Origin of the sequence: uncultured Marinococcus sp. (assembly GCF_947493875.1) — a bacterium.
In the GTDB taxonomy this organism is placed as follows: Bacteria; Bacillota; Bacilli; order Bacillales; family Marinococcaceae; genus Marinococcus.
Map to the genome: position 1 here is coordinate 340,544 of NZ_CANLSU010000002.1, position 56,575 is coordinate 397,118.

The 56,575-nt window shown below is 48.5% G+C and carries 64 protein-coding genes, 1 tRNA gene, 1 other RNA gene and 1 riboswitch (2 of these 67 cut by a window edge); of the genes, 57 read left to right on the plus strand and 9 right to left on the minus strand.

Annotated features, from left to right (window positions below; all coding sequences use genetic code 11):
- The 26 genes from Q0757_RS04565 to Q0757_RS04690 form a co-directional block, all read left to right on the plus strand.
- Positions 1-593, plus strand: the 3' portion of a protein-coding gene (locus tag Q0757_RS04565) for a sugar-binding transcriptional regulator (RefSeq protein WP_298785194.1). 454 nt of this gene lie to the left of the window's left edge; the window shows 593 of its 1,047 coding nt (coding positions 455-1,047); its start codon lies beyond the left edge, outside the window; the stop codon is at positions 591-593.
- Positions 594-666: 73 nt separating this feature from the next.
- Positions 667-1,674, plus strand: coding sequence for a type I glyceraldehyde-3-phosphate dehydrogenase (gap, locus tag Q0757_RS04570; protein ID WP_298785195.1), 1,008 nt, complete (start codon positions 667-669; stop codon positions 1,672-1,674).
- Positions 1,675-1,897: 223 nt separating this feature from the next.
- Positions 1,898-3,088, plus strand: coding sequence for a phosphoglycerate kinase (locus tag Q0757_RS04575; protein ID WP_298785196.1), 1,191 nt, complete (start codon positions 1,898-1,900; stop codon positions 3,086-3,088).
- Between the two features lie 36 nt (positions 3,089-3,124).
- Positions 3,125-3,883, plus strand: coding sequence for a triose-phosphate isomerase (gene tpiA / locus Q0757_RS04580; protein ID WP_298785197.1), 759 nt, complete (start codon positions 3,125-3,127; stop codon positions 3,881-3,883).
- Positions 3,880-5,412, plus strand: a complete 1,533-nt coding sequence (gene gpmI, locus Q0757_RS04585) for a 2,3-bisphosphoglycerate-independent phosphoglycerate mutase (RefSeq protein WP_298785198.1) — start codon at positions 3,880-3,882, stop codon at positions 5,410-5,412. The genes tpiA and gpmI overlap by 4 nt, the downstream gene beginning before the upstream one ends.
- Positions 5,413-5,435: 23 nt before the next feature.
- Positions 5,436-6,719 carry a phosphopyruvate hydratase gene (gene eno / locus Q0757_RS04590; protein WP_298785199.1) on the plus strand — a complete coding sequence of 428 codons (1,284 nt, stop codon included), beginning with the start codon at positions 5,436-5,438 and terminating at the stop codon, positions 6,717-6,719.
- 163 nt (positions 6,720-6,882) lie between these two features.
- On the plus strand, positions 6,883-7,113 hold the full coding sequence (secG, locus tag Q0757_RS04595; RefSeq protein ID WP_298785389.1) for a preprotein translocase subunit SecG: 231 nt from the start codon (positions 6,883-6,885) through the stop codon (positions 7,111-7,113).
- Between the two features lie 169 nt (positions 7,114-7,282).
- Positions 7,283-8,029, plus strand: a complete 747-nt coding sequence (locus tag Q0757_RS04600; protein ID WP_298785200.1) for a carboxylesterase — start codon at positions 7,283-7,285, stop codon at positions 8,027-8,029.
- Between the two features lie 30 nt (positions 8,030-8,059).
- Complete coding sequence (locus Q0757_RS04605; protein ID WP_298785390.1) at positions 8,060-8,812, plus strand: carboxylesterase; 753 nt, start codon at positions 8,060-8,062, stop codon at positions 8,810-8,812.
- A gap of 46 nt (positions 8,813-8,858) precedes the next feature.
- Positions 8,859-11,189 (plus strand): ribonuclease R, encoded by a 2,331-nt coding sequence (gene rnr, locus Q0757_RS04610; protein WP_298785201.1) that lies wholly within the window; start codon positions 8,859-8,861, stop codon positions 11,187-11,189.
- A gap of 80 nt (positions 11,190-11,269) precedes the next feature.
- A complete protein-coding gene (gene smpB, locus Q0757_RS04615; RefSeq protein ID WP_091616658.1) occupies positions 11,270-11,749 on the plus strand; it encodes an SsrA-binding protein SmpB in 480 nt (159 codons plus the stop codon).
- A 77-nt stretch (positions 11,750-11,826) separates the two neighbouring features.
- Positions 11,827-12,189, plus strand: a transfer-messenger RNA (tmRNA) gene (gene ssrA, locus Q0757_RS04620).
- 191 nt (positions 12,190-12,380) lie between these two features.
- On the plus strand, positions 12,381-13,190 hold the full coding sequence (zupT, locus tag Q0757_RS04625; protein ID WP_298785202.1) for a zinc transporter ZupT: 810 nt from the start codon (positions 12,381-12,383) through the stop codon (positions 13,188-13,190).
- 90 nt (positions 13,191-13,280) lie between these two features.
- Positions 13,281-13,356: transfer RNA gene (locus Q0757_RS04630), tRNA-Thr, on the plus strand.
- A 170-nt stretch (positions 13,357-13,526) separates the two neighbouring features.
- Complete coding sequence (locus Q0757_RS04635) at positions 13,527-13,736, plus strand: hypothetical protein (RefSeq protein ID WP_298785203.1); 210 nt, start codon at positions 13,527-13,529, stop codon at positions 13,734-13,736.
- Positions 13,733-13,924: a hypothetical protein gene (locus tag Q0757_RS04640; protein ID WP_298785204.1), complete on the plus strand. Its 192-nt coding sequence runs from the start codon at positions 13,733-13,735 to the stop codon at positions 13,922-13,924. Before Q0757_RS04635 ends, Q0757_RS04640 begins: the two co-directional genes overlap by 4 nt.
- Before the next feature lie 34 nt (positions 13,925-13,958).
- The gene (locus tag Q0757_RS04645; RefSeq protein ID WP_298785205.1) at positions 13,959-14,456 is read left to right on the plus strand and encodes a DUF1648 domain-containing protein; all 498 of its coding nucleotides are present in this window, start codon (positions 13,959-13,961) and stop codon (positions 14,454-14,456) included.
- A gap of 36 nt (positions 14,457-14,492) precedes the next feature.
- Positions 14,493-15,197, plus strand: a complete 705-nt coding sequence (locus Q0757_RS04650) for a response regulator transcription factor (protein ID WP_298785207.1) — start codon at positions 14,493-14,495, stop codon at positions 15,195-15,197.
- Positions 15,194-16,543, plus strand: coding sequence for a cell wall metabolism sensor histidine kinase WalK (locus tag Q0757_RS04655; RefSeq protein WP_298785208.1), 1,350 nt, complete (start codon positions 15,194-15,196; stop codon positions 16,541-16,543). The genes Q0757_RS04650 and Q0757_RS04655 overlap by 4 nt, the downstream gene beginning before the upstream one ends.
- Positions 16,544-16,610: 67 nt before the next feature.
- Positions 16,611-17,300: a PepSY domain-containing protein gene (locus tag Q0757_RS04660; protein WP_298785209.1), complete on the plus strand. Its 690-nt coding sequence runs from the start codon at positions 16,611-16,613 to the stop codon at positions 17,298-17,300.
- A gap of 164 nt (positions 17,301-17,464) precedes the next feature.
- On the plus strand, positions 17,465-18,082 hold the full coding sequence (locus Q0757_RS04665) for a PepSY domain-containing protein (RefSeq protein WP_298785210.1): 618 nt from the start codon (positions 17,465-17,467) through the stop codon (positions 18,080-18,082).
- Positions 18,083-18,129: 47 nt separating this feature from the next.
- Entirely contained in the window at positions 18,130-18,747 is a 618-nt protein-coding gene (locus Q0757_RS04670; RefSeq protein ID WP_298785211.1) for a redoxin domain-containing protein, read from the plus strand.
- A gap of 440 nt (positions 18,748-19,187) precedes the next feature.
- Positions 19,188-19,583, plus strand: a complete 396-nt coding sequence (gene nrdI / locus Q0757_RS04675; protein ID WP_079475518.1) for a class Ib ribonucleoside-diphosphate reductase assembly flavoprotein NrdI — start codon at positions 19,188-19,190, stop codon at positions 19,581-19,583.
- A 4-nt stretch (positions 19,584-19,587) separates the two neighbouring features.
- Positions 19,588-21,642, plus strand: coding sequence for a class 1b ribonucleoside-diphosphate reductase subunit alpha (gene nrdE, locus Q0757_RS04680; RefSeq protein WP_298785392.1), 2,055 nt, complete (start codon positions 19,588-19,590; stop codon positions 21,640-21,642).
- Positions 21,643-21,659: 17 nt separating this feature from the next.
- Positions 21,660-22,631, plus strand: coding sequence for a class 1b ribonucleoside-diphosphate reductase subunit beta (gene nrdF, locus Q0757_RS04685; protein ID WP_022793907.1), 972 nt, complete (start codon positions 21,660-21,662; stop codon positions 22,629-22,631).
- A 96-nt stretch (positions 22,632-22,727) separates the two neighbouring features.
- Complete coding sequence (locus tag Q0757_RS04690) at positions 22,728-23,351, plus strand: hypothetical protein (protein WP_298785212.1); 624 nt, start codon at positions 22,728-22,730, stop codon at positions 23,349-23,351.
- A 40-nt stretch (positions 23,352-23,391) separates the two neighbouring features.
- Here Q0757_RS04690 and Q0757_RS04695 read toward each other — a convergent pair whose 3' ends face one another.
- Both Q0757_RS04695 and Q0757_RS04700 read right to left on the minus strand, forming a co-directional pair.
- Positions 23,392-23,742 (minus strand): carboxymuconolactone decarboxylase family protein, encoded by a 351-nt coding sequence (locus Q0757_RS04695; RefSeq protein ID WP_298785213.1) that lies wholly within the window; start codon positions 23,740-23,742, stop codon positions 23,392-23,394.
- Positions 23,743-23,865: 123 nt separating this feature from the next.
- Complete coding sequence (locus Q0757_RS04700; RefSeq protein WP_298785214.1) at positions 23,866-24,192, minus strand: thioredoxin family protein; 327 nt, start codon at positions 24,190-24,192, stop codon at positions 23,866-23,868.
- 161 nt (positions 24,193-24,353) lie between these two features.
- Here Q0757_RS04700 and Q0757_RS04705 point away from each other — a divergent pair, with 161 nt between their 5' ends.
- Positions 24,354-24,764 carry a hypothetical protein gene (locus Q0757_RS04705; RefSeq protein WP_298785215.1) on the plus strand — a complete coding sequence of 137 codons (411 nt, stop codon included), beginning with the start codon at positions 24,354-24,356 and terminating at the stop codon, positions 24,762-24,764.
- 136 nt (positions 24,765-24,900) lie between these two features.
- Here Q0757_RS04705 and Q0757_RS04710 read toward each other — a convergent pair whose 3' ends face one another.
- The 3 genes from Q0757_RS04710 to ilvD form a co-directional block, all read right to left on the minus strand.
- Entirely contained in the window at positions 24,901-25,305 is a 405-nt protein-coding gene (locus tag Q0757_RS04710) for a disulfide oxidoreductase (RefSeq protein ID WP_298785216.1), read from the minus strand.
- 5 nt (positions 25,306-25,310) lie between these two features.
- Positions 25,311-25,997, minus strand: coding sequence for a DsbA family protein (locus Q0757_RS04715; protein WP_298785217.1), 687 nt, complete (start codon positions 25,995-25,997; stop codon positions 25,311-25,313).
- 150 nt (positions 25,998-26,147) lie between these two features.
- Positions 26,148-27,842, minus strand: coding sequence for a dihydroxy-acid dehydratase (gene ilvD, locus Q0757_RS04720; RefSeq protein ID WP_298785218.1), 1,695 nt, complete (start codon positions 27,840-27,842; stop codon positions 26,148-26,150).
- A gap of 302 nt (positions 27,843-28,144) precedes the next feature.
- Here ilvD and Q0757_RS04725 point away from each other — a divergent pair, with 302 nt between their 5' ends.
- Positions 28,145-28,345, plus strand: coding sequence for a hypothetical protein (locus tag Q0757_RS04725; RefSeq protein ID WP_022793919.1), 201 nt, complete (start codon positions 28,145-28,147; stop codon positions 28,343-28,345).
- Positions 28,346-28,411: 66 nt separating this feature from the next.
- Here the strand turns inward: Q0757_RS04725 and thpD are convergent, their stop codons facing one another.
- Positions 28,412-29,350, minus strand: a complete 939-nt coding sequence (gene thpD, locus Q0757_RS04730; RefSeq protein ID WP_298785219.1) for an ectoine hydroxylase — start codon at positions 29,348-29,350, stop codon at positions 28,412-28,414.
- Positions 29,351-29,668: 318 nt separating this feature from the next.
- Here thpD and Q0757_RS04735 point away from each other — a divergent pair, with 318 nt between their 5' ends.
- From Q0757_RS04735 to Q0757_RS04845, 23 genes are all read left to right on the plus strand, one after another.
- A complete protein-coding gene (locus Q0757_RS04735; protein WP_298785220.1) occupies positions 29,669-29,974 on the plus strand; it encodes an antibiotic biosynthesis monooxygenase in 306 nt (101 codons plus the stop codon).
- Positions 29,971-30,345: a hypothetical protein gene (locus tag Q0757_RS04740; RefSeq protein ID WP_298785221.1), complete on the plus strand. Its 375-nt coding sequence runs from the start codon at positions 29,971-29,973 to the stop codon at positions 30,343-30,345. The genes Q0757_RS04735 and Q0757_RS04740 overlap by 4 nt, the downstream gene beginning before the upstream one ends.
- Complete coding sequence (locus tag Q0757_RS04745; protein ID WP_298785222.1) at positions 30,345-31,001, plus strand: B12-binding domain-containing protein; 657 nt, start codon at positions 30,345-30,347, stop codon at positions 30,999-31,001. The genes Q0757_RS04740 and Q0757_RS04745 overlap by 1 nt, the downstream gene beginning before the upstream one ends.
- A complete protein-coding gene (locus tag Q0757_RS04750; RefSeq protein ID WP_298785223.1) occupies positions 30,982-31,749 on the plus strand; it encodes an STAS domain-containing protein in 768 nt (255 codons plus the stop codon). Before Q0757_RS04745 ends, Q0757_RS04750 begins: the two co-directional genes overlap by 20 nt.
- 72 nt (positions 31,750-31,821) lie before the next feature.
- Positions 31,822-32,181, plus strand: a complete 360-nt coding sequence (locus Q0757_RS04755; RefSeq protein ID WP_298785224.1) for an arsenate reductase family protein — start codon at positions 31,822-31,824, stop codon at positions 32,179-32,181.
- A gap of 30 nt (positions 32,182-32,211) precedes the next feature.
- Positions 32,212-32,595, plus strand: coding sequence for a glycine cleavage system protein GcvH (gene gcvH / locus Q0757_RS04760; RefSeq protein ID WP_298785225.1), 384 nt, complete (start codon positions 32,212-32,214; stop codon positions 32,593-32,595).
- A gap of 166 nt (positions 32,596-32,761) precedes the next feature.
- Positions 32,762-32,869: riboswitch (SAM riboswitch) on the plus strand.
- A gap of 158 nt (positions 32,870-33,027) precedes the next feature.
- Positions 33,028-34,047, plus strand: a complete 1,020-nt coding sequence (locus Q0757_RS04765; RefSeq protein ID WP_298785226.1) for a methionine ABC transporter ATP-binding protein — start codon at positions 33,028-33,030, stop codon at positions 34,045-34,047.
- Between the two features lie 31 nt (positions 34,048-34,078).
- Positions 34,079-34,708, plus strand: a complete 630-nt coding sequence (locus Q0757_RS04770; protein WP_298785393.1) for a methionine ABC transporter permease — start codon at positions 34,079-34,081, stop codon at positions 34,706-34,708.
- A 26-nt stretch (positions 34,709-34,734) separates the two neighbouring features.
- Positions 34,735-35,568 carry a MetQ/NlpA family ABC transporter substrate-binding protein gene (locus Q0757_RS04775; RefSeq protein ID WP_298785227.1) on the plus strand — a complete coding sequence of 278 codons (834 nt, stop codon included), beginning with the start codon at positions 34,735-34,737 and terminating at the stop codon, positions 35,566-35,568.
- A gap of 404 nt (positions 35,569-35,972) precedes the next feature.
- Entirely contained in the window at positions 35,973-36,761 is a 789-nt protein-coding gene (gene sufC / locus Q0757_RS04780; RefSeq protein WP_298785228.1) for a Fe-S cluster assembly ATPase SufC, read from the plus strand.
- A 25-nt stretch (positions 36,762-36,786) separates the two neighbouring features.
- On the plus strand, positions 36,787-38,097 hold the full coding sequence (gene sufD / locus Q0757_RS04785; RefSeq protein ID WP_298785229.1) for a Fe-S cluster assembly protein SufD: 1,311 nt from the start codon (positions 36,787-36,789) through the stop codon (positions 38,095-38,097).
- Entirely contained in the window at positions 38,097-39,320 is a 1,224-nt protein-coding gene (locus Q0757_RS04790) for a cysteine desulfurase (protein ID WP_298785230.1), read from the plus strand. The genes sufD and Q0757_RS04790 overlap by 1 nt, the downstream gene beginning before the upstream one ends.
- Positions 39,307-39,753, plus strand: a complete 447-nt coding sequence (gene sufU, locus Q0757_RS04795) for a Fe-S cluster assembly sulfur transfer protein SufU (protein ID WP_022793933.1) — start codon at positions 39,307-39,309, stop codon at positions 39,751-39,753. The genes Q0757_RS04790 and sufU overlap by 14 nt, the downstream gene beginning before the upstream one ends.
- A 69-nt stretch (positions 39,754-39,822) precedes the next feature.
- Complete coding sequence (gene sufB, locus Q0757_RS04800; protein WP_298785231.1) at positions 39,823-41,223, plus strand: Fe-S cluster assembly protein SufB; 1,401 nt, start codon at positions 39,823-39,825, stop codon at positions 41,221-41,223.
- Between the two features lie 122 nt (positions 41,224-41,345).
- A complete protein-coding gene (locus tag Q0757_RS04805) occupies positions 41,346-42,215 on the plus strand; it encodes a DUF72 domain-containing protein (RefSeq protein ID WP_298785394.1) in 870 nt (289 codons plus the stop codon).
- A 76-nt stretch (positions 42,216-42,291) separates the two neighbouring features.
- On the plus strand, positions 42,292-43,695 hold the full coding sequence (locus Q0757_RS04810) for a bifunctional UDP-sugar hydrolase/5'-nucleotidase (protein WP_298785232.1): 1,404 nt from the start codon (positions 42,292-42,294) through the stop codon (positions 43,693-43,695).
- Positions 43,696-43,792: 97 nt separating this feature from the next.
- Positions 43,793-44,587 carry a thymidylate synthase gene (locus tag Q0757_RS04815; RefSeq protein ID WP_298785233.1) on the plus strand — a complete coding sequence of 265 codons (795 nt, stop codon included), beginning with the start codon at positions 43,793-43,795 and terminating at the stop codon, positions 44,585-44,587.
- Positions 44,584-45,078: a dihydrofolate reductase gene (locus Q0757_RS04820; RefSeq protein ID WP_298785234.1), complete on the plus strand. Its 495-nt coding sequence runs from the start codon at positions 44,584-44,586 to the stop codon at positions 45,076-45,078. The genes Q0757_RS04815 and Q0757_RS04820 overlap by 4 nt, the downstream gene beginning before the upstream one ends.
- 228 nt (positions 45,079-45,306) lie before the next feature.
- Positions 45,307-46,293: an alpha/beta hydrolase gene (locus tag Q0757_RS04825; protein WP_298785235.1), complete on the plus strand. Its 987-nt coding sequence runs from the start codon at positions 45,307-45,309 to the stop codon at positions 46,291-46,293.
- A gap of 205 nt (positions 46,294-46,498) precedes the next feature.
- Complete coding sequence (locus tag Q0757_RS04830) at positions 46,499-48,010, plus strand: sodium-dependent transporter (protein WP_298785236.1); 1,512 nt, start codon at positions 46,499-46,501, stop codon at positions 48,008-48,010.
- Between the two features lies 1 nt (position 48,011).
- A complete protein-coding gene (locus Q0757_RS04835; RefSeq protein WP_022793941.1) occupies positions 48,012-48,116 on the plus strand; it encodes a methionine/alanine import family NSS transporter small subunit in 105 nt (34 codons plus the stop codon).
- Positions 48,117-48,330: 214 nt separating this feature from the next.
- Positions 48,331-49,254 carry a lipoyl synthase gene (gene lipA / locus Q0757_RS04840; protein WP_298785395.1) on the plus strand — a complete coding sequence of 308 codons (924 nt, stop codon included), beginning with the start codon at positions 48,331-48,333 and terminating at the stop codon, positions 49,252-49,254.
- Between the two features lie 101 nt (positions 49,255-49,355).
- Positions 49,356-49,667, plus strand: a complete 312-nt coding sequence (locus Q0757_RS04845; protein WP_366139515.1) for a YutD family protein — start codon at positions 49,356-49,358, stop codon at positions 49,665-49,667.
- Positions 49,668-49,693: 26 nt separating this feature from the next.
- Here the strand turns inward: Q0757_RS04845 and glpX are convergent, their stop codons facing one another.
- Positions 49,694-50,665 carry a class II fructose-bisphosphatase gene (gene glpX, locus Q0757_RS04850; protein WP_298785238.1) on the minus strand — a complete coding sequence of 324 codons (972 nt, stop codon included), beginning with the start codon at positions 50,663-50,665 and terminating at the stop codon, positions 49,694-49,696.
- Between the two features lie 156 nt (positions 50,666-50,821).
- Between glpX and Q0757_RS04855 the strand changes: the two genes are divergently transcribed.
- The 5 genes from Q0757_RS04855 (at position 50,822) to thrB (ending at position 55,500) form a co-directional block, all read left to right on the plus strand.
- A complete protein-coding gene (locus Q0757_RS04855; protein ID WP_298785239.1) occupies positions 50,822-51,280 on the plus strand; it encodes a DUF86 domain-containing protein in 459 nt (152 codons plus the stop codon).
- Between the two features lie 15 nt (positions 51,281-51,295).
- The gene (locus tag Q0757_RS04860; RefSeq protein ID WP_298785240.1) at positions 51,296-52,066 is read left to right on the plus strand and encodes a TIGR01457 family HAD-type hydrolase; all 771 of its coding nucleotides are present in this window, start codon (positions 51,296-51,298) and stop codon (positions 52,064-52,066) included.
- Positions 52,067-52,208: 142 nt separating this feature from the next.
- A complete protein-coding gene (locus Q0757_RS04865; RefSeq protein WP_298785241.1) occupies positions 52,209-53,510 on the plus strand; it encodes a homoserine dehydrogenase in 1,302 nt (433 codons plus the stop codon).
- Positions 53,511-54,578, plus strand: coding sequence for a threonine synthase (gene thrC, locus Q0757_RS04870; protein WP_091616396.1), 1,068 nt, complete (start codon positions 53,511-53,513; stop codon positions 54,576-54,578).
- Positions 54,571-55,500: a homoserine kinase gene (gene thrB, locus Q0757_RS04875; RefSeq protein ID WP_298785242.1), complete on the plus strand. Its 930-nt coding sequence runs from the start codon at positions 54,571-54,573 to the stop codon at positions 55,498-55,500. The genes thrC and thrB overlap by 8 nt, the downstream gene beginning before the upstream one ends.
- A gap of 70 nt (positions 55,501-55,570) precedes the next feature.
- Here the strand turns inward: thrB and Q0757_RS04880 are convergent, their stop codons facing one another.
- Positions 55,571-55,813 carry a NifU family protein gene (locus Q0757_RS04880; RefSeq protein ID WP_022793950.1) on the minus strand — a complete coding sequence of 81 codons (243 nt, stop codon included), beginning with the start codon at positions 55,811-55,813 and terminating at the stop codon, positions 55,571-55,573.
- Positions 55,814-55,996: 183 nt separating this feature from the next.
- Between Q0757_RS04880 and Q0757_RS04885 the strand changes: the two genes are divergently transcribed.
- Positions 55,997-56,344 (plus strand): DUF1462 family protein, encoded by a 348-nt coding sequence (locus tag Q0757_RS04885; RefSeq protein WP_298785396.1) that lies wholly within the window; start codon positions 55,997-55,999, stop codon positions 56,342-56,344.
- 44 nt (positions 56,345-56,388) lie between these two features.
- Here the strand turns inward: Q0757_RS04885 and Q0757_RS04890 are convergent, their stop codons facing one another.
- A protein-coding gene (locus tag Q0757_RS04890) for an alkaline phosphatase (RefSeq protein ID WP_298785243.1) crosses the window boundary here: on the minus strand, positions 56,389-56,575 show its 3' portion. 1,283 nt of this gene lie beyond the right edge of the window; only the last 187 of its 1,470 coding nucleotides appear in the window; its start codon lies beyond the right edge, outside the window — the gene reads right to left on this strand; the stop codon is at positions 56,389-56,391.

Here is a 56,575-nt window from a genome sequence, read left to right on the forward strand (position 1 = left end):
CTACGCTGGCTTCAGCCGCTGATATGATGGTACCTGACGCAAAGTGGAACAATACCATCTTTGTACCGGCCCGCGGTGGTCTTGGTGAGAAGGTGGAGATCCAGGCCAACACCATCAGCTCTGCGATGGCAATGAAAGCCGAGGCCTCGTACCGGCTGCTTCATGTACCTGACCAGCTGAGCGAGGATACGAGGCGGTCGCTGATGCAGGAGCCCGGAGTGCAGGAAGTGCTTGAGCTGTTAAAATCAGCATCGCTTGTTGTTCACGGCATTGGGGAAGCAAAAACGATGGCCGGGCGGCGGACAACGAGCGCCTCTTTGCGCAGCAGGCTCGAGGAAGAGTCGGCGGTCGCGGAGTCGTTTGGCTATTATGTTAATCAGGACGGAAAAGTGGTGCACCGGGAAAATACGGTGGGCCTGCAGTGGGACGAGCTCCGGCCGGATCAGACAGTGATCACAGTAGCCGGAGGCTCAAGCAAGGCAAAGGCGATTGACGCTTATATGCGCTATCGCCCGAGCAGCATTTTGATCACCGATGAGGGTGCAGCCAAAGCTATGCTGAATCAAAGCAATGCACCGGAGGCAACTGAGTAACAGGCAGAACACCTGCCGCATTATGCTGCAGTAGCTTTCACAATTATTTATATTCCAAGGAGGAAAAATTATTATGGCAACAAAAATTGGTATTAACGGTTTTGGACGTATTGGACGTAACGTTTATCGTGCAGCTTTAAACAACCCGGATGTTGAAGTAGTAGCAGTAAACGACCTGACAGACACTGCTACACTTGCACATCTTTTGAAATACGACTCGGTTCACGGCACGCTTGATGCAGAAATCCAGGCAAGCGGCGACAACCTTACCATCAATGGCCAGAAGCTGACTGTCTTCTCTGAAAAAGATCCTGCAAAGATTGACTGGAAAGGCGTAGAAGCTGAAATCGTTGTTGAATCCACAGGTATCTTTACGCAGCGCGACCAGGCAGCAAAACACCTTGAGGGCGGCGCGAAAAACGTTATCATTTCCGCACCTGCTAAAGGCGTAGACGCAACATTTGTTGTTGGCGTTAACGAAGGCGAATTCAAGCCGGACGAGCACAAAGTCGTTTCCAACGCATCCTGCACAACCAACTGCCTGGCTCCGGTAGCCAAAGTGCTGGACGAAAAATTCGGCATCAAACGCGGTCTGATGAACACAGTCCACTCCTACACGAGTGACCAGCAGATCCAGGACGGCCCGCACAAGGACCTTCGCCGTGCCCGCGCTGGTGCTGAAAACATCATCCCGACAACTACAGGTGCCGCTCAGGCAGTAGCCCTTGTGCTTCCACAGCTCGACGGCAAGCTTACCGGCGGTGCGATGCGTGTTCCTACTCCAAACGTTTCCCTTGTGGACTTCGTGGCAGAGCTAGACAAAAACGTAACAGTAGACGAGTTGAACAACGCATTGAAAGAAGCTTCTGAATCTGACGAACTCAAAGGCATTCTTGGATACAGCGAAGAGCCGCTCGTATCGAAGGACTACAACGGAAGCGCCTATTCTTCCACAGTAGACGCTCTTTCGACACTCGTTATGCAGGACAACATGGTTAAAGTAATCTCCTGGTACGACAACGAATTCGGTTATTCCAGCCGTGTTGTGGACCTCGCAGCAAGCTTTGGCAAAAAACTGTAAATCATTCGTTTAATACTTGAGAAAGGGAGGAGAATATTATTTCTTCCTCCCTTTTTTGGGTGTGGAGGGGGCCAGCACCCGGCCTGTCAAAAATCCGGTATTTCCGTTCAGGCCGCCGCAATAATAAAAATAGACGTTCCAGTTTTTTCTGCGGCGGGTAAAGAACGGAAGTGCAGATTTTTGTTATGATAGATGAGGAAGATAATTTAAGGGAGGTTTGGCAATGGCGTTAAATAAGAAATCCATCCGCGATTTAGATTTGAAGGGCAAAACCGTTTTCTGCCGCGTTGATTTCAACGTACCAATGAAAGACGAAAGCATTACGGATGACGCACGGATTCGTGCAGCTGTACCAACAATTCAATACTTATCCGAACAGGGAGCACGCGTCATTCTCGGAAGCCACCTCGGACGTCCAAAAGGGGAAGCAGTGGAAGAGCTTCGACTCGGTCCGGCCGCCAATCGTCTTGGCGAAATTATGAATGTTGACGTGAAAAAGGTCGACGAAGTATACGGCGAACAGGCGAAGCAGACAGCGGCATCCCTGGAGGACGGAGAAATCATGCTTCTGGAAAACCTTCGATTTGAAGCAGGCGAAGAAAAAAATGATGAAACTCTGGCGAAAAACATAGCATCCCTTGCAGACATTTACGTGAACGATGCATTCGGGGCAGCGCACCGGGCCCACGCGTCCACCGAAGGAGTGGCGCACCATCTCCCTTCCGCAGCCGGACTGCTGATGGAAAAGGAACTCGATGTGCTCGGCCAGGCGCTTGAGGATCCGGATCGTCCGTTTACAGCAATTGTCGGAGGAGCAAAAGTAAAAGATAAAATCGGTGTGATCGATAATCTCCTCGATATCGTGGACAACCTTATTATCGGCGGCGGACTTGCATACACGTTTGTCAAAGCGCAGGGATATGAAATCGGCCAGTCCATGCTCGAAGAAGATAAGCTTGAAATGGCGAGAGAATTCATGCAGAAGGCTAAAGACAAAGGCGTCAACTTTTATATGCCAAAGGATGTTATTGTTTCCGATGATTTCAGCGATGATGCGAACACGCAGACAGTAAAAATTGACAGCATTCCATCCGATTGGGAAGCGTTGGATATTGGACCGGAAACGAGAAAGGAATACGCGAACGTCATTAAGGATTCGAAGCTTGTAATCTGGAACGGACCGGTCGGCGTATTTGAACTAACTACGTTTGAAAAAGGAACGCGCGCAATTGCTGAAGCTATGGCTGAAGCTTCCGGCACGTACACGGTCATTGGCGGCGGCGACTCCGCAGCAGCGGTGGAAAAATTCGGACTTGCAGACAAAATGAGCCATATGTCCACCGGAGGCGGAGCATCGCTTGAATTTATCGAAGGAAAAGTTCTGCCGGGTGTGGCAGCACTGGATGATAAATAAGCAGTATATCTACTATAATCTTAGCGGGGTGAAACAATGAGAAAACCAATCATAGCAGGCAACTGGAAGATGAATAAGCTTCACGGCGAAGCGGTGGATTTTATCGAGCAGGTAGCAGGCAAAGTACCGAATGCAGAAGACGTGGAAACGGTAGTATGTGCACCGGCTCTGTTTCTGAAGGATATGAATGAGGCGGCAGCATCGAGCGACGTGAAGATCGGCGCACAGAATATGCACCAGGAGGACAGCGGCGCGTTCACCGGAGAAATCAGTCCGGCAGCGCTCGCAGACCTGAACATTCCTTACGTTATTATCGGCCACTCCGAACGCCGCGAAATGTTTAACGAAACTGACGAAACGGTCAATCAAAAAGTAAAAGCAGCCCTGAATCACGGGTTAACACCGATCATGTGCTGCGGAGAATCCCTCGAGCAGAAAGAAAACGGCTCTACGGAAACAGTCGTGCGCGAGCAGATTGAAAAAGGCTTTGCCGGACTGAGTGCAGAAGACGCAGGAAAAGTGGTTGTCGCTTACGAGCCGATCTGGGCAATTGGTACAGGCAAATCCTCCACCGCAGAGGATGCAGATGAAACATGCGGTTCAGTAAGAAAAGCACTTGCCGATCAGTACGATCAGGATACGGCAGACAAAGTACGCATCCAATACGGCGGAAGTGTAAAGCCGGAAAACATTGAAACGTACATGGCGAAAGAGCACATTGACGGTGCACTTGTCGGCGGTGCCAGCCTGAAGCCGGATGCCTTCCTGGAGCTTGCAGAGGCGGGGAAAAAATGAGCAGCCAGCCAGTAGCACTGATCATCCTGGACGGGTACGCCTGCCGGGAAGAAACCAAAGGGAACGCAGTAGCAAAGGCAAGCACGCCAAACTTTGACCGCTATTGGAATCAGTATCCACATGAAACACTGACAGCTTTCGGTGAAGCAGTCGGCCTGCCTGAAGGACAAATGGGCAACTCAGAAGTCGGCCATATGAACATCGGTGCCGGCCGGGTCGTCTATCAGAGCCTTTCCTTAATCAATAAGGGCATCAAAGAAGGAACGTTCAAAAACAACCAGGCATTTGAGCATGCTGTGGATCATGTAAAAGAAAACGACAGCGCCCTCCATTTATTCGGCCTGCTGTCTGACGGCGGAGTCCACAGCCATATAGACCACTTAAAAGCACTGCTCGATATGGCCAGCGAAAAAGAAATCGAGCGTGTATATGTTCATGCCTTTTTGGATGGCCGTGACGTTGGCCAGCGTTCCGCTAAACAGTATGTCTCCGAAGTGGAAGACTATATGAAAGAAATCGGTACCGGTGATATTGCCACGGTACAGGGCCGGTACTACGCCATGGACCGTGATAACCGCTGGGAACGTGTGGATAAATCCTACCGGGCTATTACGTATGGGGAAGGACCTTCCTACGAGACAGCTGAAGAAGTAGTAGACGCTTCGTACGAAGAAGAGGTATGGGATGAATTTGTGCTCCCTTCGGTTATCACAAAAGACGGAGAAGCGGTTGGCCGTCTCGAGGACAACGATGCGGTGATCTTCTTCAATTTCCGTCCGGACCGGGCCATTCAGCTTTCGCAGGTATTTACGCAGGATGGCTTCAACGGTCTGGACCGCGGAGACAAATTCCCATCCAATCTGAAATTTGTGAGCATGACGCAGTACAGCGACTCGGTAAACGCTGAAATTGCCTACCCTCCGCAGGATCTGGTCAATACCATGGGAGAAATCGTTTCAGATGCCGGGCTGCACCAGCTTCGCATTGCAGAGACGGAAAAATATCCGCACGTAACCTTTTTCTTCAGTGGCGGACGCGAGGAAGAGTTTAAAGGAGAAACACGGGTGCTGATCGATTCGCCGAAGGTGGCCACGTATGATCTGCAGCCTGAAATGAGCGTATATGAAGTGACCGAGGCGCTTGAAAGCGAGATTCAGTCTGACAAGCATGATTTCATTGTACTGAACTTTGCGAATCCGGACATGGTGGGACACTCCGGTGACCTTGATGCCACGGTTAAAGCAATTGAAGCAGTGGATGAATGTCTCGGGCGGGTGGTGGACCTGCTGCACCATAAAGGCGGACGCGCCATTATTACGGCAGACCACGGAAACTCCGATGAAGTAACAACACCGGATGATAAACCAATGACAGCTCATACGACCAACCCGGTGCCGGTCATTGTTACAGGCGATGAGAATGCGAAGCTCCGCAAGGGCGGCGTGCTCGCAGACCTGTGTCCAACAGCCGTAGAACTGCTTCAGATAGAAAAACCAAAAGAAATGACGGGTCAGTCCCTCATTCAATAACCATTCAGAGGAGTGAATCATTAATGAGTTTAATTGCAGATATTTACGCACGCGAAGTACTCGATTCCCGCGGGAATCCAACAGTAGAAGTAGAAGTATTTACAGAAACAGGCGCCTTCGGACGCGCACTTGTGCCAAGCGGCGCTTCCACCGGTGAATACGAAGCGGTGGAGCTTCGTGACGGCGGCGACCGCTTCATGGGCAAGGGTGTCACTAAAGCAGTCGACAACGTGAATGAAACTATTGCAGAGGAAATTATCGGATTCGATGTAACGGATCAGACAGGCATCGACCAGGCGATGATCGAACTCGATGGCTCAGACAACAAAGGCAGCTTCGGTGCCAATGCCATTCTCGGTGTTTCAATGGCGGTAGCGCGTGCAGCAGCTGATGAGCTCGGCATTACGCTGTATGAATACCTCGGCGGCTTTAACGCAAAAACTCTGCCGGTTCCAATGATGAACATCCTGAACGGCGGCGAGCACGCAGACAACAATGTCGACTTCCAGGAGTTCATGATTATGCCGGTCGGCGCGAGCAACTTCCTTGAAGCTGTCCGTATGGGTGCAGAAATCTTCCACAACCTGAAAAAGGTACTTGGAAGCAAGGGCTATAACACTGGTGTCGGCGACGAAGGCGGCTTTGCCCCGAACCTCGGCTCAAATGAAGAAGCACTTCAAACAATCATCGAAGCTATCGAAAAAGCGGGCTATAAGCCAGGCGAAGAAATTATGCTCGCCATGGACTCTGCTGCTTCTGAAATGTACGAAGACGGAAAATACCACCTTAAAGGTGAAGGCGTTGTGAAAACAGCAGACGAAATGATCGAATTTTATCAGGATATGGTGTCGAAATATCCAATCATCTCCATTGAAGATGGTCTGGACGAAAACGACTGGGAAGGCTTCAAAAAACTTACGGAAGCTCTTGGCGACAAGGTCCAGCTCGTGGGCGACGACCTGTTTGTGACCAACACCAACAAGCTCAAAGAAGGTATTGAAAAAGGCATCGGCAACTCCATTCTGATCAAGGTGAACCAGATCGGTACACTGACTGAAACCTTCGATGCTATTGAAATGGCGAAGCGCGCTGGTTACACAGCCGTTATTTCCCACCGTTCCGGTGAAACAGAGGACACAACTATTGCAGATATTGCAGTAGCGACCAACGCCGGACAGATTAAAACAGGCGCTCCGTCCCGTACGGATCGTGTGGCTAAATACAACCAGCTTCTGCGCATCAATGATGAGCTGGCGGAAACCGCTGTTTATCTGGGCAAAGATGCTTTTTACAACCTGAACAAATAAGTGCTTTTCGACCGTGGCCCAGCATGTGGGCTGCGGTTTTTACAATTGAATAAAACGCTGTTATCAAAGGGTCTGTGCCCTGCGCTGCCGCATGTGCTTGCACTGCACGTTTTGGTGTGTTACATTAATACAAGCGTAATTGGAACGTGGAGGTGTACGGGTGATGATAACGGCGTTGTACGTTGCATTAATAGTCGTTGCGGTCATGCTTATTGCAATTATTTTATTGCAGTCGGGCCGAAGCAGCGGTTTGGCAGGAGCAATATCTGGCGGAGCCGAACAAATGGTTGGCAAACAGAAAGCGAGAGGCATCGAAGCCTTTCTGATTCAGTTTACAGTATTTCTGGCTGTGTTATTTTTTGTTCTTACCATACTCATCGCCTATTTTGTCTGACAGACAGTATAGGAAGCTATCTCAGCAGCGGACGGTTCCATCGTTCGCTGTTTTTTCTGTTACCGGCCCATGTTTGCTTTTCCTGTATTTAGTGAATCAAAGAAGCAGGCGGAAATTTAACGTTTTAGCGGCCAGGGCAGAGATAAATTAAGAATAGGGGAGCAGGAGCATGACGACAGCAGCTGAAAACCAGGCGATTGGATGTTTATGTCTGCATGGATTTACAGGCTCTCCGTGGGAGGTCGAACCGATTGCTGCGGAGCTCCGTGCGTGTACAGACTGGATAGTGGAAACGCCGGTGCTGCCAGGGCATGCTGATGGAAGCTTCAGCATTCAAAGCCGTGTTTCCTATGTCACATGGATTCATGCTGCCGACCGGGCGGCTAAGAAATTGGCGGCTGCATGCAGCACCCTGTACGTGATTGGATTTTCGATGGGCGGCCTGCTTGCCTGTTATGTGGCAGCCCGTTATCAGGTGGACCGGCTCGTGCTTATTGGTATGCCGATGGAATATATTAATCCCGGCCAGTTTTTGAAGGACACACTGCTTGTTGCGGGCGGACGAGTCAGGGGATCTCTGCACCCCTGGTACGGCCTGGCCGCAGAAAAATTAAAAACCCCCGGCTGGGCGCTTCGGGAGTTTCGGCAGGCAGCGCATGTGCTGCGCCCGTTTGTCGGAAAAGTATCCTGTCCGGTGTTTATCGGCCAGGGTGAAAAAGACGGCCTGGTACCGGTCCGGAGTGCTGTGCGTATATATAAAACAGTAAGAAGCCCGGTGAAGCAGTTTGTGCTTTACAAAAATGGCAAGCACTTTCTTTTTCACGGTCCGCACCGGCACGAAATGGTGAACGATGTGCGATTATTTTTAACCTCAACACAAATAAATTCTGAGAACCTTATGCGAACGATCGATTAAACAGAAAAAAGTATAGATAGGAGACGATGAATCATGCGTGTAGTACCCCCTAAATCATTTACCTTTGAAGGAGGAAATCGTGCAGTTCTGCTGCTGCACGGATTCACGGGATCATCTGCGGATGTCCGGATGATGGGACGTTTTTTGGAAAAGAAAGGTTATACTGTACATGCGCCGGTATATAAAGGCCACGGCGTGCCCCCCGAAGAACTGATGGAAACGGATTACCACGACTGGTGGGAGGACGTAAAAGCAGGAATTGAGGAATTAAAGGAAAGAGGCTTTGACCAGATTGCCGTCGGGGGCCTCTCTCTCGGAGGGCTGATGGCTCTTAGGGTGGCTTCTCATTACGACGTTCTTGGTGTTATTCCGATGAGTGCCCCAATGTCGACGTTCAACAACGCAGACAAATTGTATGGCGACGTCATCAATTACGCGAAAGAGTTTAAACGCCTGGAAGGAAAAGACCAGGAGCAGATTGATAAAGAAATTATGGAATTCCGTCAGCTCCCGACGGACACATTGCACTCGGTCAACCGGCTGATCCGGGAAGTGGCAGACGGCCTGGACATGGTTCGCGTCCCGGCGATGATCGTGCAGGGAGAAAAAGATGATATGATTGCAGAAGACAGCGCAAATATCATTTATGAAGAAATTTCTTCGGAGGATAAACAGATTAAATGGTATCCGGATTCCCCGCACGTTATCACCCTTGGGAATGACCGCGATGAACTGAACGAAGATGTTTATCAGTTTTTAGACAGATTAAATTGGTCGAAATAAAAGAGCGTAAAGCTCAAAACGTTTATCAAAACAAAATTGAAAGGAGATGAAAACGTTGGACCAGGAAATAAAACAGACACTGCTGGATTACCTGAAAAACGATTCTGCGGGCCCTGCAACCATTGAGGAGATCCAGGAAACGCTTCAGGCGGATTCGGCGGAAGATATTAAGCGTCTCATGAAGACGCTAAACGAAATGGAGGACAGCGGAGACGTTGTCCGGACGAGAAGCAACCGCTACGGCATACCGGAGAAAATGAACCTGATGCGCGGACGCGTTCAGAGTCATGCCAAAGGCTTTGCCTTTATTATTCCGGAGGAAAAGGAACGCGATGACATCTTTGTGCCGGCCGGTGAAATTAACGGGGCCATGAACAAGGACACCGTGCTTGTTCGCATCTCGGACTCGAGCCAGGGCAGTAAAACCGAAGGCACGATTATCCGAATCATCGAGCGTGGCATTGAAAAGGTCGTGGGCACTTACCAGCGCTACGGTAATTACGGATTTGTGGCGGCAGATGATAAGCACATCCGCGATGACATTTATATTCCACAGGACGCAGAAAACGGCGCAGTGGACGGTCATAAGGTTGTAGTAGAGCTGACTAAATATCCCGATGCGGCTTCAGGGGCTGAAGGGAAAGTCGTCAACATTATCGGGCATAAAAATGACCCGGGCGTGGATATTCTGTCGATCATTCATAAGCACAACCTCCCGGGAGATTTTCCGGAGGAAGCTGTGGAACAGGCCCAGAAGACACCGGATGTGATTGACGAAAGTGAAATTAAACAGCGCCGGGATCTCCGCGATGAAACTATTGTGACTATCGACGGGGCAGACGCAAAGGATCTCGATGACGCCGTTACGGTGACGAAATATAATAACGGCAACTATAAGCTCGGCGTTCATATTGCAGACGTCAGCTATTACGTGGACGAAGGGACACCTATCGACGTGGAGGCCGGAGAACGGGCTACAAGCGTATATTTGGTGGACCGGGTAATCCCGATGATTCCACACCGTTTGTCAAACGGCATCTGCAGCCTGAATCCGCAGGTGGACCGGCTGACGCTCTCGTGTGAAATGGAAGTGACGCCGCAGGGCGAAATCGTCAATCATGAAATCTTTGAAAGCGTGATCCGCACAGCTGCCCGTATGACGTACAACGACGTCCGCCTGATTCTTGAAGAAAAGAACCAGGCAAAACGGGAGGAATACAGCGAACTCGTGCCAATGTTTGAACGCATGGAAGAACTGGCAGCCATTCTGCGCGAAAAGCGGTTTGGAAGAGGCGCGATCGATTTTGATTTCAAGGAAGCACAGGTGCTCGTGGATGAAACGACTGCCCCGACAGACGTGGTGCTGCGTGAGCGCTCGGTTGCTGAAAAGCTGATTGAAGAGTTTATGCTGGCCGCCAATGAAACGGTAGCCGAGCATTTTCACTGGATGAAGGTGCCGTTTGTCTACCGGATTCACGAAGACCCGGCCGAAGACAAGCTGCAGTCATTTGTGGAGTTTGTTACGAACTTTGGCTATGCTGTCAAAGGAACGGCAAATACGGTTCATCCCCGAGCCCTTCAGGAGGTGCTTGACGCTGTCAAGGGAGAACCGGAACAGGCTGTGATCAGTACAGTGATGCTGCGCTCGATGCAGCAGGCGAAGTATGATCCTGAAAACGCCGGCCACTTTGGCCTGGCTGCAGACTTCTACACCCACTTTACGTCGCCAATCCGCCGGTATCCGGACCTGATTGTTCACCGTCTGATCCGGACGTACCTGGTAAATAAACGGATGGACGACAAAACACAGCAGAAATGGAAAAATGAACTGCCGGAAATCACCCAGCATTCTTCGGAGATGGAACGCCGGGCCATTGATGCTGAGCGGGAAGTTGACAGCATGAAGAAGGCTCAGTACATGAAGGATAAAATCGGGGAAGAGTTTACCGGCTTCGTAAGCGGAGCTGCGAACTTCGGACTCTTTGTGGAGCTTGAAAACACCATTGAAGGTATGGTTCATATCAGCTACCTGACGGATGATTATTACCATTATGATCCGAAGCAGTATGCACTGATAGGCGAGCGTACCGCCAACATGTACCGTATCGGTGATCAGGTGGAGGTACGTGTTCTGAATGTAAATCTTGACGAAGCGGCGATCGACTTTGAAATTGTCGGCATGAAACGTCCGGCGAAAGCAAGGCGCAAAGAGTCTGCAAAGGTTGTTCAGGGTGACAAGGGCAAGCGTCCCGGCAAAAAAGAAGGCCAGGGAGAAAAGAAGGACGGCAATAAAAAAGACGGCGGACGTAAAAAAGGTAAATCCGGTAACAAAAAGCCGTTCTACTCGAAAGTCTCAAAAAACAATAAAAAGAAATAATGCGGGCTCAGAAAGCCCGGGGCAATAGGACGCGCCCGGGCTCCCATGGTAAAATAAAGACAGAAGGCAGGTGAATGGAGATGGCAGTAAAAACGGAAAACCGTGTGCTGGCGCAAAACCGGAAGGCCCGTCATGACTATACCATCGAGGACACCTTTGAAGCCGGTATTGAACTGCGGGGCACAGAAATAAAGTCGATCCGGGCCGGCAGGATGAATCTGAAGGACAGCTTCGGAAAAATAGATAATAACGAGCTGTTTCTGCATAATGCCCACATCAGCCCATATGAACAGGGAAACCAGTTCAACCACGAGCCCCTGCGTACGAGAAAGCTTCTGCTGCACCGCCGGGAGATCAATAAGCTTATTGGTAAAAGCATGCAGTCCGGGTACTCCATTATTCCATTGAAGGTTTATATTAAAAACGGTAAAGCGAAGGTGCTGATCGGCCTTGCCAAGGGTAAGAAAAAATACGACAAACGCCAGGCGCTCAAGGAACAGGATGCCAAACGTGAAATGGACAAAGCAATCAACCGCAGCATGAAAGGCATGAGCGACTAGATTGACACGTTCCGGGCCTCCCGTTATAATATGGTATGTCGCTCATAAACCTATGGGCACATGCTTATCCTTCACATGGGGACGTTACGGCTTCGACAGGGATAGGTTGAGCTTTAGCTGCGAGCCGAGAGGCAGCTCGTAAAAATGCCACGCCAATAATAACTGGCAAAAACAACGAAAACCTCGCAGTAGCAGCGTAACAACTGCTTTTTGCGGATCCCGCATTCCATCGCCCGCGTGGAATGATTTGGGGTCTCACTCTTAGTGGGCTACGCAGTTCGCCCTCCGTCTGAGGGCGGCTGAAGAGACTAATCAGACTAGCCGTACAAAAGCCTGTTGCTAGGCTGATGTACTGGCGAATGATAATATAGCGACTACGCTCGTAGATGCTAAAGTGGCAATATCTCTGGACGTGGGTTCGAATCCCACCGTCTCCACCATACATACAGGAGACAACAGGTGCTTACGGCTTACCAGCCGTGAGCACCTTTTTTTGTTTGCGAAGCAGGAAAAACTGTGCAGCTTCTCCGCCGGGAGAAGGTTTTGCATTGACACAACAATTGAAGAATGGTTAAAATGTTGCATAAGGGAAAAAATCGTGAAGATAATCAGATTACGAAGGGGGCAGTGTATGGAACCAAACGTCATTTACGCATTTCTGTTAACACTTGGAGCCGGGCTTGCCACAGGAATCGGAAGTATACTGGCTTTTTTCACTTCGACGACAAATACCCGGTTTTTGGCTTTTTCGCTCGGCTTCTCCGGAGGCGTGATGATTTATGTTTCCATGGTGGAAATATTTTTTAAGGCACAGGAGTCGCTGGTTGGGGCGCTCGGAGAAGTCGGCGGCCAGTGGGTGACCGTCGGGGGATTTTTTGGAGGGATGATTTTTATTGCCGCCATTGACCGGCTTGTTCCCAAAAAAGGAAATCCGCATGAAGTGAAGCGGGTGGAGGATATGCATATGTCAAAGGAAGAGCTTGAACGCCAGGGTCTTATGAAAATGGGGACCTTCACAGCTCTTGCGATTGCTATACATAACTTCCCTGAGGGAATCGCTACGTTCACCTCTGCCCTGAATGACCCGGGCCTTGGACTTGCCATTGCTCTTGCCATCGCGATACACAACATTCCGGAAGGGGTAGCTGTTTCGGTGCCGATTTATTTTGCGACGGGAAGCAAACGTAAAGCCTTCCGGCTCTCGTTTTTATCAGGGCTGTCAGAGCCGGCAGGTGCCATTTTAGCGTTTCTTATATTGATGCCGTTTTTGACGGATACGCTCTTTGGCATTATTTTCGCCGGTGTGGCTGGTATTATGGTCTTTATTTCGCTGGATGAACTGCTTCCGGCGGCAAAAAAATACGACGAGACCCATGTATCCATTTACGGTGTAGTGAGTGGAATGGCCGTAATGGCGCTCAGTCTGCTGCTGTTTATTTAAACATCCAAGAAGGCAGCCACCGCTGCCTTCTGCTTTTTTGATTGACACATATTTTTTCTTTTTGTATATTATTATTTGCCGTAAACGTTCGCTAGTGTAGCTCAGCTGGTAGAGCAGTTGCCTCGTAAGCATCAGGTCGCAGGTTCAAATCCTGTCACTAGCACCATTCATATCATTACAGCGCCCATACAGATGGGTGCTTTTTTTGTTTTAAACCGGCCTGAAAAGAGAAAAGACCAGGAAGGAAATATTTTGGCCTCTTTTTGATGAAAAGATGGGCAACTGGAAAAGAAAATGATACGTTGATAGAAGATAAAGTCGAAAGGGAGGGGTAGTTTGAGATCCCCGGTGCTGTTTACGTTTAATTTAATATTTTTGTTTTTAGCTGCAGCGACAGCCGGTTTTTTTCTATGGCTCGGCGATACATTTTACGTCATAGTCGCAGCAATCGGCATGCTGAGTGCTCTGCTTGGCGTCTACCAGACGGGAAGAAAAAAGCCAGGCAATAAAAAGAAATCAAAAGAAAAATCAGGAGGAGAATCATGAACACAAATGCAGCCGTAAAATTCTTTTATTGGTTTGAAGGGTTTATTGTAGTGCTCAGTCTTATTCTTGGTGTTTTTTTTATCATCTCCGGAGAATGGCTGTGGAGTATGGTCATGGTCATTATTGCGATGTCCTGTGTCGTTACGCTCATAATGATATCAAAAGCATTAAAAAAACAGCAGTGGTGAAGCTGGAAAAAAGAATAGTAGGAGGCAGACCGTTATGCCGACGTTTGCAAGAACAGCATTAATTGTAGGAGGCGTGGCTTCAATAGGAATGCTTGCAATTGTGCTTTTCTATTGGCCCCGTCTTCCCTACATTGTGCCCCAGTTTTTCGATGCCACCGGAGACCCAAACGAATATGCTGCAAAGTATTATTTATTTGTGCCGCCGCTGGCACTGGTCGCTATATGGATCGGGGCATATTTTTCTCTCCGCTATCCGGGGTGGTTCCGCCTGCCGGTGCGAATGAATGAGCATCAAATAGAAGTGTTTAAGCGTGAAGGCCAGATCCTTATTTCCGTACTGCTCGTGGAGCTGTCGCTCGGATTTGTTTATGTGCAGTGGCAGACCGTTCGCACAGCCCTGAATGAAAGCGAAGGACTCGGGTGGTTTTTCCCTTCGTTTTTCCTTATTTGTTTAATTGGAACCGCTGTTTATTTTACATGGAGAACAATCATTTTGTGGGGCAAAGCTTCAAACCAACGTTCTTCATCATAATAGACTGCCATCCGGCAGCGTACTGAGGGATGCCTAATGGAACAAGCACGTATACTGATTGTTGAAGATGAAGAAAAAATTGCGCGGGTGCTTGAGCTTGAGCTCACCTATGAAAATTATTATGTTCAGAAGGCCTCTGACGGTCTCGAAGGGTTAGCTGTGTATCAGGCAGAGCCGTGGGATTTAATTATTCTGGATATTATGCTTCCCGGGATCAGCGGGATTGAACTGCTGCGGCGGATAAGGAGCCAGAACACAAAAACGGCGGTTCTGCTTGTGACTGCTAAAGATTCCGTAGAGGATAAAGTTTCCGGACTCGATCTCGGGGCCAATGATTATATTACAAAGCCATTCCAGATCGAAGAACTGCTTGCCCGCGTCCGTTCGTCGCTCCGCTTTCAGGCGGAATCGGCTTTAAAAGGTGAAGCAGAAGAGGAGCAGTGGCTCTCGGCAGGCGAGGTACGGCTGAATGAGTCGGCCCGGGAAGTATACGCCGGGGGGAAACCAGTGGAGTTGACCCGCAGAGAGTTTGACCTGCTTTACTATCTGTTGAAAAACAAAAAGCAGGTGCTGTCCCGGGACCAGATTTTAGAGCAGGTATGGGGCTTTGATTACATCGGGGAAACCAACGTGGTTGATGTCTACATTCGTTATTTGCGCAACAAGATTGATAAACCGTTTGGTACCACACATATTCAGACTGTCCGCGGCGTCGGCTATGTTGTGAAGGATTCGCCATGAAGCTTGGAAACAAGATTCATTTATATACATCGGTGCTTGTGTTTATCATAGTCGTTCTTTTAGTATTTGCCATTTATTTTTCCTTTTCCCGGATGATGATCGGAAGTGAAGTGGAACAGACGGTAGAAGAAGCAAGACAGACAGCATCTACGTTCAATGAATCCGCAGACAATTTTTCGGCTGAACAGCTGCTGAGGGCCTATGCCCCGACGGAGGGGATGGTCAGTATTGTGCTGCAGGACGATTCCCGGGCTGCAACGGTGACCTCTCCGGCTGAAGGAAGCTTAACGGAGGAGTCCGTGCAGTACTATTCGGAAGAGTACGTTCAGGTGGCCCAATACCACGGCGAACGGTACGCCTTTGTGTCAGTGCCGGTGATATGGACAAACGGGCAGGTGGCAAATATTCAGATTACTGACAGTCTTCGTCCGACAGAAGAAACGCTGGCAGTGCTCCGCGTCATCCTGATTATTGCCACCATCGCAGCTGTTATCCCGGTATTTCTCTCGGCCCGTCTATTAAGAAGAGTGATTCTGCGGCCAATTGCAGCACTTTCAGCAACAATGCAGGATATTCAAACAAGCGGCAGATTCAAACGGATTCCTACGTCGTCGAAGTCAAAGGATGAAATTGAACAGCTCGGGGATACATTTAATGAAATGATTGAACGGCTCGAAGATAACTACCACAAGCAGGAACAGTTTGTATCAAATGCGTCGCATGAATTAAAAACGCCGTTGACGGTCATTGAATCATACGCCAGTCTTCTTCAGCGAAGAGGCGCTTCCAGGCCCGAGATTATCGAAGAATCGGTAGAGGCGATTCATTCTGAGGCAATACGGATGAGGGAATTAACTCAACAGCTTCTGCTGCTCGCCCGCCATAGTGAAAAAGCAAACATGCACATGACAGAGGTGGATTTAAAAGTGGTAACAGCAGACGCTGTCCAAAACTACCGCAGCAGCTACCACCGGGAAATTAATTTTTCCGGAAAGACGGCAATCATTCAGACTGACGCTGATAAAGTGAAGCAGCTCTTGTACATTCTGCTCGATAACGCCAGAAAGTACAGCAGTGACGTTATAGATGTGAAAATCGAAACGGAAGATACCCCGGTTATCGCTGTAATTGACCGTGGTATCGGGATTCCGGAGAAAGACACTGAACGCGTCTTTGAACGTTTTTACCGGGTCGACGAGTCAAGAACACGATCCAGCGGAGGCTACGGGCTTGGTTTATCGCTTGCCAAGGATATCACGGAAGCACTCGGAGCAGGTATTACGATAGAAAGTACTTATGGCCAGGGTACGGAAGTGCGGCTCATTTTTCCAGAGAATGCTGGTTAGGCTCCCTGTTCTCATCGTTTTCTCAGAATGAGCGGTTACAATGGTGATAATAGAGAGGGGGGCAGCTGTGAACAAAGTTATCGTTTTTTTCGTGCTGCTGGCCGGCCTCGGAGCCGCCGCTTTTGGAATCTGGTGGTTTTCGTCTTATTTCACCCCGGAAATGTCGCCGGAGGAAATTGAACAGGCTGTGCAGGAGCAGTATCAGGGGGAGATCACCAATATTGAAAAACAAGACGGCGCCTATGAGGTAACGGCTGAGCTTGACCGGGGGACGTACCGGCTGGGGGTGGACGCTGGAAACGGGGCGGTCACAAGCGTCACACGGATAGCCGAAAACAGCACAAATAATACAGAAGTACTGACAGAAGAAGAAGTTCGGACCCGGGCGCAGGAGGAAACTGATTTAACTATTGAGGAAATCGGGCGGGACACACGGGAAGGCACGGCTGTATATGTAGTGGAATTTACAGAGGGTGAAGCATTGGAAGAACTGATCATTGACGCCAGGTCAGGAGATGTTTTAGAAGAAAAGGAACAGGGAGACCGCGAAGACCCCCCTGAGACAGTGTTAAGTGAACAGGAGGCTGCAGAGGTAGCCGGGGAAGAGATAGACGGCGAGGTTGATGATGTTGATTTTGAAACCTCTGACGCTGGAGAACCGTTTTACTACGTGGAGATCGAGCAGGAGGACGAAGAAGCTACGGTGCAGGTACACGGTATTACCGGGGAAATATTATCAGTCACCTGGGATGATTAAAATGGCAGAGGCTGCCTGGATTATTCCGGGTGGCTTTTTTTTATTTGTATGCTTTTTATAAGCTATTTATGTATTTCTCATCAATTTCTCATTTTCCTATAGGGAGATTCTCATATCAGAGCTTTATAGTAAGGGTGTAACAACAAATAAAGGGGGAAATGACCATGAAGGGAAAAATGATTGCTGGCAGTCTGGCGGGGGTCACAGCACTTGGAGCCGTAATTGGCGCAGGAGTTTATGCTTCTGGAGGCGTGGAGGCGGAAACGTCCTCCGTTCCATCTTCTGAAGAAACAGCCGCAGGAAGCAAGGAAAGTAACAGCGCCGGAAATGATAAGGAAAAAATCACCGCTGATGAAGCTGTAATGATTGCTGAAAAGGAAACAAATGGTAAAGCGGTGGAGCTGCAGTTGGATATGGAAGACCAGAAGTATGATATAGAGGTTGAAGGAGAGCAGGAATATGATGTTGAAGTAGCTGCATTCTCCGGCGACGTGATTCAAAAAGAAAATGAAGGCGACAAGGAAAATGAAGAGCCGCTGGTTCAGGACGGGGACAGTGTTAGTTTAGAGGATATTGTGGCTTCGGGGATGGGTGAAGTGTCCGGAGAACTAAACGAATGGGAGCTCGACCGTGAAAAAAGTGGTTATGAGCTCTCGATAGAAACGAATGAACAGGAAGGCGATTTCTTCATAAATGATGCAGACGGTACGATCGCTTCCAAAGATATTGAAAAAGAACATGACGACAACGATGATGACAGAGACGACAACGATGATGATTAAAAACTAAGAAAAGCAGACGATTGGGATCCGAAAGGAGTCTTGCAGGAATGGCACTACTGAGGGAAAAGGTGCTGAATTCGCAGCTGCACCGGGCAAAACACATCCTATGGAATGAATGGCATCAGGAAAAGCGGCCGGGAGTCTGCCCAGGACTTAGAATAGGAGCGCGCGCGCCGGGATTCTCACTGCCCGGCATGAACGGAGAAAACGTTACGTTAAACCAGCTCCTCCTCCAGGGGCCGGTAGTGCTTCTGTTCTGCTTTGGCGGGTGGATACATGCAGAAACAGAACGGCTGCGGAGCTACCAGGAAGCTTCCCCCTTGCTGAGGCAGATGGGTGCCCAGGTCGTAGTCGCTGCTGGTGAGCAGGTATCCGCGCTGCAGGAGGAGCTGAAGCATATATCTTTTACGGGAAAAATGCTTGCAGATACAAATGCTGTGGCAGCCTCCTGGTATAATGCGTGCATTTCCTGCCGGGATTATCTGCTTCAGGACGTTCCGGAGGTTAAAGCAGCTCTGCGAAAGACCGGCTATTATTCGTATTGTCCTGCAGATATAACCTATATCATTGATCAGGACGGCACGGTGGCAGCCTCTGTCTGGGAAGCGGCCCGTCCGGATCCCTACTGGATCGTTAACGAGCTTGTGCAATTGAAGGAACGGTAAAACACCGCCTGAAAAGGTGATGAAATATGGAAAGGCAGTCCGCGCAGGTGCGGGCTGCTTTTGTTTGCACTCTGTGCGCTGCCGCTTTTGCTGTAAGCTGAAAGTATCAAGAATTTACCGAAAATTATTCTGCCGCAAACAATTGCCGGGGAAATTTTATATCTGTATGTAGTATTGCAGTCCTTCGATGGTTTTTATAAACGACTAGATATAGAAGGAGGTCTTACTTACTGAAATTTTTTCTGTCAGAAAATGTGCACAATTATAAGGGTAGAATCGCGGAGTATAAGGAAGTATGGCAGAGATTTTAATTGTCAAGAGAATAAAACGAAAAATATCTATATCATGTATGTTGAAAAAGAAGATTACACCATATATAGTAGTGGTATAAGAAAGATATACAGAAGTTCGTACATTTTAGAAATAAAGGAGGGGATTCGGTGATACCGATCATTTTTGATTCTATGACGGGCAACGTGAAGCGTTTTGCAGAAAAAATCCCGTTTGACCGGGTGTACAGTCTGAATGAAGCGGAGCAAATCGATGAACCGTTTATCCTTATCACCTATACGAAGGGATTTGGAAATATCCCGGAATCCACAGAAGCGTTTCTTGAAGACCATGCAGAGCAGCTTCTTGCGGTGGCTTCGAGTGGAAACAAAGTATGGGGAGACAATTTTGCCAAAAGCGCCAACCAGATTGCAGTTAACTACAACGTTCCTATACTTCATAAATTTGAACTGAGCGGAACCAAAAACGATGTGTCCATTTTCGCAGAGGAGGCGATGAAAGTTGCAACAAACACAAACCACCGACTGGATCCAGTTAAACAATGAAATCATGTTCCAAAAGGACGGGTCCTTTCAATTTGAAAAAGACAAAGAAGCCGTTTATCAATACTTCATTCAATACGTCAACCAGCACACTGTTTTCTTTCACGATCTGAAAGAAAAGCTCGACTATCTGCTTGAAAATGACTTTTATGAAAAAGAATTCCTCGAGGCGTATTCATTTGAAGAAATTGAGCGCGTCTACAATCTGTGCTATGAAAAGAAATTCCGTTTTCCGTCATTCATGAGCGCGTTTAAATTTTACAATGATTATGCGCTGAAAACCAATGATCAGAAAATGATCCTTGAGCGCTTTGAAGACCGGGTGGCTGTCGTGGCCCTTTATTTCGGCAATGGAAATGCAGAGAAAGCGGAGCACTTTGCAGAAATGATGATGAGCCAGGATTACCAGCCAAGCACCCCGACGTTCCTGAATGCCGGCAGAAAACGGCGCGGAGAATTAGTCAGCTGCTTCCTGCTTGAGGTGAACGACTCTTTAAATGACATCTCGCGGGCTGTTGATATTTCCATGCAGCTGTCCAAGGTAGGCGGCGGTGTATCGCTGAACCTATCGAAGCTCCGGGCGAAGGGCGAAGCCATTAAAGACGTGGAAAACGCCACAAAAGGCGTCGTCGGCGTAATGAAGCTGCTCGACAATGCTTTTCGTTACGCGGACCAGATGGGACAGCGCCAGGGCTCCGGCGCGGCATATTTAAACATTTTTCACCGGGATATTCACGACTTCCTGGATTCCAAGAAAATTTCGGCTGATGAGGATGTGCGTGTTAAAACATTGTCGATCGGGGTCGTGATTCCGGATAAGTTCGTTGAACTGGCCCGCCAGGATAAAGACATGTACCTGTTCTATCCGCATACCGTTTACCGGGCGTACGGCGAACATCTTGACGAGATGGATATGAGCGAAATGTACGATAAGCTCGTCGAGGACGAGCGCGTGAAAAAGGACAAGGTCAACGCCCGCCGCATGCTTGAAAAGCTGGCAATTCTCCGGTCTGAATCCGGGTATCCGTACCTGATGTTCCAGGATAACGTGAACCGCGCGCATGCGTTGAACAACGTGTCCAAAGTGAAATTTTCCAACCTTTGCTCTGAAGTGCTTCAGGCGTCTGAGGTATCAAGCTATACGGATTACGGCGAGGAAGACGAAGTTGGACTTGATATTTCCTGTAACCTTGGCTCGTTGAACATTGCCAATGTCATGAAGCACAAAACAATCAAGGATACAGTGAAGCTCGCCACCGATTCGTTGACTCACGTAGCGACGCACACCAACATTACGAATGCTCCGGCTGTGCGCCGCGGCAACCAGATGATGAAATCCATCGGTCTCGGGGCGATGAACCTGCACGGCTTCCTGGCGCAGAACCATATCGCCTACGAAAGCGAAGAAGCACGGGAATTCGCTGATTTCTTCTTTATGGCTGTGAACTTCTATTCCATCCAGCGTTCGATGGAGCTTGCTAAAGAGACAGGGGAAACGTTCTACGGATTCGAAGGCTCCAGCTATGCAGACGGCTCCTACTTTGATAAGTACCTGAACCGTTCCTACCTTCCGTCCTCGGCTAAAATTGCCGGCCTGTTTGAAGGCATGGCCATGCCGGACGCGGAAGACTGGAAAGAGCTGATGGAGCAGGTGCAGACGCACGGATTGTTCCACAGCTACCGCCTGGCGATCGCACCGACCGGCTCCATTTCCTATGTCCAGTCGGCCACCGCTTCTGTTATGCCGATCATGGAGCGCATTGAAGAACGGACGTACGGCAACTCGAAAACGTATTACCCAATGCCGGGTCTCGCTCCGGATAACTGGTTCTTCTACAAAGCAGCGTATGACATGGATATGTTCAACGTGGTGGATATGATCGCAGCTATTCAGGAACACATCGATCAGGGCATCAGCTTTACTCTCTTTGTACGTGACACCATCACTACAAGAGATCTGAACCGTATTGATCTTTACGCCCACTATAAAGGCATCAAGACGATTTACTACGCACGGACAAAAGACACAGGACAGGACGACTGCCTTTCCTGCGTCGTGTAAAGAAAGGAGCACCACCCATGAATCAAATATTTGACGCAGCCGACTGGTCAAAACAAGACGACGACTTTACGCAGATGTTTTACAGCCAGAACGTAAAACAATTCTGGCTTCCAGAGGAAATATCACTCAACGGGGATCTGCTGACCTGGAAGTATTTATCCGATGAAGAAAAAGACACGTATATGAAGGTGCTCGCCGGTTTGACCCTGCTCGATACAGAGCAGGGAAATGTCGGTATGCCAAAGGTTGCTGAGCAGGTGGAAGGCCACCAGCGCAAAGCAGTATTAAACTTTATGGCAATGATGGAAAACGCGGTGCACGCGAAATCCTATTCGAACATTTTCATGACGCTTGCTTCTACAGAAGTAATTAATGAACTGTTTGAATGGGTGAAGGAAAATCCGCACCTGCAGAAAAAAGCTACCCGTATTGTGGAGCAGTACAATAAAATCGAGGACGGGGACGAAATTTCTCTGTACAAAGCCATGGTGGCTTCCGTTTACCTTGAAAGCTTTCTGTTCTACAGCGGCTTTTATTATCCGCTTTATTTCTACGGCCAGGGCAAGCTCATGCAGAGCGGGGAGATCATTAACCTGATTATCCGCGACGAAGCGATTCACGGCGTGTACGTTGGTCTTCTGGCACAGGAAATTTACAAGCGCCAGACACCGGAAAAGCAGGAAGAGCTGCGGGAATTCGCCCACGACCTGCTCATGGAGCTGTACGATAATGAACTGCTTTATACGGAGCAGCTTTATGATCCGGTAGGACTGACCTCCGACGTGAAAAAGTTCCTTCGGTACAATGCGAACAAAGCATTGATGAACCTGGGACTGGATGCGTATTTTGAAGAGGAAGAAATTAACCCGATTGTATTAAACGGCATGGATACGAAAACAAAATCCCATGATTTCTTCTCGATGAAAGGAAACGGCTACAAAAAAGCAACGGTGGAGCCGGTCCGGGACGAAGATTTCATTTTTGATTAACAAAAAAGCCGGGCATCTGCCTGGCTTTTTTAATGTGTATTAAAAAAAGTTCCGCTATAATAAAACACAGATGAACATCACAAAGAGGTGAACAATATGGGAAAAATGGATGAAATGATTGTAGTGGCACCAAGAGAGCAGGTTTTTGCACGCGAAGCACGCACGTTTCACGGGGTGCAGGACGAGCAGGGGCAGATTCAGGAAATTCTTGGAACGATTGCAGATACATATACGGAAAAAAGAAGAGGGGACGCCGAAGAAGATCCGTCCTGGAAACAGCCGATCCCCTACGTGGTGATCCGCAGGGGGGAAGAGTTATTTGCGTATGAACGGCTGGCCGGCGGAGGAGAAGGAAGGCTGCATAACAAATTGTCCCTAGGGTTCGGAGGGCATATGAATGCCGAAGCAGGCGTTTCGACATTTCAGGAACTGCTGCATACAAATGCCGATCGTGAACTTGAAGAAGAGCTGCATATTTCTTCTCTGGAAGGAGCGGAAATGCAGGCACTTGGATTGATTAATGATGACAATAACGCCGTCGGTGAAGTACATCTCGGCATTTTGTACACGTTTGTTCTTCCGGAGCACGTGGACGTGAAGGTGAAGGAAACAGAGCAGATCCGCGGTTTCTGGACGAGCGTGGATGAGCTTTCCCAGCCGGAGACCTATGAACGGCTCGAGACATGGTCGCAATTTGTTGTAGATATCCTGGATAAATAAACAAGAAGCTGTTTCCCTTTCCCGGAAACAGCTTCTTGTTTTACTTATCGTTTAACTGCTGCAGGGCGTCAAGGCCTATTGTCACTGCTTCACTCATGGACTCGCCGCCGCCAAAAGCTGCTGCGACACCCATATATTCCTTGATTTCATCCTCTGAGCACCCATGATGCAGGCACTGATCCATATGGTAAACAATACATGTCGTATCACCCTGATGAACGCCGATAGCAAGTGCCGTTAAATGCTTCTGGGCGGTCGAAACCTCTCCGCCTTCAAAGGCACTCGACGTAAAACGATTGTAATTTTTTGCGATTTCCTGATAGGATTCACTGAATTGCTCTATGCCACGGCGGTATTCGCTTAATATTTCTTTGGCGTTGATAACTGCCATAATTGTTCACTCCTTTTTAGTATACTGAAAGAAGCATTCCCGGTTCTAACAAATTCAAACAGGGCAGACGTGAACAGCCTATGAATATAAAAAATCTCTGCCGGGCTCCGGCAGAGATTTATTTTAGTAATATTTGGAGAAAAAGTCACTAACCTGACCCGGGGTTTTAGCGTCTGCGCTGTGCAGATGGCCGATTTTTTCCCCGTTTTGGAATACAAGAATACTAGGTATGCCCATTACTTCCTGTTCGCTTGTAATGTCTGGCAGCTGTTCGGTATCAATCTTATGAAACGGGACGCCGTCAAAACGGTTCAGTACATCGTCCATGAACATATCGAGTCTCCGGCAGTCCGGACACCAGCCAGCTGAAAATTCTACTGCCACCGGTGTTTCTGTTTGTATAGTCTCCTCAAAAGAGTCTTTGGATTCAATGCGATTATTCGCGGTCATTATTCATTCGCTCCTTTCATGCTGCTCTCTATTGTAACAAAGGCATAAAAATGTGCAAAAAAATAATGGGAATAATGTTTCAACTGGAAAACCCTGTTAGAATAAACATATACATACTTAACGTCAACTGTATTAAGCTTTTGATGGGAGGAGGATCTGTGATGCGTCTATTCCAAAGGATGGCAGCAGTGGCAGCAGCTGGCATGCTGCTGTTTGCATCTGCCTGTGGAAACGAGGCAGAGGGAGCAGAACAATGGATCACGGAGCTTGAAAGCAACGGGCTTTCCATGCAGAAGACAGACGAAAATCCTGCAGCCCCGGTATCAATGAACCAGGAAAGCAGGGTGTGGGTGGAAGACAGCACGGAAACGAAAGTAGCGGTTTATGAATTCGATTCCCAGGAAGCGGCTGCAGAGGCAGAAGAACAATTTCAGCAGGAAGTGACTGAAAATGGGGGATGGGAAAACATTTCCTACCGGACGGCCGTTTCAGGATCTATGTTTTTATACACCTACAATGAAGATTCCTATGCTTTCTCGGCCTTCATGGATAAAGTATCACTTCCATCCTAAAAGCTAAAAGCATGTGAAAAGCCAGTCTGCCTGAAAAGGCGGGCCGGTTTTTTTGATTATAAAAATTTATTGAAGAAGCAGTGGCTTCGTCCGAAGAACAATAAAAAATAGTCACGTGCCTGATGATGGCATGTGACTATTTTTTGCTTACAGCGATAACCAAAAGAGCGATGGAAATAATCAAAAATGCCGTAAATGAAAGAAAAGGGATAGTAATGAACCCGAGCCACTGCGCGGATTGATCGGAGCAGGAAACCGTCCCGGTGCATTCCGTTGCATGCTGCAGCACCGGAAGCTTCTGATACAGGTAATGGTAACCAGCAAGCAGCATGCCGGGGACTGCAAGAGGAAGCGCATACCATATGACCTGTCGCTCCCCGCGAAATACAGCAATGCCTAAAATAACGGCGAGCGGGTACATAAGAATGCGCTGGTACCAGCAAAGCTCGCATGGGGTGTACCCTAAAATTTCGCTGAACGATAAGCTGCCGAGCGTCGCGATAATGGCCACCAGCCAGGCCGTACTTAACCAACGTTCCATAGACGCTATTCCCCTGCCTCTTCTTCAATCATGTCGAGCAGCTCCTGGTAGCTGTCACCTTCAAACAATTCTCCGTTCACAAATACGGAAGGTGTGCTGTTTACACCAAGGTCTCCGGCCATGGAACGGTCATTCTCCACGTTTTCTTCATAGGTGCCGTTTTCAAAAGCATCGACCACTGTTGTTACTTCTTCTTCGGAAGCAGTCTGCTGGAGCAGCTCCGTCAGACGCTCCTGGTCAAAGTAGCTGCCGCTTTCGTTCTGCGGCTGATTGGCAAACAACGTATCATGGAAATTCCAGAAGGCTTCATCCCCGAGTTCACCGTAGACGGCTTCACTGAATTCTGCCGCTGTCGTGGAATCTTCACTTAGAAATGGGTAATGCACGTAATGGAAAGTGGCATCGCCGGAATCGATAAACTGGGATTCGATTTCAGGAACAACAGATTCATGAAAATTTTTACACGCTGGGCATTTATAGTCCCCGAATTCAACGACCGTTACCGGGGCCTCCTCGTCCCCTTTAAGCGGCTGGCCGCTTGTATCAAGATTTTCTCCGCTGCCCCCGCCGGAATTATTACTGCTGCCGCCGCTGAAATTCCCGACAAGAATAATAGCGAGCAAAATCACAGCTATAACGGCTACAATGGCTGCAAATGTACGGCCCGAACTCGGCCTTGGTTTTTTGGACATAGGGTACTCCTTTCGTGCCTGTGCTGTATATGTATCAAACGTAGAATTCAGTACCTTCATAATTTACCATAAATTGTTGGAAACTCAAGAGTCCGTAAAAAAACTACTAAAAAGAAAGAGAACTGCCTGAAGAGGCAGCTCCCGTAAAATTTATAAATCTGCGTCTGTAACTGCACCTTTAGCACTGGAAGAAACGAGTTTGGCGTATTTGGCAAGAGCTCCGCGTTTTTCCGGAAGGTCCGGCGCCTGCCAGGCGTTCCGGCGTCTTTCAAACTCTTCGTCGGAAATGTGGAGGTTGATCTCCTGCGTGTCACTGTCAATGGAGATAGTGTCGCCGTTCTCAAGCAGGCCGATCGGTCCACCAGCGCTTGCTTCAGGCGCTACGTGCCCAATAACGAAGCCGTGCGATCCGCCGGAAAAGCGACCGTCTGTCATAAGAGCTACCTTACCGCCGAGGCCGCGGCCGACGATCATGGAAGTAACAGAAAGCATCTCCGGCATGCCCGGGCCGCCCTGTGGGCCGACGTAACGGATAACGAGCACGTCACCCTCAACAATGTCCCCGTCCATGATGGCCTTTGTGGCCGATTCTTCGCTGTTAAATACTTTTACTGTACCCTCGAACCGGCTGATCTTCTGGCCGGACAGCTTGATCACAGAGCCTTCCGGTGCGACGTTTCCTTTTAAAACGACAAGCGGGCCGGTTTTTTTGAACGGTTCAGCCAGAGGGCGGATAACTTCCTGTCCCTCCTTTAGGGAAGGTACAGCGTCAAGGTTTTCTGCAAGCGTCTTGCTCGTTACCGTAAGGCAGTCGCCGTGCAGCAGTCCTTCCTCATGGAGAAGCTTCATGACTGCCGGCACCCCGCCAATTTCATAAAGGTCCTGCATGACATACTTGCCACTCGGTTTCAGGTCGGCAATATGCGGCACGTTCTGGCGGACGCGCTCAAAATCGTCATAGGACAGATCCACGTCTGCCGAATGAGCAATTGCGAGAAGGTGTAAAAACGCGTTAGTGGAGCCGCCAAGCGCCATAACAACCGTAATGGCATTTTCGAACGCCTTTTTCGTCATAATATCCTTTGGAAGGATATTATTTTCAAGCAGCTCGATGGTTAATTCCCCGGCCTGCCTGCACTCGGTTTCTTTGTATTCGTAAATCGCAGGCGTGGAGGAAGAGCCGGGAATGCTCATGCCAAGCGCTTCTACCGCAGCAGCCATCGTGTTGGCTGTATACATACCACCACAGGCACCGGCGCCCGGGCAGGCGTTGCATTCCACCTGGTGAAGCTCTTCGTCGCTGATCTGGCCGGTCTGGTGCTGGCCGACAGCCTCGAAGGAAGAAACAAGATCGATGTCTTTGCCGTCTAGTTTGCCTGGTTGAATAGTTCCACCATAAACATACACGGAAGGAATGTTCATACGGGCCAGGGAAATGAGACAACCTGGCGTCGTTTTGTCACAGCCTCCGATCGCTACGACGCTGTCTAAACGTTCTGCGTTGGTGACAGTTTCAATCGAGTCTGCGATAATTTCACGGCTTGGAAGAGAGTAATGCATTCCTTCGTGGCCCATTGAAATGCCATCTGATACGGTAATCGTGTTGAAAATAAGCGGAGCGCCTCCGTTGGCAGAAGCTCCCTGCTTTGCGTGGCGTGCAAGATTGTCGATATGTACGTTACACGGAGTAACCTCGCTCCACGTACTTGCAATGCCGATCATCGGTTTTTTAAAATCATCGTCCGTAAAGCCGACGGCACGAAGCATCGCCCGGTTTGGAGCCCGGTTCGCTCCCTCGCTGATGACTTTACTGCGGTTGCGTAAATCTTTTTCTGTTTTTCCCATCGCTATGACCCTCTCTCATGAAGTTTCGTCGCAGACAATGTGCATGACGGTTCGCGTGCTCCATACGCAGCACGGGTATTTTTCTCTGCATATACAAATGTCTATCTAACAAGGACTATTCACTATCATACTAGGAATAGTTGATTGTTTCAATGTAACAGCGATGGTGAATAAAAGTTATTTCTGACAAATGAAAAAATTAGTGTGGGAGATAACTTCACAGATAGATGGGAAAAGGAGGGGAAGTTTATTATGATATAGATAACCTATCTCCACTTAGGGGAGAAAATGGAGGGATAACGATGAAGGAGCCAATTATATGGGCTGTGGCAATGTTGGTTGCGTTTCTCGCTCTGTTTTTAACGGGGACTCTGCAGCTGCAGGGATTCGAAAGTGTTATTATTCAAATGATTGGCTTCAGCGGCATGGTTTTTGCGATTTTGTACAGCGTACTGCTGACACAGAAATCAAACGACGAAAAGGACCAGGCATTCAAACGGTGAGTGAAGACCGACATAATAATGAAAAGCATGAAAAAGCATCCGGTTTTTCCGGATGCTTTTTGCGTCTTATTTTGCAGAAGTGGAAGTTCTGTGCGAAAGACGATCCGAGCTTGGCTGGATCGCGGAAGTGTCCTGGCGGTTGGCCAGAAATTCCGGCCGCGGCTCCTGGCCGCTGAACGGATCCACGAGCTTGTTTTCCACCGAGTTGAACACGAAGAAGACGTTGCTGCGCGGGTACGGCGAAATGTTGCCGGCCGAGCCGTGCATCGTGTTGCAGTCAAAGAAGAGCACCGAGCCCGCCGGGCCGGTCGCGCGGTCAATCTGGCCGCCGGCCTGCTCCGTGAGCCATTCCATGCTTTCGTTGTCCGGCACGCCGGTCTCCTGCTTTTTGAGTGACTGCTTGAAGTTGTCCTCCGGCGTGATGCCCGGGCAGGACACGTACCATTTCTGCGAGCCGGGGATCAGCATGAGCGGGCCGTTGAACTCGTAGTTGTCCGTCAGAATGATCGAGCAGCTGAGCGCACGCATGTCCGGCATGCCGTCCTCCATGTGCCAGGTTTCAAAATCCGAATGCCAGTAGAACTCCTTACCTTTAAAGCCTGGCTTAAAGTTTATCCGGGACTGCATCATATACACCTGACTGCCGAGGATCTGCTCGGCGGCTTTGACAATGCGTTCGTTTTTGGCGAGCATTTCAAAGAACCCGCTGTCCTTGTGGATTTCGAACACGGAGCGGACTTCGTTGCTGTTCGGCTCCTTGATCACGTCGGGCGCGTCGCGCTGTTCGTTGCGCTCCATCGTTTCCCGGAGCTCGCGTTTCATCATCTCGACTTCCTCATCGGTAAACAGCTTCTGGAGCATGAGGTAGCCGTTCTCGTCGTAAAAGTCCAGTTCCTTCTGCTGCAACGGGCCATCATAGCCGGCGTTTCCGTGGACTACCGGACCCTTCCGGTTCATGATTTCCTTATGGTCGCCTTGTCTGGATGGATATTTATCGACTGCCATTGTTCCAAATACCTCCTTTATATTTTAACCAAGGATTAAATCCTCAGTCAGTCAGACACATTCCCGGCTTAAAAAGGAATAAACATTAGAAACGGAAAATTTTTAATAATTAAATAAGCAGGAAAACTTCTAAGCCGGATATGGTGCGTATTGGACTCATATTAAAAAAATTCATTTTTTTAAGCGTTAACATCTTCTCTGGATCACCTAGTATATATTCGTATACTTTCTGTTGTGCCGGGAGATTTGGCATTGGCATCCGCCCTTTGGGATTGGTACAATGTTAAGCATTGAAAAGTCGACACAGGAGGATCTTATATGCACATTGTTACTTCCACGTTTAAAGTACCGGAAGAAAAAGCGGATGAAGTTATTGAGATTTATAAAAATAGATCGGGCCGGGTCGATAAGGCAGAAGGCTTTTTGAAGTTTCAGCTTCTGCAAAACGAAAAAAAGCCCGGTGAGCTGACGGTCTACATGGTATGGTCGTCCAAACAAAACTATCTGAACTGGGCGCGCAGTAAAGAATTCAAAGAGATTCATGAACTGGAAAAGAACTATCCGGATCAGGAGCTTGCTGGCATCATACCAGAAGTCCATCAGTACCAGGTGGTAGCAGAATGACGCCGGAGGTAAAAGAAAAAATAGTTCAGCACGTATCCGAAGAAATATACAAAGCCCACCCCTGGCTTTGGGACAAGTTTAAAGAAAGGGGACGGGAGAAAACAGAAGAAGATAATCATCACCATCTTAAACACCTTGAAACGTCCTATGCTCTTTCTGACATTTCCTTTTTTCTTGATTATACAGCGTGGTTGGAATCGGTCTTAAACGAGCGCGGTGTACCTACTACCATCATTATTGATAACTTTGAACGATTAAAAACAGTTTTTTCGTTATACTTGAACGAAAAAGAACGGCTATTTTTCACAGAATGTATAGAAAAGAGTATTAGACTGCTTGAAGAAAACATTCAGAAACAAGGTGACAATTAATGGCGATACGACCTGAAGACCTGACAGATATGATGCTGGATGGACTCGATGAAGAATCCTGGCAGGAAATTCAAAAAGTAAATAAGCACATGACATTGACTGAAATTTATGAAGATCTTCTGACGCCCGCTATGTATCATGTAGGTGAGCTGTGGCAAAAAAATAAAATATCGGTTGCTGATGAACATTTGGCCACAGCTACTTGTGATTTTCTGCTTTCGCGGCTGGAGGGGCGTGAAGACAACCGGCAGCTGGGAGCGCCGAAAGCATTGCTTTTCGGAGTAGCAGAAGAACAGCATTATTTAGGTTTAAGAATGGCAGCGTCCATCTTCCGGGAACACGGCTGGTCAGTAAAGTATCTCGGGCCAAACCTTCCGGCGGAGCAGGCATTCGCTTTTGCGGAAAAATGGCAGCCGCAGGCTGTGGCTATGTCGGCCGCCCTTTCATACCGTCTTCCTTCATTGTTTTCCTACATTGAGGCGTTTACTGAGCTGAAAGAAAAGCCGGCAGTGCTTCTCGGCGGAAAAATAGCCAGAGAGCGGGATGTGAGCGAATTATTTTCTGGAAAAGTTATCCGGATGGACGGCCTGCGCACCCTTGAGAATTGGATCGCCGGAAAAGGGGAGGACGACGTATATGCCAGATCTCATTCCTGATGATCTGCCGCTTCCTTACGTACAAATTGATAAAAATTATAAAATTATCTATATGTCTGCTTCCGCGCGAAGTCGTTTTGGAAACAAGGAATTTTTTTATGAGTGGCTGGATGAAGGAAGCTGGGAAAAGGCAAAACGATTGTTTTACGAGTTGCCGGAAGAAGATAGTACGGAGTTGATTTTTTTGACGGCAGATAATACTCCCACGGTGGTGGATGCTTACACGAAAAAAAGCAATGACCTGCATATTCGTGTTTTGCTGGTCCCAAAGGACCAAAGCTACCGAAATGTTTCAGGGAAGCTCGAACGTTTGCGTGATCGACTCCGGGAGACGAATACAGAGCTGCTCGAGGAAAAAGAAACGATGGAAGCGGTTGTTCAGGAAAACTATCTTTTATCTGCTCCTTTTATTGAAATTACAAAAGAAATGGCCCTTGTGCCTCTGCACGGTGATATTAACGAGCAGAAGGTGACGCTGATTACAGAAAAAATCACAAGTGCCTGGCACCGCGGGGAGTACGAAAAAACTATTTTCGATTTTACTGGAGTAGGAGAAGTGAACGAAAAAGGAATGAAGGAATTACGTGGAACCTTTGAGGCGCTTGCATTGATGGGAACAAAGGTTATCGTTACCGGGGTGCTTCCACGCCAGGCTAAGCAGCTTCAGGAGATGCATGCTGCCTTTACTTTTGAATTCAGCCGTTCGCTTGAACAAATATTGACGGCTTCTCTCAGGAGTGAAAAGTAAAATGAAACTTTCCAACCGCTAAGGTTTCCGCTACAATAAAAGGGAAGAAAGCGTGTGGAGGAGGCCTGGCAGTTGGCACTTACTTTTTACGGGTATCCCCCGTGCGGTACATGCCGCAAAGCAAAAAAGTGGCTGGAAGCAGAGGATATTTCTTTTGAAGAGTATCATATTGTGGAACATCCCCCTTCGAAGGAAGAATTAAAAGCATGGAAAGAACAGGAAGGGCTTGAGTGGAAGCATTTCTTTAACACAAGCGGAAAGAAGTACCGGGAAATGGATCTGAAAACCCGGCTTCCGAAAGCATCTGAAAAAGAGGTGCTGGAATGGCTGACTTCTGACGGGATGCTTTTGAAAAGGCCTATTGTGACAGACGGCGAGAGTGTCACCCTTGGGTTTAAGGAACCAGTTTTTGAGGAAAAGTGGAAATCGTAATAGTATTTATTTGAAGGAGGACGATTATGTATGAGTGTACCAGACGAACTTTTGTATTCAGAAGAACACGAATGGGTTAAAAAAGAAGACGGACGTCTTCGTGTCGGTGTCACGGACTTCGCCCAGTCCGAGCTTGGCGACATTGTATTCGTAGAGCTTCCGGAAGTGGGAGATGAACTTGAAGCAGGAGAGCCGTTTGGAAGTGTAGAATCCGTTAAAACGGTATCAGAGCTTTACGCCCCGGTTACAGGAAAGGTCGTAGAAATTAACGAAAATCTGGATGATTCTCCTGAATTCGTCAACGAATCTCCATATGAAAAAGCCTGGATGATCGTTGTAGAACCTTCCAATGAAAGTGAATTGGACGACCTGATGTCACCAGCCCAGTATTCAGACATGGTAAGTGATGATTAATACTGATTTACATAGAAGCCGTCCTTTTGAAGGGCGGCTTCTTTTTATGAACAGTTTCTGTTTGGCTGCTTTCCAGTTTTTCGGGGATGAAAACTAAAGGTTGACGCTTATAGGCAAAGGTGCTATTATCAATAGCATCGTCAAATATGAACGGATAATCATCGTTCACTTATCAAGAGAGGTGGAGGGGCTGGCCCTGTGAAACCCGGCAACCAGTCTGCATAAGCAGACATGGTGCCAATTCCTGCAGGCATACGTGTCTGCAAGATGAGTGGAAAGGATCCTTTAAAACCTTTCTGCTCGTGTGCAGAAGGGTTTTTTCTTTATGGTCCGGTATGGAAAAAGAATAACTACCGGAATCATGACGATTTAAAACATACTATTTACATCGTTTTAATAAAGATAAAGAAAAACGATGAAGGAGAGAGCGGTATGATCCAATTAAAAGGTTTATCCAAAGCCTTTCAGACAAAAACACAAACTGTTACCGCCGTAGATAACGTCAACCTTTCTATTGATGAAGGAGAAATTTTCGGAATTATCGGCTACAGCGGTGCGGGCAAAAGTACGCTTGTGAGGCTGTTAAATAAGCTCGAAACGGCTACCAGTGGTGAAGTAACCATTGAAGGAGAAAGCATTACTTCCCTGAAAGGACAGTCCCTGCGCAGTGCGCGCCAGGAAATAGGCATGGTATTCCAGCACTTTAACCTGCTGTGGTCCCGCACGGTGGCAGAAAACATTGCCTTTCCGCTCGAAATCGCAAAACAGTCAAAGCAGGAACGAAGCAGACGGGTTCAGGAGCTGGTTGACCTCGTCGGTCTTGAAGGCCGTGAGGATGCCTATCCCTCCCAGCTGAGCGGCGGCCAGAAGCAGCGGGTCGGTATTGCAAGGGCCCTTGCTAACAATCCGAAGGTGCTGCTGTGTGACGAAGCAACATCGGCACTGGACCCGAAAACAACAGATTCTATTCTTGCTCTGCTGACAGATATTAATAAAAAGCTGGGACTTACCATAGTTCTGATCACGCACGAAATGCATGTGATCCGTAAAATCTGCCACCGGGTGGCGGTAATGGAGAGCGGCAGAGTCGTTGAAGAAGGACCTGTGCTCCAGGTATTCCGGAATCCGAGGGAGCATATGACGAAAGAATTTGTCCGTCAGATTACGGAGCCGGAGGAAGATGCCTCGGAAATTGTGTTCGATGAAGAAGAGAACGGTGCAGTTGTCCAGCTGAAGTTTTTGGAAAACAAAGCTGAACAGCCCTTTATTTCCAAGGTCATCCGCCAGTTTGATGTGGATGTAAACATTATTCAGGGAAAAATTTCCCAGACGCAGCGCGGCAGCTACGGTTCCCTTTTCATCCGCATCAAAGGCAGCAGCGAAGAAATCGATAAGGCGCTGGCCTACCTCCGCGAAGAAGAGATAGAAGCAGAGGTGATGGAGCGTGTTTAATAATTTGACAGCGGAAATAAACTGGGAAAACATGTGGATTGCTACGTGGGAAACCGTCTATATGAGCCTGATTGCCGTGGCAGCCACATTTTTACTCGGTACGATACTCGGGGTACTGCTGTATTTAACAGATAAAGGAAACATGTGGGAAAACAAGCCGGTGCATACGGTGACAGCAGCGATCGTTAATATTTTCCGCTCTATTCCATTTATTATCCTGATCATTCTGCTTATTCCGTTTACAACCTTTTTGATTGGCACGATGCTTGGACCGAGCGCAGCACTGCCGGCACTGATTATCGGTGCCGCCCCGTTTTACGCCCGCCTGGTGGAGATTGGTCTGAGAGAGGTGGACAAGGGCGTTATTGAAGCCTCACAGGCGATGGGAGCGAGCCAGTGGCAGATCATTCAAAAAGTGCTTCTGCCGGAAGCGCTGCCGTCCTTAATCTCCGGCATCACCGTGACTGGTATTACGCTGGTCAGCTATACTGCCATGGCCGGTGTTGTAGGCGGCGGAGGCCTTGGGAACCTTGCATATCAGGAAGGGTTCCAGCGCAGCAATAATGAAGTAGTATTTGTTGCTACAGTGCTGATTCTTGTTATTGTCTTCATTCTGCAATGGATCGGCGATATTTGGACGAGACAGATAGATAAACGATAATTATTATATTAACGGGGGAATTTTTCATGAAAAAAACACTACTTGGCGTTTCACTACTTTCTACGGCAGTACTGGCAGCCTGCGGCTCTGATTCAGAGTCAGGCGGCGGTTCCGAAGAAGAAACACAGACACTTACGGTAGGGGCTACAAGCGTCCCGCACGCAGAAATTCTGGAGTTTGCCGAAGACCAGCTGTCGGAAGAAAATGTGGAGCTTGAAATCGAAACATTCAATGACTATATTGTTCCAAACGAAGCGCTTGCTTCGGAAGAAATTGATGCAAACTATTTTCAGCACATTCCTTACCTTGAAGATCAGATGGAAGAAAATGAAGAGTTTGACTTCGTCAATATGGGCGGCATTCATATCGAGCCAATCGGTGTTTATTCCCAGGAGTATGACAGCCTTGATGCCCTTCCGGACGGAGCAGAAATAATTATGAGTAACTCGGTGGCAGACCACGGCCGGATTCTGCAGATGCTTGAGCAGGAAGGCGTCCTCACGCTTGAAGAAGGCGCCGGCGTTGAAGCAACAGTGGATGATATTGCCGAAAATCCGAAAGACCTGCAGTTCCAGGCGGACATTGACGCGGCTACGCTTCCGCAGGTGTATAATAACGGCGAAGGGGATGCCGTATTCATCAATTCCAATTATGCAATTGATGCAGAGCTGAACCCTCAGGAGGACGCTATTGCGCTTGAAAGTCCGGAGGATAATCCGTATGTGAATGTGATAGCAGCCCGGGCAGAGGATGAAGATAATGAAACAATTCAGACGCTTGTAGATGTGCTGCAGTCGGATGAAACCCAGGAATTTATTGAAGAAGAATATGACGGAGCCGTCATTCCTGCAGAGGAGTAATAGCGGTCAGGCCGGACTCGTTGACTGAGTCCGGCCTTTTATATTGGGAGAAAAATAGAAGGGAATCTTCATTGAAAGAGTTTTTCCTTTTTTACTTCTCAGTCAGGTTTGGTATACTGTAAGAGTGATTGAAGAAAAGCATTGGATAGGGAGGGTCGTTCCTGCAATTGGTTTGTATAGGCACCCTCCTTTTTGTATGAACGCTTTTATTGAGAATGAAATGAGCGTATTCTCATTTATTTCCCGTGCGGTTTTTTGCCATATAGTAGCAAAAAAATGAAATATATCGGGAGAGAAAGCGAGTTTGCTTGAAGTCAGTTTACATTTGTTATAAAATAATAATTATAATAAATAGAGAAAAAACAGCGGTTTCCGCTTGATTCCAAAATATGGAGGTATGCAAAATGGCAACGCCGAACTTGAAAATTGAGAATTTGCATGTAGAAATTGAAGGTACTGAAATCATTAAAGGCTTCGACCTGGAAATGAACGGCGGAGAAATCCACGCAATCATGGGACCAAACGGAACAGGTAAATCCACCCTTGCTTCTGCAGTGATGGGCCACCCGAAATATGAAATCACTAAAGGAACTATTACGCTTGATGGAGAAAACGTACTCGACATGGAAGTCGACGAGCGCGCAAGAGCAGGCCTCTTCCTCGCAATGCAGTATCCTAGTGAAGTGAGCGGTGTAACAAACTCTGACTTTATGCGTTCAGCCATTAATGCTAAGCGCGGAGAAGGAAACGAAATCCAGCTGATGAAATTTATCCGCCAGATGGACGAAAAAATGAACATGCTTGAAATTGACGAATCGTTCTCCCAGCGTTACTTAAACGAAGGGTTCTCCGGCGGTGAGAAAAAGCGTAATGAAATTCTTCAGCTTCTCATGATGGAACCAAAAATCGCTATCCTGGACGAAATCGACTCCGGTCTTGATATCGATGCGCTCAAAGTCGTTTCCAAAGGCGTAAACGACATGAAAAGCCCGGACTTTGGCGCCTTAATCATCACTCACTATCAGCGTCTCTTAAACTACATTACTCCGGATAAAGTACACGTCATGATGCAGGGACGCATCGTTAAATCCGGCGGCGCCGAACTAGCTCAGCGTCTCGAAAGCGAAGGCTATGAGTGGATTAAGGAAGAACTCGGCATTGAAAACGAACGCGTTGGGGAACCACAGGAATAATTTTAACAGCAGGGGAGGCGAAATAATGTCTATAGATACTACTTGGAAATATGACGAGAAATACGTTGAAGATTTCTCGGCTAAACAGAACGAACCAAAGTGGCTGAAGGACCAGCGGCTAAGCGCCAGCCGTTTAGCAGAAAAGCTGGAAATGCCGAAGCCGGAAAAAACGAACATTAAAACCTGGAACTTTACCGAATTTGAACACGAAGGCACTCCGAAGGAAACTTTTTCTTCGTCTGAGGAACTGCACGAACAGGTGCAGGGACTTATCGATAAAAACGCTGCACAGCAGAATCTCCTTGTGCAAAGAGATGGCCAGACGGTTCTGTATGAAGCAAGCGCTACGCTTGAAGAACAGGGCGTAATTTTCACAGACATCGCAACAGCGGCTATTGAGCACGGCGATCTGCTTGAGCGTTATTTCATGGGCAATGCCGTACAGGTGGACGAGCATCGCTTTACAGCGCTTAACGTAGCGCTCATGAACGGAGGTACATTCATCTACGTTCCGAAAAACGTAAAGGTTGAAGCTCCGCTTCAAACAATCTACTGGCTCGAACAGGCTGATATGGGACTGTTCAACCACGTGGTTATTGTAGCCGAAGCGAACAGCGAAGTGACGTACCTTGAAAACTACGTTTCCTATGATACAGAGACACCTTCCGTTGTTAATGCGATCGCAGAGGTTTATGCAGAAGAAGGCGCGAACGTTTCCTTTGGCGGCGTGGACCACTTAGAGAAAGCGACCACGGTTTATACCAACCGCCGCGGCTACGCCCTCAAAGATGCAAGCATCGACTGGGCACTCGGCCAGATGAACGAGGGTAACACAGTATCGGACAATACGACTGCACTTGTAGGCGATGGTTCGACTTCTGACAAAAAATCTGTGGCTATCGGACGCGGAGAGCAGAGCCAGAACTTCTGGGCCCATATTATCCAGTTTGGCAAAAATACAGACGGCCAGATTCTGACTCACGGCGTTATGAAGGACAAAGCCTCCGCTATCTTTAACGGCATTAACAAAATTGAACACGGGGCGACCAAAGCCAACGGGGAGCAAACTGAACGTGTACTCATGCTCAGCGAACGTGCCCGCGGCGACGCGAACCCGATTCTTCTTATTGATGAAGACGACGTTACAGCCGGTCACGCAGCTTCTGTAGGTCGTGTTGATCCGGTTCAGCTTTACTACATGATGAGCCGAGGTATTCCGAAGACAGAAGCAGAACGCCTTATTATTCACGGCTTCCTTGCTCCAGTAGTAGACGCACTGCCAATTCAAGCTGTGAAAGATCGTCTGACGGAGGTTATCGAAAGGAAAGTATACTAATGGATGTAAAAGCCATTCGTGAACAGTTTCCTATACTGCAGCAGGAGGTAAACGGAAGTCCGCTTGTCTATCTCGACTCTGCGGCAACTTCCCAAAAACCGCTGCAGGTAATCGAAGCGGTCAGTGATTATTACCGCCGTTATAATTCAAATGTCCACCGCGGCGTGCATACGCTTGGGAGCATGGCAACGGACGAGTATGAAGGAGCACGGGAAAAGGTCCGCTCCTTCATCAACGCCCCTTCCTCTCAGCAGATTATCTTCAACCGCGGTACAACAGTCGGTATTAACACAGTAGCTTCAAGCTACGGGGATGCTCATCTGCAGGAGGGCGATGAAATCGTCCTGACAGAAAAAGAGCATCATTCCAATATTATTCCGTGGCAGCAGGCAGCAAAACGTAACGGAGCCCAGCTCCGGTATGTGGAGCTCGAAGCAGACGGAACGGTGACGGCAGAAAATGTACGCAGAGCCGTTTCCGAAAAAACAAAAATTGTGGCGGTCAGTCACGTGTCAAACGTACTTGGCACGGTTGACCCCATTAAAGATATTGCCGCTATCGCCCATGAACACGGAGCGGTCATCGTCGTGGACGGTGCACAGAGTGTGCCGCACATGACGGTGGACGTGCAGGATCTGGATGTGGATTTTTACGCCTTTTCCGGCCACAAAATGGGCGGACCAACCGGCATTGGAGTGCTCTACGGCAGAAAATCTCTCCTGGAAAATATGGAGCCGGTGGAATTTGGCGGCGAAATGATTGACTTTGTAGGGCTCTATGATTCAACATGGAAAGAAACCCCGTGGAAGTTTGAAGGGGGCACACCGATCATTGCTGGTGCTATTGGTTTAGGGGCAGCAATTGATTTCCTGAAAGAGATAGGCCTGGATAACATTGCTGCTCACGAGAAAGAGCTTGGCCAATACGCGCTGAAGCAGTTATCGGCGGTGGACGGCCTGGAAATATACGGGCCGAAGGAACGGACTGGAATTGTGACATTCAACGTGCAGGACGTGCATCCGCATGACGTCGCCACCGTGCTCGACGCGGAAGGTATTGCGGTACGCGCCGGCCATCACTGTGCCCAGCCGTTAATGAAGTGGCTTGACGTTGCTTCTACCGCCCGTGCCAGTTTTTATCTTTATAACTCCACAGAAGATATTGATGCTTTGGCAGAGGGGTTAATAAGAGTAAAGGAGTATTTCGGTGATGTCTTCGCATAATTTAGATACACTTTACCGCCAGGTCATCATGGATCACTATAAAAATCCGAGAAACAAAGGCGACCTGGAGGAAGAAACACTTCATGTCAACATGAACAACCCGACATGCGGCGACCGCATTCAGCTTCAGCTGAAAGTGGAAGAGGAACAAATCGCCGATGCAAGGTTCGTTGGGGAAGGCTGCTCGATCAGCTTGTCCTCCGCTTCGATGATGACAGAGGCTGTCAAAGGCCATACTGTCGAAGAAGCACTGGATATGGCGCAGATGTTTTCGCAGTTAATGCAGGGCGAAGAGATCGACGATACGAAATACGACCTTGGCGATATCGAAGCTCTGCAGGGCGTGACGAAGTTTCCTGCCCGTATTAAATGCGCGACACTTGCGTGGAAAGCCATGGAAAAAGGGTTAGTGGAAGAAGAAAACCGTTCATAATACAGCAACGTGCTTGAAACGCAGCGGGAATGAGACTACTTATTCCCGACTCTAAGGAGGTATTTTCATATGGCAAAACAAATGCCGGAAATTGGTGAAGACTATCAGTATGGTTTTCATGACAAAGACGTTTCCATCTTCCGTTCGGGTAAAGGCCTTACAGATGAAATTGTAAAAGAAATTTCTAAAATTAAAGAAGAGCCGCAGTGGATGCTTGACTTTCGTCTGAAATCGCTGGAAATCTTCTATAAAAAACCAATGCCGCAATGGGGCGGCGATCTCTCCGGACTGGACTTTGACGCTATTACGTATTATGTAAAACCGTCCGAGCGTTCTGAAAAATCGTGGGACGAAGTACCGGAAGAAATCAAAAACACATTCGATAAGCTCGGTATTCCGGAAGCGGAGCAAAAGTATCTGGCAGGGGTATCTGCACAGTACGAATCCGAAGTTGTATATCACAACATGGAAAAAGAGCTTGAAGATCAGGGTATCGTGTTTAAAGACACAGATACAGCAGTGAAGGAAAACGAAGAGTTGTTCCGTGAGCACTTCGGAAAAGTTATCCCGCCGTCAGATAACAAATTCTCGGCGCTGAACTCCGCAGTATGGTCCGGCGGCTCCTTCATCTATGTACCAAAAGGTGCAAAAGTAGAAACTCCGCTTCAGGCTTATTTCCGGATTAATTCGGAAAACATGGGACAGTTTGAGCGTACGCTGATCATTGCAGACGAAGGCAGCTCCGTGCATTATGTAGAAGGGTGTACCGCACCAGTTTACTCCACGGATTCCCTGCACAGTGCCGTTGTTGAAATCATCGTGAAAAAAGATGCGTACTGCCGTTATACAACGATCCAAAACTGGGCACCAAACGTTTACAACCTCGTTACAAAACGGGCAGTTGCAGACGAAGGCGCCACCATGGAATGGGTTGACGGTAACATTGGCTCCAAATTGACGATGAAATATCCATCGATTATTATGCGCGGTGAAGGTGCGAAAGGTACTGTTCTTTCCATCGCTATCGCCGGCCGCGGCCAGCATCAGGACGCAGGCGCAAAAGTAATGCACCTGGCTCCAAACTGTTCCTCCACTATCGTTTCGAAATCCATTTCGAAACAGGGCGGAAAAGTAACGTACCGCGGTATTGCGAACTTTGGACGCAAGTCCGACGGTTCCAAATCGAAAATCGAATGTGATACGTTGATTATGGATAACGAATCCACTTCGGATACGATTCCGTACAACGAAATTTATAACAACAATATTGCTCTTGAACACGAAGCAACGGTATCAAAAGTATCGGAAGAGCAGCTCTTCTATCTTATGAGCCGCGGCGTTGGTGAACAGGAAGCAACTGAAATGATCGTTATGGGCTTCATTGAGCCGTTCACAAAAGAACTGCCAATGGAATATGCCGTAGAAATGAACCGTTTGATCAGCTTTGAAATGGAAGGATCCATCGGTTAATCTTTCTGCCCAGTACGAAAAATAGGAACTGTCCTTTAAAGAGCTGCTACTGCTCTAAAAAGGGCAGTTTTTTTGTTTTATTTTAAAGAAGAACGTGAAAAGAACAGGGAGGTGAATAAATGATGATATACGTTGGCTTAACCGGCTGGGGGGATCACGACTCCCTTTACCCAAAAGGATTAAAGCAGACTGATAAGCTGAAGGAATACAGCAAATATTTTCCAACTGTAGAGGTGGATTCTTCCTTCTACGCTATTCAGCCGAAGAAAAATATAGACAAATGGCTCCGGGAGACGCCGGATTCGTTTCAATTTATTATGAAGGCCTATCAGGAAATGACCGGGCACCAGCGGGGTCCGAGCAAATATGAATCAAAAAAGGAAATGTTCGAGCAGTACGCTCTGTCGGTACGTCCGATGAAGGAAGCAGGTAAATTAGCGATGGTGCTTTGCCAGTTTCCGCCCTGGTTTGAATGCAACCGGGAAAATGTGGACTATCTCCGCTACTTAAGAGATCAGCTGCACGAATTCCCCTGTGCTCTTGAGTTCCGCCATGAGTCATGGTTTCATCCGACCTTCCGGGAAAAAACGCTCGAATTCATGAAAAATGAAGACTGGATCCATTCCGTGGTGGACGAACCGCAGATCGAAGGCGGGTCAGTGCCGATTGTTGAAGAAGCCACCACGTCTTCCAAAACGTTAATTCGTCTGCACGGGCGTGACAGGAACGCATGGCTGAAGCCAGCACGCGGCCAGGAATGGCGAAAGGTGCGCTATCGCTATAATTATTCCGATGCAGAGCTTCAGGAATGGCAGGAACGGGCGGAAAGGCTGCAAAAAGAAAGCAGCGACGTGTATATGATTTTTAATAATAATTCCGAACGCCACGCGGCTCCGAACGCACGCCGGCTGCTCGAGCTTTCCGGTATTGAATACGAAGGCCTTACTCCAAAACAAACTTCTCTCTTTAATGACGAGACCCGTGATTCGTAGTAAGATAAAAGAAGATGAAATGCACTCGTTTCTGCACCTCAGCATGTGGAAACGAGCACAAAGGCGGTGAGACCTGTTGTCCTCCAGTTTTTCTGTTTACCTGTACCACACAAACGATATTCACAGCGATTTGGATCAATGGACACGAACAGCAGCATATTTAAAAGAACGGGAAAAATTCCGGCAGGAGCGGGGGGAGTCAGTCCTTCTTCTGGATCTCGGGGACCACACTGACCGGGTGCACGCCGTCACAGAAGCTACACGAGGAAAAGGAAATGTGGAGCTGATGAATGAAGCAGGGATTCAGTATGCTGCGATTGGGAATAATGAAGGCATCACGTTTTCAAAAGAAGAGCTGAACCATATGTACGATGGTGCCGGGTTTCAGGTGCTTCTGGCCAACCTGTTTGATACAGACGGCCGCCGTCCAGAATGGGCGGAGCCATATAGTATCCATACGACAAAAGAAGGGGTACGGATCGGCCTGCTCGGCGTGACCGTTCCTTTTTATCCGTTTTATGAAGGACTGGACTGGAAGATCACGGATCCTGAGCATGTGATAGAAGCATTTCTGCCCGAGCTGCGGGAACAGTCGGACGTGATGGTTTTAATGTCGCACCTTGGCTATCCGAAGGATTTAGAGCTCGCTTCCTCCTATGATTTTGATGTTATTCTGGGAGCACACACCCACCATCTGCTTGAAGAACCGGAATGGATGGACAATACGTTGATTACGCAGTGCGGAAAATTTGGTATGCACGCTGGAGAGCTTGAACTCCGGTTTGAAGAAGGTTCGCAGCGCCCTTCAGGCATTGCTGGACGAACGGTGGATATGCGCCGGCAAAAGCCTTCCCCAGTCACTGAAAGGCTTCTGGGAGCGCTTGAGGACGAAGCAGATAAAGATATGAATGAAGTAGTGACGGAGATTGCAGAGCCGCTATCGGTGTCATGGACCCGGGACTCTCCATTTGCCTCGCTTCTTGCCGACGGGCTGCGGGAGTGGTGCAAAGCAGAAATTTCCATGTTGAATTCAGGACTGCTTCTTCATTCGCTGCCGGCAGGACCGGTGACGAAGAAAGATATTCACCGCCTGTGTCCTCATCCGATCAACCCATGCGTAGTGGCGGTGAAGGGGGATGTGCTTGAAGAAGTAGTAAAGAAGGCTTTTACGGAGGAAATGATCCGTCTGCCGCTGAAGGGATTTGGCTTCCGTGGGGAGATGCTCGGTCATATGGTATTTAGCGGCATGCAGATAGAAGCGGACTACAAATACGGAGAATGGACGGTGCAGAGTATCCGGATCGGAGATGACCTGCTTGATCACGCAGAAACGTATGAGCTGGCCACGCTTGATATGTTTACGCTCGGTCCGTTATACACCGGCTTATCCAACGCAGAATCGAAACAATACTATATGCCGGAAATGATGCGGGATATTCTGGCTGATGTACTGGTAAAACAGTATACAGCCAGGTCCTGATAATTTGCCTGCAGATGGAATGCCTTCAGCTTGCTGTTAAGCTTGAAGGTGCTTCTGTCATGCGGTAATAGAAGTACAAACATAGGGAGGCATAAACGTGAAACAATACTTAGATCTCTGCCGTCACGTACTCGAAAATGGCGGGAAGAAAGATGACAGAACCGGCACGGGCACAATCAGCACCTTTGGATGGCAGATGCGCTTTGACCTGCAGCAGGGTTTTCCGGTAATCACTACGAAAAAACTGCACCTGCGTTCTATTATTCATGAGCTGCTCTGGTTTTTACAGGGAGAAACAAATATTGCCTATCTGAAAGAAAATAAAGTGAAAATCTGGGATGCCTGGGCAGATGAAGAAGGCAATTTAGGGCCAATCTACGGCAAGCAGTGGCGGTCATGGGAAGGAGCAGGAGGCAAAACAGTGGACCAGATTTCAGACGTGGTGGAAGCGATCAAAACGAATCCGGACTCAAGGAGACTGATCGTCAGCGCCTGGAACGCAGCAGAAATCGAAGATATGGCGCTTGCACCGTGCCACTGCCTGTTCCAGTTCTACGTCCAGGACGGAAAGCTGTCATGCCAGCTGTACCAGCGGAGCGCAGATATTTTTCTTGGCGTGCCGTTTAACATCGCTTCGTACGCCCTTTTAACGCAAATGATCGCACACGTGTGTGACCTTGAGCCTGGAGAATTTATTCATACATTCGGGGATGCTCATATTTATAACAACCACGTGGAACAAATCAGAACGCAGCTTGAGCGTGAGCCGAGAAGCCTTCCGGAAATGAAAATTACCCGGAACGTAGACTCTATTTTTGATTTTACCATTGATGATTTTTCTCTCGAAGGGTACGACCCGCATCCGCATATTAAAGGTGAGGTGTCTGTATGATCGCATTTGTAGCTGCAGTCGCAAATGACCGGGTGATCGGATATAAAAATGACCTCCCCTGGCATCTTCCTGCTGACTTGAAGCATTTTCAACAGGTAACAAAGCACGGGACCGTTATTATGGGCAGGAAAACATTTGAATCGATGAACGGGCCGCTCCCATCACGCACAAATATCGTTATCACGGGAAATACGGACTGGTCACATGAAGGGGCACAGGTGGTGAATGATATTGAGGACATCCGCCGGCTTGCCGGGGAAGAGAAGCTGTATTACGTTATCGGAGGCAGCGGGGTTTTCACAGAGCTGCTGCCCGACGCCTCTTATATGTATCTGACCCATATTGACGCCGAGGTTCCGGGAGATACGTATTTTCCGGAATGGAATGAATCGGAATGGGAGATTGCTGAAAAGGAAGAAGGACCCGTGGATGAAAAAAACAGGCATCCACACCGGTACGTAACCTACAAACGAAAAAGCTTTAACGATTGAAAACAATCCCGGCAGACCTGTGAAGGCTGCCGGTTTTTTTGAAGAGGAGGGCTGAATGAATTTAAAGCTCAACCGGCACCTGGATGCTCTATGTTAAAATAGAAAAAATGAATTGAACAGTCAATGGAGCTCTTAGGTTTTAATCAGTACTGATCTTTAGGCGCGTGGGCACACAATTTTTATTCGTACGGTTTTTTCGACTTTTTAAGGCGGAAGGCTGGTGGAAAAATGAAGCCCGCAGTTAAAAGGATCGTCGTTATCGCCGGAATCAGCACGGGGATTTTCGCAGCTGTCCTTGCAGGATTGGTATTTTTCAGCACTACTGAAGAACCTTCGGGAAATATGGAGAGCTTTGCTTTTAGCGAAGTGAAAGAAAGTGGTCCGGATCTTCCAGAGCTTTCCTTTTACAAAGGTGCAGATAGCGAAAGGTTAGCCTACCGGAGCTACCAGTCGGAAGAAAGTGAACGAATAGTAATTATGCTGCACGGCTCCGGATACCACAGCAGCTACCTTCATCCTTTAGCGAAAGAGCTGGCAGCACAGGAGGCGGCAACGGTAGTAACTCCTGACCTTCGTGGGCACGGCCCAACGACTGAAAGCAGGGGAGACGTAGATTATGTCGGACAGATTGAGCGCGATCTGGAGCAGCTGATTGTTCACGTCCGTGAAAAATACCCGGAAGCTTCTCTTTACCTGGGCGGCCACTCAAGTGGCGGTGGGAGTGTTATTCGCTTTGCTGGCGGCAGTAGAGAGGTGGACGTGGACGGATATCTTCTGCTTACGCCTTACATTCATCACAATTCAGAGGTGAACCAAAATACCGGACAGGGATGGTCGAATCCCAATATTCCGCGCATGGCAGCTCTGTCAATTTTCAATAATTTGGGAGTTACGTTCTTTAACGGCAAAGACGTCATTTCATTTAACATGCCTGAAAGTTACCGGGACGGGACAGAAACCTTATATTACAGCTACAGGCTTCAAACATCGATGCATCCAAGAGATGATTACAAAAAGGATATTCAGGGCCTGGAGTCAGACACCCTTGTAATAGCAGGTGAAAAGGACCGTTCATTTCACGTGGAAGCGTATCCTTCGTTATTTGAAAATCAGAAGCATGCGGAGGTTGTGCTGAAGGAAGATCTTTCTCATTTCGGCGTAGTAACAGAATCGGATTCGCATGAAGCAATAGCTTCGTGGCTTAAAAATCGGTGATGACCTTCTGACCGTGATAAAAGCAGCAAAAAAGGGGGCTTTAAAAAAAGAGCTCCCTTTAATAAAAAACAAGCGTTTACAAAAAACTTTTCTCCCTTGTACTTTGACAAGGCAAAGAAAGATAAATATAATGAATTATCAGACAAAAGTTGTGCATCGGCTGATGTTCACATAGTCATGTAACAGACAAAAAGGAGGAAGCTTGATGGCTGCAAGAGAACAATGGGGAACACGTGCGGGCTTTATTATGGCAGCAGTTGGATCTGCGATCGGGCTCGGAAACATTTGGCGCTTTCCGGCTACGGCGTTTGAAAACGGCGGCGGCGCATTTTTTATCCCATACTTATTTGCGCTGCTGACAGCGGGTATTCCGCTTTTGATCATGGAATTTACCATGGGCCATAAATACCGGAGCGCAGCACCAAGAACGTATTCAAAAATGAACAAAAATGTGGAGTGGATCGGCTGGTGGGCCGTGGCGGTAGCATTTGTTATTTCTACATATTATCCTGTTATCATCGCCTGGTCCTTGTCCTACACCGTTTTTTCCTTCAATTTAAGCTGGGGGGCAGACACCGAAGCATTTTTGTTTAACGACTATCTGCAGCTGGCAGCTCCCGGGCAGTTCGGCGGCATGACGATCGGGGTGCTTATTCCGTTAATCATCGTCTGGGCGATTGCGCTCGGCATATTATTTAAAGGGGTGCAGCGCGGGATTGAACTGGCAAACCGAATTTTTATTCCGACGCTGGTCGTTATCTTTCTTATCATCTGTATCCGTGCAGTCACTCTTCCGGGGGCAGCACAAGGTCTTCAGGCTTTCTTTGAACCGGATTTTGGGGCGCTTACCCAGGGCGGTGTCTGGGTCGCCGCATACGGACAGATTTTCTTTAGTCTATCCATCGCTTTTGCGATTATGATCACCTATTCCAGTTATCTGCCGAAGAAGTCAGATATTACAAACAATGCCTTTATTACCGGCTTTAGTAACTCCAGCTTTGAGCTGCTTGCCGGGATCGGCGTCTTTTCAGCTCTCGGGTTTATGGCCCAGCAGCTGAATGTCGGGGTGGAGGAAGTGGTAGCCGGCGGTGTCGGACTTGCCTTTGTCGTCTTTCCGCAGATTATCAGTGAATTTCCGGCGCTCAGCGGCCTGTTTGGTGTTCTTTTCTTCCTGTCGCTCGCCCTGGCAGGATTATCATCACTTATTTCTATCGCCGAGACGTACATTAAAGGCCTGCAGGAAAAATTCGGCTGGGCGCGCAGAAAAGCAGTCGGTATCGGTGGCGGCGCAGCGGCCTTATGTTCCCTGATATTTGCTACCCGCGGCGGTCTGAACTTCCTCGATGCAGCCGATTACTTTATCAATCAATTTGGCGTGGCTCTGCTTGGTCTGGTGGAAGTGGTATTGATTGCATGGGTGCTCCGCAAGCTCCCGGAATTTCAACAGCACGCCAACGCCATTTCTGATATCCGCCTTGGCAGCTGGTGGAAGGTATGCCTTGGCATCATTACGCCAATTGTGCTTGGTTATATGATGATCGATTTATTCCTGCAAAACATTCTAAACCAGTTTGATACCGAAAATGGAAATTACGCCGGGTATACAGACGGATTTATTTTCGCCAGCGGCTGGGCCGTGGCCCTCGCTGCTTTAGCGGCAGGCATCATTATGTCCCTCATACGCTGGAAAGGCTTATCCAAAGAGGAGGCTGAGTAAATTGACAGCCGGAGCAATTATAACAATGGTCGTAGGAATGGTTATTATATGGGGCGGTCTTGTGGCAAGTCTTTTAAACGCAAAAAAAGCCTCGAAACAAAAATAAAATGAAGCAGTCCGGGAGAAAACAGCCGGGCTGCTTTTTGTATGCTTTCTTTTTCTGTACCCGTCTGGTAACGGATTTGCGGGTGGTAAAGAAGAACGTCTATGAATTGTCTGAACCTGTGGAACGTGTTAAAGTATAAAGGAAAACAGTAAAAGCTGGCCAGTCTGATCAAACACATACTACAAATAGAGCATAAACAGGCTTTTTATTATTCATAACTGGGAGTGAGAGCATCATGGCAAAAACGGAAGAATACGTCCGCAAGCCGGAATGGCTGAAAATAAAACTAAACACCAATGAGTCCTACAAAGGGCTGAAAAAAATGATGCGGGAGAAAAATCTTCACACGGTATGTGAAGAAGCCAGATGCCCGAACATCCACGAATGCTGGGCCGTCAGAAAAACAGCTACATTCATGATTCTTGGTGATACCTGTACGCGTGGCTGCCGTTTCTGCGCTGTAAAAACCGGTCTTCCAAACGAACTGGACTGGGGCGAGCCTGAACGTGTCGCGGATTCCGTCGAACAAATGGGGCTGAAGCACGTCGTCATTACAGCCGTAGCGAGGGATGACCTTAAAGATGGAGGCTCGGAAGTGTTTGCCGAAACCATCCGTGCCGTCCGCCGGAAAAATCCGGGCACAACAATCGAAGTGCTGCCATCAGATATGTCCGGTACCCCGGAAAACCTGGACATTTTAATGGAGGCAAGACCGAACATTCTGAACCACAATATTGAAACGGTGGAACGGTTGACACCGCGGGTGCGCGCCCGTGCAAAATACCGCCGTTCCCTTGATTTCCTCCAGTATTCCAAGGAGCTCCATCCGGATATTCCAACCAAATCGAGCCTGATGGTAGGCCTTGGAGAAACAAAAGAGGAAATCATTCAGGCTATGGATGACCTGCGGGCACACGACGTTGATATTATGACGATCGGCCAGTATCTGCAGCCGACGAAGAAGCATTTAAAAGTACAAAGATATTATACGCCGGAAGAATTTGCGGAGCTGAAAGAAATTGCGATGACAAAAGGATTCAGCCACTGTGAATCCGGTCCGCTTGTGCGTTCCTCCTATCATGCTGATGAGCAGGTGAACGAAGCACAGGTACAGATGGAAGCAAGCAAGTACCAATAAATGAGAGACCGTCCCTGGAAAAACCAGTTCCTCTTTTCGGATGCTGGTTTTTCTTTTGGAAGGGCAGGGCTCAGCAAAGGAGGGGGAGCTCATTGATTCGAGTGCAGGGACAGCGTTATGAATTGCTTGAAGATTTTCGGGACGGCTGGAATGAAGAAGCGTTTAAAGAACGTTACAGCGAAGTGCTGAATAAGTATGACTATGTCGTTGGGGACTGGGGGCATGAGCAGCTCCGTATGCGCGGTTTTTTTGAAAACGACCGCAAAAAAGTCCCCCACGATTTTAAAATTGGCACCCTTGAAGACTACTTGCTGGAGTACTGTAATTTTGGCTGTGCCTATTTTGTATTAAAGAAGGTCCGCCAGGAGCAAAAGGAAGAAGCAGAGGAAGAAACAGAACAATCAGTAACGTAAAAAACCCCCGGGCCGGGGGTTTTTGTTTATTCTTCAGCAAGAAGATGAGGTTTATAGTCAAGGTGATGCTGAGCTTTGATGTAGCGGACGGTACGGGTTTTGGCGCGCATGACGATGGAATCTGTTTCGGTCAGGTCTCCTCCAAGAAAACGGACTCCGTCAAGCAGTTCACCGCTTGAAACGCCGGTCGCCGCAAAAATAGCATCGTCTCCTTTAACGAGGTCAGAGAGCTGAAGCACCCTGCTTGTGTCTGTAATTCCCATGACTCTGCAGCGCTCTTTTTCTTCGGCATCTGAGGGTACAAGACGGGCCTGCATGTCCCCGCCGAGTGCTTTAATGGCAGCAGCTGAGATGACACCCTCCGGAGCTCCGCCGGTTCCGAGAAATAAATCAATGCCTGTGCGCGGAAGCGCAGCTGCGATGGAAGCACCTACATCCCCGTCGCCAAACAGCTTTACCCGCGCGCCCTTGGCCCGGACGCGGTCGATGAGCTGCTGATGGCGCTCGCGATCCTGGATAATAACCGTCACATCCCGGACCCGTTTGTTGCTTGTTTTCGCAATTGTATCGATGGTAGTCTCGATCGGGTCATCCAGGCGGACATTCCCTGCAGCCTTCGGCCCGACAGCAATTTTTTCCATATACATGTCCGGTGCGTGAAGAAGTGTGCCCCGGTCTCCGATGGCAATGACAGCGACAGCGTTGGCCCTGCCGCTCGCAACAATGTTTGTTCCCTCGAGCGGATCAACAGCAATATCAACCTCAGGGCCTTCCCCGTCTCCCACTTCTTCTCCGATATAGAGCATAGGTGCTTCGTCGAGCTCCCCTTCCCCGATTACGACTGTTCCGCGGCAGTGCACGGAATCAAACATGGATCTCATTGAAGTCGTAGCAGCATCATCCGCTTCTATTTTTCTGCCGCGTCCAAGCCACTGGGCGGAAGAAACGGCGGCAGCCTCGGTAACGCGTACAATTTCAAGCGCCAATTCTCTATCCATAAATAGATTTCATCCTTTCCTGTAAGAAGATGCATATGTAAAGCCTGCAAAATGCTTAACCATCGTACCATATTTATGGGCCGTCTTCAGCGATGGTTTTGTCTGCAGAAGCGGTGAGATATGCTACCATAGAGAAGGAGAAAAGGAGGCAGAGGAATGTATTTTGTAGACCGAAAACAGATTGAAGACCGTCTGCAGTATATGGAGCAGCTCGGGCGTATATATAACCAGATCAAGGACGAAAGCACGGCAGGTACGCAGTTGGCGCTCGAAAGACTCGCACACGGATGGATTGAAGCGCTGATAGACGTCGGCAATCAGATGATTGATGGTTTTATTATGAGGGACCCGGGCAGCTATGAAGATATTGTCGATATCCTTGAAGATGAACGGGTGCTTGAAGCGGAGGTAATCAGCCGGCTGAAGCCGCTGGTGGCATTCAGGAAAAAGCTCGTGCAGGAATTTACTTCTATTGAATTTGCCGAAATCAGCCAGGTGCTCGAAGAAGCGGAGCCAGCAGTGGAGAAGGTGAGTCCGTCGGTAAGAAATTATCTTGAGGAAGAGCTCGGTCCAGTATCTGCCTTCCTGCCGGAGGAAAAGGATACGAAGGAATAAAGGAGGGAAACGGCCATGAAAAAGTATAAAGCTTATTTAATTGACCTGGACGGAACGATGTACCGGGGCAGTGAACCAATTCCGGAGGCTGTGCGGTTTGTGAATCAGCTTCGTGATAAAGGCATCCCGCATTTATATATGACCAACAATTCCACCTCATCTCCCGAAACAGTGGCTGAACGGCTGGCGGGCATGGGGGTTAAATGCGAAGCGGATCAGGTGATGACAACGTCCCTTGCGACAGCCAGGTATTTACATGAGCAGACGCCTTCTGCCACGGTGTACGTTGTTGGAGAGCAGGGACTTCAGGAAGCAATGAGGAGCTATGGCTTTTATTTTACAGAAACCAATCCGGATGCCGTGGTTATGGGGATGGACCGCAGCATTACATACGATAAACTGAGTAAGGCGACAGTAGCGGTACGAAGCGGTGCTATGTTTATTTCCACTAATGAAGATGTGGCAGTTCCCACCGAGCAGGGCTTTCATCCTGGCAATGGCGCGCTTACGTCGGTCGTTACGACAGCTTCGCAGAAAAAACCAATCTTTATCGGCAAGCCACAGCCTATTATGGTGGACATGGCAATGCAGGCGCTCGGCCTGTCCAAGGATGAAGTGGCTTTAATCGGAGACAATTATGATACCGATATTCTCGCCGGGGTACGGGCAGGCATAGATACAATTCATGTGAACACAGGAATTACCAGCAGGGAAGCTGCTGCAGCTAAAGAGACTCCTCCTGCTTATCAGGTGGAAACACTGGCAGAATGGGCGGATTATCTATAGCTTTTTTTGCTGTAATGGTTGCGAGTTGAAAATAATATCGTTATAATGTCCTTTATAGAAAGACATTTGTTTACCTAAAATAAACATTATATAAATAAAGAACGCAATAAAGGCTTCAGAGGGAGTTAGGAGTGTAGCAGGAATGGAAAAAATTGCCGTAGGTATGCTTGGATTTGGAACGGTTGGAGCCGGTGTGGCTCAGCTGCTTGAAGAGCATAAACAAGAGCTTCAGCACCAGGTGGGTGCTGATGTGTTTTTAAAAAAAGCCCTGGTACGTGATTTGGAAAAGCCGAGGACTGGTCAGGTAAGTTTGCGGGAAGACCAGCTGACGCTGGAGGCGGATGATGTGCTCGGTGACCCTGGGATTCACACGGTTATTGAAGTGATGGGCAGTGTGGATCAGGCAAGAGAGTATATTACTCAGGCGCTGGAGAAGGGCAAAAGCGTTGTTACTGCAAATAAAGATTTGATGGCCCTCCACGGGGCAGAGCTGCTGAAGATCGCAGCAGACAATCACTGCGATTTGTTTTATGAAGCGAGTGTAGCTGGAGGCATTCCGGTACTGCGGGGCCTTACGGAAGGACTTGCCTCTGACCGGATTACAAAAATGATGGGCATCGTGAACGGAACGACTAACTATGTGCTGACCAAAATGAGCCAGGACAACCGGCCTTACCAGGAAGTTCTGCTCGAAGCGCAGGAGCTTGGATTTGCAGAGAGCGATCCTACCGCAGATGTCGAAGGTCTTGATGCAGCGAGAAAAGTAGCTATTCTGGCTAATCTCGGCTTTTCCATGAATGTGGAGCTTTCCGATGTTACCGTTGAAGGAATTACATCCATTACAACAGATGATCTTGCCTACTGCCGGCAGATGGGTTACACGTTAAAGCTGATCGGCCTGGCTGAACGGAAAAACGGGAAGGTGGAGCTTGCTGTGCAGCCAATGATGCTCCCGGACGACCACCCGCTGTCCTCGGTGCAAAACGAATACAACGCTGTGTATATTTACGGTGAAGCGGTAGGAGAGACAATGTTTTACGGTCCGGGAGCCGGTGCGCTTCCAACTGCCACAGCAGTAGTTTCGGATCTTGTCACTTCTGTACGCAACATGCGCCTCGGCGTCAGCGGCCAGCATGTCGGGGAGCCGCTGAATGAAAAGCATATCAAGCCGGATAATGAAGTATTTTCGAAATACTTTCTCCGCCTGCATGTGAAAGACGCCACCGGCACCTTCGCGGCCCTTACTTCGATTTTCGCTGAAGAGGATGTAAGCTTTGAACGTCTTGTCCAATGGCCGGTGGAAGGAAAGGTAAACACCGCAGAAATTGTCATTATTACGCATACAACATCACTCGATGTATACAAACGGCTGCAAAAGGCGTTAAACAGTCTCGATGTTGTGATAGATATTAAAAGCAGCTACCGTGTAGAGGGAGGAAGCTAAATGAGTGCTTGGCAGGGACTTTTAAAGCAGTATAAAGATTTTTTACCAGTAACAGAAAACACGCCAGCTCTTTCCCTGAATGAAGGTAATACGCCGTTAATACCACTTGAACGCCTGTCAGAAGAATGGGGCGTCAACATTCACGTAAAGACAGAAGGCACCAACCCGACAGGCTCATTTAAAGACCGGGGTATGGTGATGGCGGTAGCGAAGGCAAAAGAAGAAGGAAGCAAAGCCATTATCTGCGCTTCCACAGGAAACACCTCGGCAGCGGCAGCGGCCTACGGCACGAGAGCCGGCCTCCGTACGATCGTTGTCATTCCGGAAGGGAAAATTGCGCTCGGAAAGCTTGCTCAGGCCGTCATGTACGGAGCAGAAGTGTTTGAAATCCAGGGCAACTTTGATAACGCGCTCGAAATCGTCCGGAGCATCAGTGAAAAAGAACCGATCACGCTCGTGAATTCTGTGAACCCTTATCGTATTGAAGGCCAGAAAACGGCTGCGTATGAAGTGTGTGAAGCGCTCGGAAAAGCACCGGATGCTCTCTGCATCCCGGTGGGCAACGCCGGAAACATCACAGCGTACTGGAAAGGGTTTAAAGAGTATCACGAGCAGCACCAGACGGGCCTGCCGAACATGCTTGGCTTTGAAGCAGAAGGGGCAGCTGCCATCGTACGCGGTGAAGTGGTCAAAGATCCGGAAACGATCGCTACGGCTATACGTATCGGTAATCCGGCAAGCTGGGATAAGGCTATCCGGGTGACCGAAGAGTCAGACGGACGCATTGATATGGTGACAGACGATGAAATCGTTGAAGCTTATCAGCTGCTTGCCAAAACAGAAGGTGTTTTTGCAGAACCAGCTTCCTGTGCTTCACTGGCGGGACTGAAAAAACAAATCGACAGCGGAAAGATCAAAAAAGGTTCTTCGGTCGTATGTGTCCTTACCGGAAACGGACTAAAGGATCCGAGTACAGCGATTGATAAAGTGACGGTGAAACCAACGGTTATTCCAAATAATGAAGAAGCATTTATGGAGCATATCAAGGGAGGAGTCGTTCGTGGCTGATAAAAGATTGTCGATCACTGTACCGGCCAGTTCAGCGAATTTAGGACCAGGGTTTGATTCTGTAGGATTGGCAGTCAACCGCTATCTTACGCTTTACATCGACCGGGCGGAGGAGTGGGAATTTTTCTCGAATTCGCCTGAACTCAGCAGCCTGCCAAATAAAGAAGATAATCTTGTTTATCAGGCAGCGACAGCTTATGCTGCTGAATACGATGTGGAACTGTCCCCCTGCCGTGTGGAAATGGTAAGTGATATCCCGCTCGCAAGGGGACTTGGGAGCAGTGCTTCGGCAATTATTGCCGGTATTGAACTGGCAGACGAAATGGCCGGCCTGCACCGGTCGAAGGAAGAAAAAATGCAGTTTGCAAGCGGCTGGGAAGGACACCCGGACAATGTCGGGCCCTCGCTGTACGGCGGACTGATCGTTGGTGCCTACGGAGAGGAAAAAACGCATGTGATGCACTGCGGTGTACCGGATGTGGACCTTGTGCTTGCCATTCCGGACAATGAGCTTCTGACTAAAGAAGCGAGGGGAGCCCTGCCTTCCGAACTTCCTTACGCGACAGCCATTCACGGAAGCGCCGTAAGTAATGTGCTGGTTGCGGCTATTCTAAAGGGTGATTGGAAGATGGCAGGGGAAATGATGGTGCGGGACGTCTTTCACCATCCGTACCGCGCCGATATGGTACCCGGTCTCGAGGAAATGCTCAGCGGCATCCGGCAATACGGGGCCTACGGGGCTGCGTTAAGCGGTGCCGGTCCGACCATTCTCTGCTTCGTACCAAGCGGCAGAGGCGAAGAGGTAAAACGGGCGATTCAGGAGGATTATCCGGATTTCCGGGTGGAAACAGCCAAGCCGGCTCCCTTTGGCTCAAACGTACACTATGTTAATCAGCCGGCCGGGGTATCAGGTTCAGTTTGAAAAGGGAACAAAAGCATATAAAAAAGCTCAGGGGATTTAGCACCCTGAGCTTTTTTGCGGTTACCGTCTATTAAAATACCTGTTCGAGTTCTTTGACTCCTGGCACTTCTTCCAGGAGTGCGCGTTCGATACCAGCTTTCAGTGTAATTGTAGAGGAAGGGCAGGAGCCGCATGCTCCCATAAGGCGGACCATAACAATGCCGTCTTCAATATCTACAAGTTCCACGTCGCCTCCATCGCGAAGCAGGAAGGGGCGGAGCTTTTCAAGAACCTCCTGAACCTGTGCATGCATATCTTCTGTCGTTTGTGGCATGTTGATCTCTCCTTTCAATACTTTTATTATAAACCGTCGGGCTGTTATGTTCAAATGTCATCACGTATATATGCATTCTACTATGAACCGGTGCTGTTTGACAATCATTATCAACCGGGGACAGAAAATAGTGAAGAAAGCGCAGATATAGTATGATAAAGAAAAGGAGGCAGGCGTGTGATCATGATAAAAGTTTATGGGGCGGAAAAAAAGTGCCCGAGCTGCGTAAATCTTCCATCAAGCCGGGAGACCGCAGAGTGGCTCGAAGCTGCAGTCCAAAGAAAGTACCCGGAAAATCCTCCAGGTGTAGAGCATATTGATATCGAAGACCCGGGGTCGGCTTCTGACCCCGTAGCTGAGAAGGTCCGGCAGGAAGAATACTTTTATCCGCTCGTAACGGTGAACGAAGTAGTAGTGGCAGAAGGAAATCCAAGACTCAAAGCTGTTTACAGGGAAGTTGATAAAACAAAAGCACCGGCCCCGGGAGCGACAGAAGAATTAAAAAAACAAAAAAAGCCGGACGGAGGTTAATTCTCCGTCCGGTCTTTTCCGGCTGCTGACAGATTTAGTGCTGCTTAATTATTGCCGTGTCCGCGGCCGTTTTCCTTGCCGGGGTTAGTTTGTTCAGAAGAGGCTTCCTCGATCAGCCCTTTAATGTCGGTATTATCCATATAACCACTGAAGTGATCACTGCCGGCTCCCGCGGCAAAGACTGGAACCATTTCACCAGTGTGCCCGCCGGTATCACTCTCCGCGCGTATT

Excerpts from the sequence above, each read along its gene's own strand:
- gap (WP_298785195.1), top strand. The coding sequence starts at position 667 with ATGGCAACAAAAATTGGTATTAACGGTTTTGGACGTATTGGACGTAAC.
- Q0757_RS04575 (WP_298785196.1), top strand. The coding sequence starts at position 1,898 with ATGGCGTTAAATAAGAAATCCATCCGCGATTTAGATTTGAAGGGCAAA.
- tpiA (WP_298785197.1), top strand. The coding sequence starts at position 3,125 with ATGAGAAAACCAATCATAGCAGGCAACTGGAAGATGAATAAGCTTCAC.
- gpmI (WP_298785198.1), top strand. The coding sequence starts at position 3,880 with ATGAGCAGCCAGCCAGTAGCACTGATCATCCTGGACGGGTACGCCTGC.
- eno (WP_298785199.1), top strand. The coding sequence starts at position 5,436 with ATGAGTTTAATTGCAGATATTTACGCACGCGAAGTACTCGATTCCCGC.
- secG (WP_298785389.1), top strand. The coding sequence starts at position 6,883 with ATGATAACGGCGTTGTACGTTGCATTAATAGTCGTTGCGGTCATGCTT.
- Q0757_RS04600 (WP_298785200.1), top strand. The coding sequence starts at position 7,283 with ATGACGACAGCAGCTGAAAACCAGGCGATTGGATGTTTATGTCTGCAT.
- rnr (WP_298785201.1), top strand. The coding sequence starts at position 8,859 with ATGAAAACGTTGGACCAGGAAATAAAACAGACACTGCTGGATTACCTG.
- smpB (WP_091616658.1), top strand. The coding sequence starts at position 11,270 with ATGGCAGTAAAAACGGAAAACCGTGTGCTGGCGCAAAACCGGAAGGCC.
- zupT (WP_298785202.1), top strand. The coding sequence starts at position 12,381 with ATGGAACCAAACGTCATTTACGCATTTCTGTTAACACTTGGAGCCGGG.
- Q0757_RS04640 (WP_298785204.1), top strand. The coding sequence starts at position 13,733 with ATGAACACAAATGCAGCCGTAAAATTCTTTTATTGGTTTGAAGGGTTT.
- Q0757_RS04645 (WP_298785205.1), top strand. The coding sequence starts at position 13,959 with ATGCCGACGTTTGCAAGAACAGCATTAATTGTAGGAGGCGTGGCTTCA.
- Q0757_RS04650 (WP_298785207.1), top strand. The coding sequence starts at position 14,493 with ATGGAACAAGCACGTATACTGATTGTTGAAGATGAAGAAAAAATTGCG.
- Q0757_RS04655 (WP_298785208.1), top strand. The coding sequence starts at position 15,194 with ATGAAGCTTGGAAACAAGATTCATTTATATACATCGGTGCTTGTGTTT.
- Q0757_RS04665 (WP_298785210.1), top strand. The coding sequence starts at position 17,465 with ATGAAGGGAAAAATGATTGCTGGCAGTCTGGCGGGGGTCACAGCACTT.
- Q0757_RS04670 (WP_298785211.1), top strand. The coding sequence starts at position 18,130 with ATGGCACTACTGAGGGAAAAGGTGCTGAATTCGCAGCTGCACCGGGCA.
- nrdE (WP_298785392.1), top strand. The coding sequence starts at position 19,588 with ATGTTCCAAAAGGACGGGTCCTTTCAATTTGAAAAAGACAAAGAAGCC.
- nrdF (WP_022793907.1), top strand. The coding sequence starts at position 21,660 with ATGAATCAAATATTTGACGCAGCCGACTGGTCAAAACAAGACGACGAC.
- Q0757_RS04690 (WP_298785212.1), top strand. The coding sequence starts at position 22,728 with ATGGGAAAAATGGATGAAATGATTGTAGTGGCACCAAGAGAGCAGGTT.
- Q0757_RS04695 (WP_298785213.1), bottom strand. The coding sequence starts at position 23,742 with ATGGCAGTTATCAACGCCAAAGAAATATTAAGCGAATACCGCCGTGGC.
- Q0757_RS04700 (WP_298785214.1), bottom strand. The coding sequence starts at position 24,192 with ATGACCGCGAATAATCGCATTGAATCCAAAGACTCTTTTGAGGAGACT.
- Q0757_RS04705 (WP_298785215.1), top strand. The coding sequence starts at position 24,354 with ATGCGTCTATTCCAAAGGATGGCAGCAGTGGCAGCAGCTGGCATGCTG.
- Q0757_RS04710 (WP_298785216.1), bottom strand. The coding sequence starts at position 25,305 with ATGGAACGTTGGTTAAGTACGGCCTGGCTGGTGGCCATTATCGCGACG.
- Q0757_RS04715 (WP_298785217.1), bottom strand. The coding sequence starts at position 25,997 with ATGTCCAAAAAACCAAGGCCGAGTTCGGGCCGTACATTTGCAGCCATT.
- ilvD (WP_298785218.1), bottom strand. The coding sequence starts at position 27,842 with ATGGGAAAAACAGAAAAAGATTTACGCAACCGCAGTAAAGTCATCAGC.
- Q0757_RS04725 (WP_022793919.1), top strand. The coding sequence starts at position 28,145 with ATGAAGGAGCCAATTATATGGGCTGTGGCAATGTTGGTTGCGTTTCTC.
- thpD (WP_298785219.1), bottom strand. The coding sequence starts at position 29,350 with ATGGCAGTCGATAAATATCCATCCAGACAAGGCGACCATAAGGAAATC.
- Q0757_RS04735 (WP_298785220.1), top strand. The coding sequence starts at position 29,669 with ATGCACATTGTTACTTCCACGTTTAAAGTACCGGAAGAAAAAGCGGAT.
- Q0757_RS04740 (WP_298785221.1), top strand. The coding sequence starts at position 29,971 with ATGACGCCGGAGGTAAAAGAAAAAATAGTTCAGCACGTATCCGAAGAA.
- Q0757_RS04745 (WP_298785222.1), top strand. The coding sequence starts at position 30,345 with ATGGCGATACGACCTGAAGACCTGACAGATATGATGCTGGATGGACTC.
- Q0757_RS04750 (WP_298785223.1), top strand. The coding sequence starts at position 30,982 with ATGCCAGATCTCATTCCTGATGATCTGCCGCTTCCTTACGTACAAATT.
- gcvH (WP_298785225.1), top strand. The coding sequence starts at position 32,212 with ATGAGTGTACCAGACGAACTTTTGTATTCAGAAGAACACGAATGGGTT.
- Q0757_RS04765 (WP_298785226.1), top strand. The coding sequence starts at position 33,028 with ATGATCCAATTAAAAGGTTTATCCAAAGCCTTTCAGACAAAAACACAA.
- Q0757_RS04770 (WP_298785393.1), top strand. The coding sequence starts at position 34,079 with ATGTGGATTGCTACGTGGGAAACCGTCTATATGAGCCTGATTGCCGTG.
- Q0757_RS04775 (WP_298785227.1), top strand. The coding sequence starts at position 34,735 with ATGAAAAAAACACTACTTGGCGTTTCACTACTTTCTACGGCAGTACTG.
- sufC (WP_298785228.1), top strand. The coding sequence starts at position 35,973 with ATGGCAACGCCGAACTTGAAAATTGAGAATTTGCATGTAGAAATTGAA.
- sufD (WP_298785229.1), top strand. The coding sequence starts at position 36,787 with ATGTCTATAGATACTACTTGGAAATATGACGAGAAATACGTTGAAGAT.
- Q0757_RS04790 (WP_298785230.1), top strand. The coding sequence starts at position 38,097 with ATGGATGTAAAAGCCATTCGTGAACAGTTTCCTATACTGCAGCAGGAG.
- sufU (WP_022793933.1), top strand. The coding sequence starts at position 39,307 with ATGTCTTCGCATAATTTAGATACACTTTACCGCCAGGTCATCATGGAT.
- sufB (WP_298785231.1), top strand. The coding sequence starts at position 39,823 with ATGGCAAAACAAATGCCGGAAATTGGTGAAGACTATCAGTATGGTTTT.
- Q0757_RS04805 (WP_298785394.1), top strand. The coding sequence starts at position 41,346 with ATGATATACGTTGGCTTAACCGGCTGGGGGGATCACGACTCCCTTTAC.
- Q0757_RS04820 (WP_298785234.1), top strand. The coding sequence starts at position 44,584 with ATGATCGCATTTGTAGCTGCAGTCGCAAATGACCGGGTGATCGGATAT.
- Q0757_RS04825 (WP_298785235.1), top strand. The coding sequence starts at position 45,307 with ATGAAGCCCGCAGTTAAAAGGATCGTCGTTATCGCCGGAATCAGCACG.
- Q0757_RS04830 (WP_298785236.1), top strand. The coding sequence starts at position 46,499 with ATGGCTGCAAGAGAACAATGGGGAACACGTGCGGGCTTTATTATGGCA.
- glpX (WP_298785238.1), bottom strand. The coding sequence starts at position 50,665 with ATGGATAGAGAATTGGCGCTTGAAATTGTACGCGTTACCGAGGCTGCC.
- Q0757_RS04855 (WP_298785239.1), top strand. The coding sequence starts at position 50,822 with ATGTATTTTGTAGACCGAAAACAGATTGAAGACCGTCTGCAGTATATG.
- Q0757_RS04860 (WP_298785240.1), top strand. The coding sequence starts at position 51,296 with ATGAAAAAGTATAAAGCTTATTTAATTGACCTGGACGGAACGATGTAC.
- Q0757_RS04865 (WP_298785241.1), top strand. The coding sequence starts at position 52,209 with ATGGAAAAAATTGCCGTAGGTATGCTTGGATTTGGAACGGTTGGAGCC.
- thrC (WP_091616396.1), top strand. The coding sequence starts at position 53,511 with ATGAGTGCTTGGCAGGGACTTTTAAAGCAGTATAAAGATTTTTTACCA.
- Q0757_RS04880 (WP_022793950.1), bottom strand. The coding sequence starts at position 55,813 with ATGCCACAAACGACAGAAGATATGCATGCACAGGTTCAGGAGGTTCTT.
- Q0757_RS04885 (WP_298785396.1), top strand. The coding sequence starts at position 55,997 with ATGATAAAAGTTTATGGGGCGGAAAAAAAGTGCCCGAGCTGCGTAAAT.